General features: G+C 61.3%; 48 protein-coding genes (1 of these 48 cut by a window edge). 14 read left to right on the top strand and 34 right to left on the bottom strand.

What is annotated here, in order from left to right:
- The first annotated feature begins 305 nt into the window (after positions 1-305).
- Positions 306-1,196, top strand: coding sequence for a hypothetical protein (locus J2045_RS11270; RefSeq protein WP_307372747.1), 891 nt, complete (start codon positions 306-308; stop codon positions 1,194-1,196).
- 48 nt (positions 1,197-1,244) lie between these two features.
- On the opposite strand, the gene J2045_RS11265 is transcribed toward J2045_RS11270, so the two are convergent.
- The 5 genes from J2045_RS11265 to cysG all read right to left on the bottom strand — a co-directional run bounded on the left by J2045_RS11265 (position 1,245) and on the right by cysG (position 6,202).
- On the bottom strand, positions 1,245-2,057 hold the full coding sequence (locus tag J2045_RS11265) for a ferredoxin--NADP reductase (protein WP_307372745.1): 813 nt from the start codon (positions 2,055-2,057) through the stop codon (positions 1,245-1,247).
- 170 nt (positions 2,058-2,227) lie between these two features.
- The gene (locus J2045_RS11260) at positions 2,228-2,740 is read right to left on the bottom strand and encodes a DUF934 domain-containing protein (RefSeq protein WP_307372743.1); all 513 of its coding nucleotides are present in this window, start codon (positions 2,738-2,740) and stop codon (positions 2,228-2,230) included.
- 13 nt (positions 2,741-2,753) lie between these two features.
- Entirely contained in the window at positions 2,754-4,427 is a 1,674-nt protein-coding gene (locus tag J2045_RS11255) for a nitrite/sulfite reductase (protein WP_307372741.1), read from the bottom strand.
- Between the two features lie 15 nt (positions 4,428-4,442).
- A complete protein-coding gene (locus J2045_RS11250; RefSeq protein ID WP_307372739.1) occupies positions 4,443-4,757 on the bottom strand; it encodes a DUF2849 domain-containing protein in 315 nt (104 codons plus the stop codon).
- 2 nt (positions 4,758-4,759) lie between these two features.
- On the bottom strand, positions 4,760-6,202 hold the full coding sequence (gene cysG, locus J2045_RS11245; protein ID WP_307372737.1) for a siroheme synthase CysG: 1,443 nt from the start codon (positions 6,200-6,202) through the stop codon (positions 4,760-4,762).
- A 270-nt stretch (positions 6,203-6,472) separates the two neighbouring features.
- On the opposite strand from cysG, the gene J2045_RS11240 reads away from it, so the two are divergent.
- Both J2045_RS11240 and mazG read left to right on the top strand, forming a co-directional pair.
- The gene (locus J2045_RS11240; protein ID WP_307372735.1) at positions 6,473-7,060 is read left to right on the top strand and encodes a deaminase; all 588 of its coding nucleotides are present in this window, start codon (positions 6,473-6,475) and stop codon (positions 7,058-7,060) included.
- Between the two features lie 20 nt (positions 7,061-7,080).
- The gene (mazG, locus tag J2045_RS11235) at positions 7,081-7,899 is read left to right on the top strand and encodes a nucleoside triphosphate pyrophosphohydrolase (RefSeq protein ID WP_307372733.1); all 819 of its coding nucleotides are present in this window, start codon (positions 7,081-7,083) and stop codon (positions 7,897-7,899) included.
- 29 nt (positions 7,900-7,928) lie between these two features.
- Here the strand turns inward: mazG and hflX are convergent, their stop codons facing one another.
- The 9 genes from hflX to dusB form a co-directional block, all read right to left on the bottom strand.
- Positions 7,929-9,263, bottom strand: a complete 1,335-nt coding sequence (gene hflX / locus J2045_RS11230) for a GTPase HflX (RefSeq protein WP_307372731.1) — start codon at positions 9,261-9,263, stop codon at positions 7,929-7,931.
- Positions 9,264-9,330: 67 nt separating this feature from the next.
- Positions 9,331-9,582 carry an RNA chaperone Hfq gene (gene hfq / locus J2045_RS11225; RefSeq protein WP_006728386.1) on the bottom strand — a complete coding sequence of 84 codons (252 nt, stop codon included), beginning with the start codon at positions 9,580-9,582 and terminating at the stop codon, positions 9,331-9,333.
- A 112-nt stretch (positions 9,583-9,694) separates the two neighbouring features.
- Positions 9,695-10,558: a D-amino-acid transaminase gene (locus tag J2045_RS11220; RefSeq protein ID WP_307372726.1), complete on the bottom strand. Its 864-nt coding sequence runs from the start codon at positions 10,556-10,558 to the stop codon at positions 9,695-9,697.
- A 14-nt stretch (positions 10,559-10,572) separates the two neighbouring features.
- On the bottom strand, positions 10,573-11,949 hold the full coding sequence (gene trkA / locus J2045_RS11215; protein ID WP_307372724.1) for a Trk system potassium transporter TrkA: 1,377 nt from the start codon (positions 11,947-11,949) through the stop codon (positions 10,573-10,575).
- Positions 11,950-12,000: 51 nt separating this feature from the next.
- A complete protein-coding gene (gene ntrX / locus J2045_RS11210) occupies positions 12,001-13,365 on the bottom strand; it encodes a nitrogen assimilation response regulator NtrX (RefSeq protein WP_307372722.1) in 1,365 nt (454 codons plus the stop codon).
- Positions 13,355-15,622, bottom strand: coding sequence for a sensor histidine kinase NtrY-like (locus tag J2045_RS11205; protein ID WP_307372720.1), 2,268 nt, complete (start codon positions 15,620-15,622; stop codon positions 13,355-13,357). The genes ntrX and J2045_RS11205 overlap by 11 nt, the downstream gene beginning before the upstream one ends.
- A gap of 180 nt (positions 15,623-15,802) precedes the next feature.
- Positions 15,803-17,254, bottom strand: coding sequence for a nitrogen regulation protein NR(I) (ntrC, locus tag J2045_RS11200; protein ID WP_166599314.1), 1,452 nt, complete (start codon positions 17,252-17,254; stop codon positions 15,803-15,805).
- The gene (locus tag J2045_RS11195; protein ID WP_166599315.1) at positions 17,254-18,393 is read right to left on the bottom strand and encodes a two-component system sensor histidine kinase NtrB; all 1,140 of its coding nucleotides are present in this window, start codon (positions 18,391-18,393) and stop codon (positions 17,254-17,256) included. Before J2045_RS11195 ends, ntrC begins: the two co-directional genes overlap by 1 nt.
- Complete coding sequence (gene dusB / locus J2045_RS11190; RefSeq protein ID WP_307372717.1) at positions 18,390-19,391, bottom strand: tRNA dihydrouridine synthase DusB; 1,002 nt, start codon at positions 19,389-19,391, stop codon at positions 18,390-18,392. The genes J2045_RS11195 and dusB overlap by 4 nt, the downstream gene beginning before the upstream one ends.
- A 173-nt stretch (positions 19,392-19,564) precedes the next feature.
- On the opposite strand from dusB, the gene J2045_RS11185 reads away from it, so the two are divergent.
- Positions 19,565-20,773 carry a bifunctional 2-C-methyl-D-erythritol 4-phosphate cytidylyltransferase/2-C-methyl-D-erythritol 2,4-cyclodiphosphate synthase gene (locus tag J2045_RS11185; protein ID WP_307372715.1) on the top strand — a complete coding sequence of 403 codons (1,209 nt, stop codon included), beginning with the start codon at positions 19,565-19,567 and terminating at the stop codon, positions 20,771-20,773.
- Positions 20,773-21,279 carry a CinA family protein gene (locus tag J2045_RS11180; protein ID WP_307372712.1) on the top strand — a complete coding sequence of 169 codons (507 nt, stop codon included), beginning with the start codon at positions 20,773-20,775 and terminating at the stop codon, positions 21,277-21,279. Before J2045_RS11185 ends, J2045_RS11180 begins: the two co-directional genes overlap by 1 nt.
- Here J2045_RS11180 and J2045_RS11175 read toward each other — a convergent pair.
- Both J2045_RS11175 and J2045_RS11170 read right to left on the bottom strand, forming a co-directional pair.
- On the bottom strand, positions 21,264-21,716 hold the full coding sequence (locus J2045_RS11175) for a type II toxin-antitoxin system RatA family toxin (protein ID WP_307372711.1): 453 nt from the start codon (positions 21,714-21,716) through the stop codon (positions 21,264-21,266). The genes J2045_RS11180 and J2045_RS11175 overlap by 16 nt on opposite strands.
- Before the next feature lie 9 nt (positions 21,717-21,725).
- Positions 21,726-22,235 (bottom strand): P-loop NTPase family protein, encoded by a 510-nt coding sequence (locus tag J2045_RS11170; protein ID WP_307372790.1) that lies wholly within the window; start codon positions 22,233-22,235, stop codon positions 21,726-21,728.
- 145 nt (positions 22,236-22,380) lie between these two features.
- Here J2045_RS11170 and J2045_RS11165 point away from each other — a divergent pair, with 145 nt between their 5' ends.
- Both J2045_RS11165 and J2045_RS11160 read left to right on the top strand, forming a co-directional pair.
- Positions 22,381-22,626 (top strand): type II toxin-antitoxin system ParD family antitoxin, encoded by a 246-nt coding sequence (locus J2045_RS11165; RefSeq protein WP_307372709.1) that lies wholly within the window; start codon positions 22,381-22,383, stop codon positions 22,624-22,626.
- Positions 22,623-22,916, top strand: coding sequence for a type II toxin-antitoxin system RelE/ParE family toxin (locus J2045_RS11160; RefSeq protein ID WP_307372707.1), 294 nt, complete (start codon positions 22,623-22,625; stop codon positions 22,914-22,916). Before J2045_RS11165 ends, J2045_RS11160 begins: the two co-directional genes overlap by 4 nt.
- A gap of 4 nt (positions 22,917-22,920) precedes the next feature.
- On the opposite strand, the gene lipA is transcribed toward J2045_RS11160, so the two are convergent.
- The 13 genes from lipA to J2045_RS11095 all read right to left on the bottom strand — a co-directional run bounded on the left by lipA (position 22,921) and on the right by J2045_RS11095 (position 35,023).
- Positions 22,921-23,913: a lipoyl synthase gene (gene lipA, locus J2045_RS11155; protein ID WP_307372704.1), complete on the bottom strand. Its 993-nt coding sequence runs from the start codon at positions 23,911-23,913 to the stop codon at positions 22,921-22,923.
- 42 nt (positions 23,914-23,955) lie between these two features.
- Entirely contained in the window at positions 23,956-24,207 is a 252-nt protein-coding gene (locus J2045_RS11150; protein WP_307372701.1) for a GlsB/YeaQ/YmgE family stress response membrane protein, read from the bottom strand.
- A gap of 68 nt (positions 24,208-24,275) precedes the next feature.
- Positions 24,276-25,721, bottom strand: coding sequence for a dihydrolipoyl dehydrogenase (lpdA, locus tag J2045_RS11145; protein ID WP_307372698.1), 1,446 nt, complete (start codon positions 25,719-25,721; stop codon positions 24,276-24,278).
- A gap of 75 nt (positions 25,722-25,796) precedes the next feature.
- On the bottom strand, positions 25,797-26,063 hold the full coding sequence (locus J2045_RS11140; RefSeq protein WP_307372695.1) for an HP1242/YdcH family protein: 267 nt from the start codon (positions 26,061-26,063) through the stop codon (positions 25,797-25,799).
- Between the two features lie 109 nt (positions 26,064-26,172).
- Complete coding sequence (locus tag J2045_RS11135; protein WP_307372693.1) at positions 26,173-26,811, bottom strand: SGNH/GDSL hydrolase family protein; 639 nt, start codon at positions 26,809-26,811, stop codon at positions 26,173-26,175.
- 16 nt (positions 26,812-26,827) lie between these two features.
- Positions 26,828-28,171 (bottom strand): pyruvate dehydrogenase complex dihydrolipoamide acetyltransferase, encoded by a 1,344-nt coding sequence (locus tag J2045_RS11130; protein WP_307372689.1) that lies wholly within the window; start codon positions 28,169-28,171, stop codon positions 26,828-26,830.
- 12 nt (positions 28,172-28,183) lie between these two features.
- Positions 28,184-29,560 carry a pyruvate dehydrogenase complex E1 component subunit beta gene (locus J2045_RS11125; RefSeq protein ID WP_307372686.1) on the bottom strand — a complete coding sequence of 459 codons (1,377 nt, stop codon included), beginning with the start codon at positions 29,558-29,560 and terminating at the stop codon, positions 28,184-28,186.
- A gap of 15 nt (positions 29,561-29,575) precedes the next feature.
- On the bottom strand, positions 29,576-30,622 hold the full coding sequence (gene pdhA, locus J2045_RS11120; protein ID WP_307372683.1) for a pyruvate dehydrogenase (acetyl-transferring) E1 component subunit alpha: 1,047 nt from the start codon (positions 30,620-30,622) through the stop codon (positions 29,576-29,578).
- 148 nt (positions 30,623-30,770) lie between these two features.
- Positions 30,771-31,088, bottom strand: a complete 318-nt coding sequence (locus J2045_RS11115) for an FtsB family cell division protein (protein WP_307372679.1) — start codon at positions 31,086-31,088, stop codon at positions 30,771-30,773.
- A gap of 139 nt (positions 31,089-31,227) precedes the next feature.
- Positions 31,228-32,502, bottom strand: a complete 1,275-nt coding sequence (gene eno / locus J2045_RS11110) for a phosphopyruvate hydratase (RefSeq protein ID WP_307372676.1) — start codon at positions 32,500-32,502, stop codon at positions 31,228-31,230.
- Positions 32,503-32,715: 213 nt separating this feature from the next.
- Positions 32,716-33,564: a 3-deoxy-8-phosphooctulonate synthase gene (kdsA, locus tag J2045_RS11105; RefSeq protein ID WP_307372672.1), complete on the bottom strand. Its 849-nt coding sequence runs from the start codon at positions 33,562-33,564 to the stop codon at positions 32,716-32,718.
- Positions 33,561-34,454, bottom strand: coding sequence for a VOC family protein (locus J2045_RS11100; protein ID WP_307372670.1), 894 nt, complete (start codon positions 34,452-34,454; stop codon positions 33,561-33,563). Before J2045_RS11100 ends, kdsA begins: the two co-directional genes overlap by 4 nt.
- A 26-nt stretch (positions 34,455-34,480) precedes the next feature.
- On the bottom strand, positions 34,481-35,023 hold the full coding sequence (locus J2045_RS11095; RefSeq protein ID WP_307372667.1) for a DUF1003 domain-containing protein: 543 nt from the start codon (positions 35,021-35,023) through the stop codon (positions 34,481-34,483).
- A gap of 210 nt (positions 35,024-35,233) precedes the next feature.
- Here J2045_RS11095 and lexA point away from each other — a divergent pair, with 210 nt between their 5' ends.
- A complete protein-coding gene (gene lexA / locus J2045_RS11090; RefSeq protein ID WP_166599336.1) occupies positions 35,234-35,950 on the top strand; it encodes a transcriptional repressor LexA in 717 nt (238 codons plus the stop codon).
- On the opposite strand, the gene J2045_RS11085 is transcribed toward lexA, so the two are convergent.
- Positions 35,944-38,130 carry a ComEC/Rec2 family competence protein gene (locus J2045_RS11085; protein ID WP_370873082.1) on the bottom strand — a complete coding sequence of 729 codons (2,187 nt, stop codon included), beginning with the start codon at positions 38,128-38,130 and terminating at the stop codon, positions 35,944-35,946. The two genes, lexA and J2045_RS11085, sit on opposite strands and share 7 nt — an antisense overlap.
- Positions 38,131-38,692: 562 nt before the next feature.
- On the opposite strand from J2045_RS11085, the gene gltA reads away from it, so the two are divergent.
- The 6 genes from gltA to J2045_RS11055 all read left to right on the top strand — a co-directional run bounded on the left by gltA (position 38,693) and on the right by J2045_RS11055 (position 45,672).
- Positions 38,693-39,982 carry a citrate synthase gene (gene gltA / locus J2045_RS11080; RefSeq protein ID WP_166599338.1) on the top strand — a complete coding sequence of 430 codons (1,290 nt, stop codon included), beginning with the start codon at positions 38,693-38,695 and terminating at the stop codon, positions 39,980-39,982.
- 217 nt (positions 39,983-40,199) lie between these two features.
- Positions 40,200-42,089 carry a peptidylprolyl isomerase gene (locus J2045_RS11075; RefSeq protein WP_307372657.1) on the top strand — a complete coding sequence of 630 codons (1,890 nt, stop codon included), beginning with the start codon at positions 40,200-40,202 and terminating at the stop codon, positions 42,087-42,089.
- A 26-nt stretch (positions 42,090-42,115) separates the two neighbouring features.
- Positions 42,116-43,138, top strand: coding sequence for an anthranilate phosphoribosyltransferase (gene trpD, locus J2045_RS11070; RefSeq protein WP_307372654.1), 1,023 nt, complete (start codon positions 42,116-42,118; stop codon positions 43,136-43,138).
- 10 nt (positions 43,139-43,148) lie between these two features.
- A complete protein-coding gene (gene trpC, locus J2045_RS11065) occupies positions 43,149-43,964 on the top strand; it encodes an indole-3-glycerol phosphate synthase TrpC (protein ID WP_307372651.1) in 816 nt (271 codons plus the stop codon).
- Complete coding sequence (moaC, locus tag J2045_RS11060; RefSeq protein ID WP_307372648.1) at positions 43,961-44,458, top strand: cyclic pyranopterin monophosphate synthase MoaC; 498 nt, start codon at positions 43,961-43,963, stop codon at positions 44,456-44,458. Before trpC ends, moaC begins: the two co-directional genes overlap by 4 nt.
- Entirely contained in the window at positions 44,455-45,672 is a 1,218-nt protein-coding gene (locus J2045_RS11055) for a molybdopterin molybdotransferase MoeA (protein WP_307372788.1), read from the top strand. Before moaC ends, J2045_RS11055 begins: the two co-directional genes overlap by 4 nt.
- Positions 45,673-45,763: 91 nt before the next feature.
- Here the strand turns inward: J2045_RS11055 and pyrG are convergent, their stop codons facing one another.
- From pyrG to J2045_RS11035, 4 genes are all read right to left on the bottom strand, one after another.
- Positions 45,764-47,401, bottom strand: a complete 1,638-nt coding sequence (gene pyrG, locus J2045_RS11050; RefSeq protein ID WP_307372786.1) for a CTP synthase — start codon at positions 47,399-47,401, stop codon at positions 45,764-45,766.
- Between the two features lie 134 nt (positions 47,402-47,535).
- A complete protein-coding gene (gene secG, locus J2045_RS11045; RefSeq protein WP_307372646.1) occupies positions 47,536-47,928 on the bottom strand; it encodes a preprotein translocase subunit SecG in 393 nt (130 codons plus the stop codon).
- Between the two features lie 107 nt (positions 47,929-48,035).
- Entirely contained in the window at positions 48,036-48,806 is a 771-nt protein-coding gene (gene tpiA / locus J2045_RS11040) for a triose-phosphate isomerase (protein WP_307372644.1), read from the bottom strand.
- Positions 48,807-48,976: 170 nt separating this feature from the next.
- Positions 48,977-49,028, bottom strand: partial view of an alpha/beta fold hydrolase gene (locus J2045_RS11035; RefSeq protein WP_307372784.1) — the 3' portion only. It continues 824 nt past the right edge of the window; only the last 52 of its 876 coding nucleotides appear in the window; its start codon lies beyond the right edge, outside the window; the stop codon is at positions 48,977-48,979.

Raw genomic sequence — 49,028 nt, 5'->3', positions numbered from 1 at the left:
GCTGGCGGCCGCTGCGCAGAACATCAAGAAGATCGCAATGGCAATGACCAAAGCCCCGAACCGAGCCTGGGCATAAGGGCACAGGTGCGATGGAGACCACGAAAATCTACGAACAAAACACCACCTGAGCGCGCACCTTAGAAACTGGAAAACCCGCCGAGGAAAAATCGGCGGGTTTGTCAGCGGTCTGAGGGCGCCTGAAGGCGCCCTTTCTGATTCAGGATTGCGATCCGCGATCGGCCAACGAAGGCGCGTTCGATGACGAATTCGGCCGGCTTGTTCTCACTGAAACGTGAGATGTAACCTTGGACGCTCTCCGACACAGTGACGCTATTCGACGTTTCCGTCGTTTAGCGGTCATGCATCAAGGAGACGCTACCGTTTGGAAAACAGGCCTTCTGATTTCCCTCGCACTCACAACAATTGCCAACGCCGCGTCCGCCCAAGACATGAGCAAGTTACCGGATGGCGAGATAACGCGCTCTGGACGCTATTCGGCATGGCTTGTTGGCCCGACCAACATCTATGCGCATGGAGCACTTGGCGACGCGATCGAGGCGGGCGGATTTGTCATTGAGCAGAACGGTTCAAGGCTCCTCTTTCGTCTGCCGGCGGATCAGGTCTTTGAGGACCGGCGGGTTCGGCTCGCAGACGTGGATGGAGATGGCAGTCCGGAAGCCTTGATCGTTCGGGCTGATCTGACGCGCGGCGCATCCCTTGTTCTCTACAAAATCAAGGAAGACAGTATCGAGCTGATGGCGGAAAGTGAGCCTATCGGTCAGAGAAATCGCTGGCTCAATCCCGTCGGCATTGCCGATTTCAGCGGCTCAGGCGAGCTTCTCGCCGCAGCAGTCGTCACCCCGCATCTGAGCGGATCGCTGCGCTTCTACCGCATCGAGGGCAAACGGCTTGTCAATCTGGGTGGCATTGACGGTGTGACAAACCACATCAACGGCAGTCGGGATCTGGACCTCTCGCATGTTGCAGACCTGGACGGCGACGGCAGCATGGAAATCGTTCTGCCCTCGCTGGACAGGACGCGGTTGGTCGCGGTGTCCGTTCGCCAAGGACACGCCAAAATCGAGATGGAATGGCAGGTGCCCTCGCCGATTCAACGGATGAGCCCTGCCAGCGACGGGACTGTCGAACTCGAACTGGCCAACGGACAAAGACCGATCGTCGAACTGCAGAAATGAAAACGCCCGGCGCAATGGCCGGGCATAAAGTCAAAACTGTGATTTCGATCAGCCGACGAAGGCGCGTTCGATGACGAATTCGGCCGGCTTGTTGTTGGCGCCTTCGGTGAGGCCGGCCTTTTCCAAGAGTTCCTTGGTGTCCTTCAGCATCGCGGTCGAGCCGCAGATCATGCCGCGATCGATCGCGGGATCAAGCGGGGGAACGCCGAGATCGGTGAACATCTTGCCGTTTGCGATCAGGTCCGTGATGCGGCCCTGGAAGGGATAGTCTTCACGGGTGACCGTCGCATAGTGCTTGAGCTTGTCGCCGACGAGTTCGGCGAGGAACTCGTGGTTCTTGATCTCGTCCACGAGGTCAAAGCCGTATTTCAGCTCGGCGACGTCGCGGCAGGTATGGGTGAGGATGACTTCCTCGAACTTCTCATAGGTCTCGGGATCGCGGATCAGGCTCGCGAAGGGCGCGATGCCGGTGCCGGTCGAGAACATGTACAGGCGCTTGCCGGGGGTGAGCGCGTCGAGCACCAGCGTGCCGGTCGGCTTCTTGCGCATCAGGACCTTGTCACCCGGCTGAATGCGCTGCAGGTGCTGGGTGAGCGGACCGTTCGGCACCTTGATCGAGAAGAATTCGAGTTCTTCATCCCAAGACGGGCTGGCAATCGAATAGGCGCGGTAGATCGGCTTTCCCTCGACCATCAGGCCGATCATGGCGAATTCGCCCGAACGGAAACGGAAGCCGGCCGGTCGCGTCATGCGGAAGCGGAAGAGATGGTCGGTGTAATGCGTCACGCTCAGCACCGTCTCGGCGAATACGCCTTCGGGTACGATCAGTTCGGCATTGTCGGTCTTCACAGGAGCATTCATAGGCGGTCGGTCCTATCGTTCTGTCGATTGGGAAGAGCCTATAATCCAGACCGTCCCATTCCACAATTCAGCCGGCATGCAGATTTCGCAGCCGAGATATCCATTAAAGCGAAGGCGGCATCCTTGACCGAGGTCAATTCGCCGCCCGTACCTAGCGTTGTTTATAGATCTCAGGCGCCAGTGGAGCCGAGGCGACGCCAGCTGAAACCACCGACCGCTTCGGAATCCCGAGCCGTCGGCTGGTAACGCTGGGCAACGCCCGTGAGACAGTTTTCGGAAAGCCTGCGCTGGGCAACTGGGTTGGTAACGGCGAAGCTGTCGAAGCCGGTGCGCAGCATCAAGGGCACCTGGTCGATCAGCACGTCGCCGACGGCACGAAGCTCGCCGGTGTAACCCAGGCGGTCGCGCAGCAGCGTTGCATGGCTGAAGCCACGGCCATCGTTGAAGGCCGGGAAGGCCACGGCGATCAGCGCGATACGGTCGAGATGCGGCTCGAGTTTCTTTACGTCATCGGCGGGCGCGATGAGAACGCCGAGGCCGACGTCATTGGTTTCAGCGACCGCTTCGAGGAAGGCATCCAGCGGCAGAAGGGCTTTTTCGGCCTCTCCTGCCTTGCGCTCTTCCGTCTCGGTCACCCAGATGTCGCCGTCGACGAAACCGGTTTCTTTCCAGATCTTGGTCATAGTTTTTCCAGTCTCACGCGGCTTCGGCGGAAGCGTTGCCGTAGAGTGCGTCCTTGAACGGCTTGGGACCGACGCGGCGATAGGCTTCGAGGAAGGTCTCCTTCGGGTCGATACGCAGGCCCAGATAGGTGTCGACGATCTTTTCGACGGCGTCGGTCACCTTTTCCGGCTCGAAGCCGCGACCGATGATCTCGCCGATCGAGGAGTTCTCGTCGCCGGAACCGCCCAGCGTGATCTGGTAGAGCTCGGCCCCCTTCTTCTCCACACCGAGCAGGCCGATATGGCCGACATGGTGGTGGCCGCAGGCATTGATGCAGCCGGAGATCTTGATCTTGAGTTCACCGATCTCTTCCTGGCGGGCCTGGGAGCCGAAGCGCTCCGAGATCGCCTGGGCGACCGGAATGGAGCGCGCATTGGCGAGCGCGCAGTAGTCCAAGCCGGGACAGGCAATCATGTCAGTGATCAGGTTGGAATTGGCGGTCGCCAGCCCTGCCTTTTCCAGCGCCTGATAGAGCGGATAGAGATCACCCTTGGCGACATGCGGCAGGATCAGGTTCTGTTCGTGGCTGACGCGGATCTCGTCGAAGGCGTAGCGCTCGGCGAGATCGGCCACCAGATCCATCTGCGCATCCGAAGCGTCGCCCGGCGTGCCGCCGATCGGCTTCAGCGAGATCGTTACCATGGCGTGGTCGGGATGGCGGTGTTCCTGGACGTTGTGACGGACCCAGGAACCGAAAGCGGGATCGGCTTTCTGGGCACGGGCAAGCGCCTCCCAACCGTCGGGGCGGGCGGTGAGTGCCGGCGGGGCGAAATAGGTTTCGATGGCGCGGATATCGCCTTCCGGCAGCTTCAGTTCGCTGTCCTGGATTTCGGCAAACTCAGCGTCCACCTGACGCGTCAGTTCTTCGACACCGGTCTCGTGGACGAGGATCTTGATGCGCGCCTTGTACTTGTTGTCGCGGCGGCCATGCAGGTTGTACACGCGCACGATCGCGGTGATGTAGGTCAGCAGATCTTCCTCGGGCAGGAAGTCGCGGATCTTCTTGGCGATCAGCGGCGTGCGGCCCTGGCCACCGCCGACATAGACGGCAAAGCCGAGTTCGCCGGCCTCGTTCTTCTTCAGCTGCAGGCCGATGTCATGCACCTGGATTGCGGCACGGTCCTTGTCGGCGCCGGTAACGGCAATCTTGAACTTGCGCGGCAGGAAGGAGAATTCCGGATGCAGCGAGGACCACTGGCGCAGGATCTCGGCATAGGGGCGCGGATCGGCAACTTCATCGGCAGCAGCGCCGGCGAAATGGTCGGCCGTCACGTTTCGGATGCAGTTGCCCGAGGTCTGGATGGCGTGCATCTCGACGCTTGCGAGATCTTCCAGGATAGCCGGCGTGTCCGAGAGCTTCGGCCAGTTGTACTGGATGTTCTGGCGGGTGGTGAAGTGACCATAACCACGGTCATACTTCCGCGCGATATGCGCCAGCATGCGCATCTGCCTGGAATTCAACGTGCCATAGGGAATGGCGACGCGCAGCATGTAAGCATGAAGCTGGAGATAGACGCCGTTCATCAGGCGCAGCGGCTTGAATGCGTCTTCCGCAAGCTCACCCGACAGGCGGCGGGCCACCTGGTCGCGGAACTGTTCTACGCGCGCCGACACAAAAGCGTGGTCGAATTCGTCATAACGATACATGTCTTACCTCAGGCCTCAAGCCGCGATGAATGCAGGGTCGGCATAACCATGCCCTTCCGCATATGCAATGGTCGGACCTTCGGCCCGGATACGCTCGCGAAGGCGGAGCGGACGCAGCTTGCCATCCTTTTCCTCGATCTCGATGACGTTTACATCGACGACGAGATTGCTGGCGAATGCCTGCTTGCCGGCCGCTTCAAGGGCATCGACCGCCTCGGTGTGGCGCGCGACAAAGGCTTCCTGCAGACGCTCGGTCCACTGGCCATTGGCGTCCAGCCAGACGGCAATGCCGTCGGTCAGGCGGTTTGCTGTGAGAACCTTGTCTACCATCCTCAAATCCTTGCAAGTTGCGGTTCGGCCGGAGCGAGCGCGCCCAGCGGCTCGGAACGGCTGAAATCGGCGCCGGCGACAGCGTCGCCGATGATGACCATGACCGGACCTGATAGCTCGGTGCGAGCTTCCAGACCCGGCAATTCCTTCAATGTGCCATGCAGCAGGCGGCTGTCGCGACGCCCGGCATTCTCGACAACGGCTACCGTCGTGTCCTCGGCCAGCCCACCTGCCATCAAACGTTCGGCGACGGAGGCGGCAACCGTGCGGCCCATGTAGACGGCGACCGTTGCGCCCGACAGTGCAAGACGCGCCCAATCCGGCAGTACATTACCCTGAAGATCGTGGCCGGTTGTGAAGACGAGCGACGAAGAGACGCCGCGCAGCGTCAGCGGCAATTCGAAATCGGCGGCGGCGGCCAGCGCGGAGGTGACGCCCGGGACGATTTCATAGGCAATGCCTGCGTCACGCAGGGCAGCCATTTCCTCGCCGGCACGACCGAAGACCAGCGGATCGCCTGACTTCAGGCGAACAACGCGTTTACCGGCATGGCCGAGTTCGACGAGGAGCGCGTTGATTTCGCTTTGCGACTTCGAATGACAGCCCTTGCGCTTGCCAACGGGAATGCGCTCGGCATCGCGGCGGCCCATGTCGACCACTTCGCGTGGCACCAATGCGTCGTAGACGATGACGTCGCATTCCATCATCAGGCGATGGGCGCGCAGCGTCAGCAGATCCTCGGCACCCGGACCAGCACCGACGAGAAACACGCGGCCCTCAACGCGGTCAGCGGCAACACCCTTCAGGATGCGGGTCGCTTCGCGGCGGGCGAGGCTGATCTCGTCAGATTCAACGTGGTCTGCGACCTTGCCCTTAAAGAAGTCGCGCCAGAACAGCCGGCGCGGTGCTCCACGGGGCACGAGGCGGTCGACGGCGCGGCGATAGGAATTGGCGAGACGACCGAGCTTGCCGAGCGAACGCGGCAGGAGGCGATCAATGTCGGCGCGGATCATCTGCGCGAGCACAGGGCCCACGCCTTCCGTGCCGATCGCAACGGCAATCGGGGCGCGGTTGACGAGGGCGGGCGTGTAGAAATCGCAATAGTCGGGCTGGTCGACGGCATTGGCCGGAATACGCGCAGCGCGGGCGGCGGCTACGATCTCGCGGTCGAGAGCGCCCTCACCCGTTGCCGCAAACACCAGCCGCGCGCCATCCACCTGAGAGGGCTCGAACGGCCTGGCGATCTGCTCGATGGCGTTAGCCGCGAGGAAGGCAGCGTAGTCCTCTTCCGGGGCATCGGTGTAGGCGACGATGCGGGCTTCGGTGTTCTTCAGCAAGCGCGCCTTCGCATAGGCCTCGTCGCCGTTTCCGAAAACGGCGGTGACCTCATTCTCGACCTTGAAGAAGGCCGGAAAGACCGAAAGCTGTTTGTCCTGCTGTGCCATGAATCATCCGCTGCGAGAGTGCTGCACTATCGCGTTTTGTCTTTAACATTTGAAGAAACAGAAATTCCTTCGCCCTGCACCTTGCGTATTTCTGTCCTAGTGCCTCCGCCGTTGCGAGCAAAATGCACCGAGTTTCGCATCCATTGATCGCACGCCCGGGCTTACACCATCGAGCGTGCCAAAAAGTTGGAGACAGAGCATCATTTCCCTTTCGGCGGGCGCTCTGCAAGCGCTAGGATCGCATTGCACAAGACTGCGGAGCGCGCCACCTTGACCTCACCCGAACTTACCCGCCGACTTCTCGACGTGATCGAACACGACATTCTGCCCCTGACCGCCCGTGGTGTTGCCGCCGGCAACAAGGTGTTTGGCGCGGCCATCCTGCGCAAGTCGGATCTTTCGCTGGTGCTGGCCGAGACGAACAACGAGCTCGAAAACCCGCTCTGGCATGGCGAGGTGCATACGCTGAAACGCTTCTACGAACAGGGCGAGCGGCCAAACACCAAGGACCTGATTTTCCTTTCGACGCACGAACCCTGCACGATGTGCATGTCGGCGATCACCTGGGCGGGCTTTGACAACTTCTACTATTTCTTCAGCCATGAAGACAGTCGCGACGCCTTTGCGATCCCCCATGATCTGAAGATCCTCAAGGAAGTCTTCGGTCTGGAGCCCGGCGGCTATCGCCGGCAGAACGCCTTCTGGCTGAGCCATGCGATGATCGAGCTGGTGGCCTCCGCCAGCGACGCCGATCGGCCTGCCCTTTTCGAACAGGTGAGCCGGATCAAGGCGGAGTATGACCGGTTGTCGGAGAGCTATCAGTCGTCCAAGGGCGACAACGACATTCCGCTCAACTGAGCGAGCCATACGGGATTACCATGGAAGCCTCCACCGACATCAACCGCCTGCTCGAGATTATGGCGGCGCTGCGCCAGCCCGAGACGGGCTGCCCCTGGGACATCGTCCAGACATTCGAGACGATCAAACCCTATACGATCGAGGAGGCCTATGAGGTCGCCGATGCGATCGAGCGCAAGGATCCGGATGATCTCTGCGAGGAACTGGGCGACCTCTTGCTGCAGGTGGTCTTCCATGCCCGGATTGCCGAAGAGGCCGGACAGTTCAATTTCGGCGACGTCGTCGAAGCCATCACGCGCAAGATGATCCGGCGGCATCCGCATGTGTTTGCGCGCTCGGATGCCGATACGCCGGAAGCTGTGAAGGCGCAGTGGGACGCGATCAAGCAACAGGAGAAGGCGGAACGTCTCGCACGCCGCGCCGCCCGCGGCTCGGCGGATGATCCTGATACCGGCTATCTCGGCTCGGTGCAGCGCTCGTTTCCGGCACTCACCGAAGCGTTGAAGCTGCAGGAGCGAGCGGCAAAGGTCGGCTTCGACTGGTCTGAAGCTGCCCCCATCCTCGACAAGATCGAGGAGGAGATCGGCGAGTTGCGCGAGGCGCTGGCGGAAAACAGACCGGAGAAGGTCAAGGACGAACTCGGTGACCTGATCTTTGCGCTGGTCAATATCGGCCGGCATGTGGGGGCGGAACCCGAACAGGCACTGCGCGGGACGAATACGAAGTTCCGCAAACGATTCAGCTATATAGAAACATCTCTTCAGGCATCAGGTGAGACACTGGAGGCGGCTTCGCTGGAACGGATGGAAGAGCTGTGGCAGGCCGCGAAGGGCAGATAGAAGCCGATCGCCAATGTCGCCCGGAGCACTTACCGCTCCCAGTCTTCCTTATCCGTTGGCTTCTTGCCGCCAAGCTTGCGCTCAAGCTCCTGAGCCTGTCTGTCGGTCAGTCGGACGTCGAGGCTAACGGAGCCGTCTTCATGGTCCTCGCGCTCGCTGACCACAGCGTTTTCGTAGAGCCAGGAGATGACGGCGTGCTTGTCGGCGGGAATGGTGATGGTCGCCTCGGTCAGGACACCTGAAAGTCGTTGCGAGATCACGTCGAGCAGGGTGTCGACGCCCTCGCCGCTGATGGCGGAGACGGGCAGGACATTCTCGCGGCCGGCCGCCTTCTGCAACAGTCCGTCATGGTTTTCCGGGTCGAGACGGTCGATCTTGTTCCATATCTCGATGATGCGTTCCGAGCGTTCCTTCTCGTCGATGCCGAGATCGTCGAGGATGCGCAGGACATCGGCCGACTGGGCACCATTGTCCGGGTCCGACATGTCGCGGACATGCAGGATGAGATCGGCTTCCAGCACCTCTTCGAGTGTCGCTCGGAAAGCGGCAACGAGGTGGGTCGGCAAGTCGGAGATGAAACCGACGGTGTCGGACATGATGACGGTGCGGCCATGCGGCAGCTTCATGCGGCGAAGCGTCGGGTCGAGCGTTGCAAACAGCATGTCTTCAGCGAGCACACCTGCACCGGTGATGCGGTTGAACAGCGTCGACTTGCCGGCATTGGTATAACCGACCAGAGCGACTATCGGATGTGGCACCTTGCGGCGTTTGGCCCGGTGGAGCTGTCGGGTGCGGACCACCTGCTCAAGCTCGCGCTCGAGCTTGATGATCTTGTCCTGCAGCATGCGCCGGTCGGCTTCGATCTGGGTTTCACCCGGACCACCCATGAAGCCCGCGCCGCCGCGCTGGCGCTCAAGGTGGGTCCAGGAGCGGACCAGACGGCCCTTCTGGTAGTTCAGATGCGCGAGGTCGACCTGCAGCGTGCCTTCCTTGGTGGAGGCGCGGCGACCGAAGATTTCGAGGATAAGGCCCGTGCGGTCGATGACCTTGGCGCCCCATTCCTTCTCAAGATTGCGCTGCTGCACCGGGGTGAGCGGATGATCGACGATGACGAGGCCCGCGTCGAACTCGTCAAGCAGCGCCTTGACCTCGGCGATCTTGCCGGATCCCATGAGTGTTGCGGGTCGTGGCTGGCTGACTGTGACGATCAACCCTTGAACGATGGTCAGATCGATGGCGCGGGCAAGGCCGATCGCCTCTTCGAGACGCGCTTCATTCGAGCGGCTCGGGGCTGGTGGTGCGCCTTCGGGAAGTGGCTGCGCCTTTGCCTGCTTCAGGACCGGAACGAGCACGAGTGCCCGCATGTCATCCCGGCGCTTTTCGTCCTCCGGGATGATCGATTCGTTCTTTGTATCGCGGCTGGTGATGATCTCAGTCCTGTCCGGAAGAGGCTTCGTCGTTCTCGAACATCGTCATCGGCTGGCCGGGCATGATGGTCGAGATGGCGTGCTTGTAGACCAGCTGGGAATGGCCGTCGCGACGCAGGAGAACACAGAAATTGTCGAAGGATGTCACGACACCGGTGAGCTTCACGCCGTTGATCAGGAAGATCGTCAGCGAAATCTTCTGCTTTCGTACGGTGTTGAGGAAAAGATCCTGCAGATTCTGAGAACGTTCCGCCATGGCGCCGCTTCTTTCTTTTTTGCCGGTGCTTTGTCGACCGGTGTGATTATTGTTTGACAGCTGGTCCGCTTGGGGAATTGGCCCCTCGCCCCTCCGCCGAAAAAACGTGGTATCAAATCACCGTCTTTTCCGCAACGTCGAAAAAGGTGGAACGGATCCGTTCGGCCATGGCGCCCGGGTGGCCATTGGCGATCGGCTGGCCATCGATCTCGACGATCGGGAAGCAGATGCTGGTTGCAGCGGAAATAAAGACTTCGCGGGCCGAGAGCATCTCTTCACGGGAGAACTCGCGTTCCTGCACGTCGATGCCAAGCTTTGCCGTCACATCCATCAACCCGGTGCGGGTGATGCCGCGCAGGATGCCCTGTTCGGCAGGACGGGTGACAAGGACGCCGTCCTTGTCGACGATCCAGACATTGGTTGCTGCACCTTCAGTCACCATGCCCCGGGCGTCGACATAAATGGCTTCCTGTGCGCCCTTTTCCTTTGCCGCCTGACGGGCCATGGCATTGGGCAGCAGTCCGACGGTCTTGATATCGACGCGGTCCCAGCGATTGTCCGGAAGCGTGATTGCCTTCAGGCCGTTTTCATTCTTCTTCGCAATCACAGCCGGATCGGTGATCTTGGCTGTGATGACGAGGCTCGGCGGGGTATCCGGCGACGGATAGACGTGGTCCCGGCGGGCGACGCCGCGTGTCACCTGGAGATAAAACAGGCCGTTCTTCACCAGGTTGCGGCGGGCGACCTCGCGGATGACCTGGGTGAGTGCTGCCCGGCTCATCGGGCGCCTCATGGCAAGCTCCGACAGCGAGCGATCCAGGCGGTCCAGATGCCGGGTCAGATCAACGATCACGCCGTGGCGGATTTCACAGACCTCATAGACACCGTCGGCGAATTGATAGCCGCGATCCTCGATATGCACACCCGCCTCGGAATGCGGCAGATAGCGACCGTTGACATAGGCAATGCGCGGCATAGGGATGTGAACCTTCAGAAATACTGGATCGAAACGCGGAAGAGCTGCTCGACATGGCGAACGGCTTCCGCGGCGGCGAACAGGACCACGCGATCCTTCGCCTTGATCCTGGTCTCACCATTGGGACGGATTACGGTCTTGTCGCGCAGGATGGCGCCGATGCGCAGGCCTGGCGGCAATTCAAGCTCCCGGAAGGGCTTGCCGACGAGCGGCGAGGTTTCCAGCGCCTCCGCCTCGATCACTTCGGCCTTGCCCTTCTGGACGGCATAGACGGCGCGAATGCGGCCCTTGCGGACATGCTGCAAGACGCGGGAAATGGTGACGGCGCGCGGGTTGATGTGCGCATCGATCCCGATCGACGTCGCCAGTTCGTGGAAGGACGGGCTGTTGATCAGTGCCATGCCCGACTTGCAGCCGAGGCGCTTGGCCATGGCGGCGCTCAGGATATTGGTCTGGTCGTTGTTGGTCAGCGTCACCATCAGGTCGGCATCCTGGATGTCGGCCTGCTGGAGGATGTTCTGGTCGAGTGCCGATCCGTGGAGGACGATGCCGTCCTTCAGCTGGTCGGACACTGCAAGCGCGCGCTCACGGTCGTTCTCGATGATCTTTAGGCGAGTTTTCGGCTGCATCTCCTCGATGGCGCGGGCAACGTAGTAGCCGATATTGCCGCCACCAGCGATGACGATGCGACCGGCTTCCTGCTCCTCATGGCCGAAGAGACCGAGCGTGCGGCGGGCGTGGTCGCGCTGGCAGATGACATAGGCGAGGTCGCCGACCTGCAGGTGGTCCTGCGAGCGCACGACATTCAGGCGGCCGTTGCGGTAGATCGCGCAGACCGTCGCCATGAGGTCGGGAAAGAGTTCGCTCAGCTGGTTGAGCGGAGTGTCGACGACTGGGCAGTCCTCCATGCATTCGATGGCGAGCATGGCGATATGGTCGTCGGCGAAGCGCACAATGTCTGTGGCGCCGGGGAAGGAAATGCGGCGCAGAACCATCTTGCCGACTTCGATTTCCGGGGAAATCGTCACATCAATCGGCAGGTTGTCACGGCTGAAGAGATCGGAATATTCCGGCCGCAGATAGTTCTGCGAGCGAATACGCGCGATCTTGGTCGGGACGTTGAACAGCGAATGGGCGACCTGGCAGGCGGTCATGTTGATTTCGTCGTAGAGCGTGACGGCAATCAGCATTTCGGCCTGGTCGGCGCCGGCCCTCGCCAGCACATCCGGATGGGCGCCGTGACCGACATAGCCGCTCACGTCGAGTGTCTCGGTGATGTGCGAGACGAGCGACGCCGAGGTATCGATGACAGAGACGTCGTTGCCCTCCTGGGAAAGCCGTTCGGCAATGCCGTAACCGACCTGGCCCGCGCCGCAGATAATCACTTTCATGGTATGCTTCCCGCCCCAGGATCGGCTGTTTACCGGACTCGCTTCGACCGCTTATACGCCAAGCGACTTCAGTTTGCGATGGAGGGCCGAACGTTCCATGCCGACGAATTCCGCCGTGCGCGAAATGTTGCCGCCGAAGCGGTTGATCTGGGCAATCAGGTAATCCCGCTCGAACATTTCACGCGCCTCGCGCAGCGGAAGCGTCATGATGTGCATGTCGTTGCGAGCCGAGACCTTTGGCAGCATGTCGGAGAGATCCTGTGGAAGCATCTCCGCCGTGATCGGCGCCTCGGGACTGTCGCCCTGGGCCAGGATCATCAGGCGCTCAATGTTGTTGCGCAGCTGGCGGATATTGCCGGGCCAGTCATTGGCCTGGAGAACCGCCATGGCATCCTCGCCGATCTTGCGCTGGCGGATGCCCGCCTGTTCCGAGACCTGGCGCATGAACATGTCGACCAGGAAGGGGATGTCCTCGCGACGCTCGGCAAGCGCCGGCACCTTCACCGGCACGACGGCCAGGCGATGGAACAGGTCCTCACGGAACCGGCCCTCGGCGATCAGGCTTTCGAGATTGTAGGCGCTGGAGGAGATGATGCGGACATCGACCTTCACACGCTTGGAGCCACCCACGCGCTCGAACTGCTGTTCTACCAGCACGCGGAGAATCTTGTTCTGCGTTTCGCGCGGCATTTCGCCGATCTCGTCGAGATAGAGGATGCCGCGATGGGCCTCTTCCAGCGCACCGATGCGTCGGGGCTGACCAGGCGTGCCTTCCGTGCCGAAAAGCGCCATCTCCATCCGGTCAGGCGTAATCGCGGCCGCATTCAGAGACACGAAGGGCCCGCCCGATCGGGCCGATCGCTTGTGGAGCATGCGCGCCACCAGTTCCTTGCCGGAACCAGAAGGTCCGAAAATCATGATCCGGCTGTTGGTCGGCGCGACTTTCTCAATCGTCTGGCGCAGTTGCGAGACGGCAACCGAAGTGCCAATCAACTCAATCGCATCACCCGTACGGCGCTTCAGCTCGGACACCTCACGCTTGAGCTTGGAATTCTCAAGCGCGCGCTCGGCGATCAGGATGAGACGGTCGGCCTTGAAAGGCTTCTCGATGAAATCGAAGGCACCACGCTTGATGGCCGATACTGCCGTCTCGATGTTGCCGTGACCGGAGATCATCACGACCGGCAGGTCCGGATGGCGGGTCTTGATCTCGTCGAGCAGCGAGAGGCCATCAAGCCGGCTGCCCTGCATCCAGATATCGAGAAAGACGAGACGCGGCACACGGTCCGAGATGGCGGCAAGCGCACTGTCGGCGTCGTGGGCGGTGCGGGTCTCATGCCCCTCGTCGCTCAGGATGCCCGAGACGATCTCGCGAATGTCCTCTTCGTCGTCGACTACCAGAATGTCAGAGGCCATGGACCTTTTCCTTATCGCTTTCAGTGACCACGGCGGGGGCGTCTGCGCGCGGCAGGATGATGCGGATCATCGCACCCCTGCCCCGGTCGAAATCCACCGGTGCGTCGTGCAGCTCGAGCTGCCCGCCATGCTCTTCAATAATCTTTTTGACGATGGCGAGACCGAGGCCTGTACCCTTCTCCCGCATCGTCATGTAGGGTTCCAGAATTCGATGCCGGTTCTCCGTCGGCAGGCCGCGGCCGTTGTCAATCACGTCCACGGTGAACCGGTCGTGTTCGTGATCAAAGGAAGACCGCACGAGGATCTTGCCATGGCCGCCGAGTTCCTCCTTCGGAACGGCCTCGATTGCCTCAACGGCGTTCTTGACGATGTTGCCGACAGCCTGGGCCAGCATGCGTGCATCAAAGCTGCCTTCCAGAGGCTCAACACCAAACTCGCGCTGGAACTCGATATCGGCACTGCCAATCTCACGCAGGAACACCGCATCAGTCAGAATTTCACGCAGGTCTGAGCGCTGCTTTGTCGGCTTCGGCATCCGCGCGAAGGCCGAGAATTCATCGACCATCCGACCGATATCCTCGACCTGACGCACGATCGTATCGGTGCATTGGTTGAAGACGGCCTTGTCATCTTCGGCGATCTGCTTGCCATAGCGACGCTTAAGCCGCTCTGCCGAGAGCTGGATCGGGGTCAGCGGGTTCTTGATCTCATGGGCGATGCGGCGCGCGACATCGGCCCAGGCCGTCGAGCGCTGAGCGACGACCAGATCGGTGATGTCGTCGAGGGTGATCACGTAGGAATCCACGGAACCTCGGGTCTCCTCCCGTGTGACCTGGACATTCAGGGTGCGCTCCTTGCCGCCGCGGATCATGTTGATCTGCTCGCGATACTCACCGCGATGGCGCACGGCCGCTTCGGCAAGCACGCGGTCGACCTCAGGGGCGACGAGCGCCAGCTTCTGGCCGATCAATTGCTCGCCGGGCAAAGCCAGGAAATATTCCGCTGATGGATTGACGATTGTGATGATGCCGTCATCCTCGACACCGATGACTGCTGCCGTCACACCCGACAACACCGCTTCGATGAAACGGCGGCGATCGTCGACCTCGTCCTTGGCTTCCAGGATCTCGTCCCGCTGCGAGCGGATCTGCGAAACCATCTTATTGAAGGTGCGCGAGAGGCTGCCGACATCACCATCAGCGGCGCGCACGGGTACGATAACATTCAGATTGCCGGATGCGATGCTGTCGGCGGCGCCGATCAGCAAGCGGATGGGCCGCACGATCCGGTCCGCGACGGCGATTGCGGTCCAGATGGCGGCCAGCAGCACGATCAGTGCGAAACCGAGATAGAGAATGGCGAAAGCGATCTGCAACGTCGTTCGGCCGTCCTCCATCGACTGGTATTCGGCGGTGTTTTCTTCCATCTGGCGCATCGCCTGCATGACCTTCGGGTCAACGGCTCTGATGGTGTAGAGAAAAGTGCCCGAAATGCTTTCGAGCTTGATGATGGCACCGACGAGATTGGTCACGCCCGGCGGGATCAACGTTGGCTGGCCGGCCGCCGCACTCGACAATGCATCCCTCGGAATGGCCGGAAGGGGCTTTTCCGTGTCGATCTCCGCCTGGGTGATCGCCGAGCCATCCTCGCGGACCAGGAAGGCCCCGAGCATGCCCCGTCCCCGTGCCTGGCGGGTCATCAACTCGACGAAACCGGTGCGGTCGAGATAGAAGAGCGCACGATTGCGCTCCAGGTCATTCGCCATCGAGATGGTCTGGCCCTGCAGATAGCTGGCATTCTCCAGCATATATGCCTGGGCGACGTTCATGGACGATGAGACGATCGACTGGGTGCGAAGCGAGAACCAGCGGTCCAGCCCGACATTGAGTGTGATCGAGGCGAAGATCGCCACAAGGATCGCCGGCGTGATCGCGATGACGGAGAAGAGCGCGACGATACGAACATGCAGGCGAGCGGCCGCACGTCCGCGGTTGCGCGCCTTGAAGAGACGCATCACCTCACGACCGATAAGAAACATCAGGCCGACGATGAACAAGGAGTTGACGACAGCCGAGGCAATCAGCACACGCGAGGTCGGCTCGATGGGCGTCAAGCCGAGAAGGATCGGCAATGTCAAGGAGGCGCACAGCAGCGCTCCGCCCGCCAGCAGCAAGCCCGGCAACGCAAACGATGCACGCCGGTCATGGGCCAGAGCCGTATCGATGTCTGCTGCGGAGGCCTTCCTCGCGCGTGCCATCATTTCCCCCGGATCCGCGCAATTCGGATCTCATTGACGCGGCAACCAGAGCGGCAACCGTCGATTTTGTCTCTGCAAGGCTCAACGTGCCAACAACGCACGGCAGTCCCGTCCGTTACAAAGCAACGTGGCTTTTGAGCAACGCAATGTGGCGAAATTGCAACGGCAGTTCCGCTATTGTCAAGCTGAACGGGAACTCCGATAGACCGAGACGCCGAGTTCCCGGATCTTCTTGCGCAGCGTATTGCGGTTGAGGCCGAGCAGATCGGCTGCCTTGATCTGGTTTCCGCGGGTGGCGGTCAGGGCGGCCAGGATCAACGGATACTCCATCTCCGTCAGCACACGGTCGTAGAGGCCGGACGGCGGGAGGGCATCACCGAAGGAGGCGAAGTAGGTCCGCATGTTCTCCTCGACGGCCTGCGAGATCGTCATCGTGCCAGAGGGCATGCCGACTTTGGCGATCGGGCTGTCGGAGACATCAGCACGCAGTTCCTGCTCGACGATTTCGCGCGCGATCACATCTTGTGGATAAAGCGCCATCAGGCGGCGGACAACATTCTCAAGCTCGCGGACATTGCCCGGCCAGGCATAGGACTTCATCACTTCGAGCGCTTCGTGGTCGAAACGCTTCGAATCGAGACCTTCCTTTTCGCCCTGCTGGATGAAATGGCGGACGAGATCCGGAATGTCCTCGGCGCGGTCGCGCAGCGGCGGCAGGCGCAACGGCACGACGTTCAGGCGGTAATAGAGATCTTCGCGGAAGAGGCCCTGGTTGATCGACTGCTTCAGGTCCTTGTTGGTCGCAGCCACGATCCGCACGTCGGTACGGATCGGGGTACGGCCACCGACAGTGGTGTATTCGCCCTGCTGGAGGACACGGAGCAGACGGGTCTGAGCATCCATCGGCATGTCGCCGATTTCATCGAGGAAGAGTGTGCCGCCCTCGGCCTGCTCGAAGCGGCCGGTCGACCGGGTCTGGGCGCCGGTAAAGGCTCCCTTTTCGTGGCCGAAGAGTTCGGATTCGATCAGGTCTCGCGGGATGGCGGCCATGTTGATGGCGACGAAGGGACCGTTACGGCGCTTGCCGTAATCGTGCAGCGCCTTGGCGACCAATTCCTTACCAGTGCCCGATTCGCCGGTGATCATCAGCGTCAGGTCCGTCTGCATCAGGCGGGCGAGTACGCGGTAGATTTCCTGCATGGCGGCCGAGCGGCCGACGAGCGGCATGCCGTCCTGCATGTCGTCGTCGAGACGCGCCGGGCGCTTCTTCGGCTCCGACAGCGCGCGGCCGATGATCGCGATCAGCTCGGTGAGATCGAAGGGCTTGGGCAGGTAGTCATAGGCGCCCTTCTCGGAGGCCTTGATGGCGGTCATGAAGGTGTTCTGGGCGCTCATGACCAGAACTGGCAGGTCCGGCCGCGCCTTCTTGATGCGCGGCAACAGGTCGAAGGCATTCTCGTCCGGCATGATCACGTCAGTGACGACGAGATCCCCCTCGCCCGCCGATATCCAGCGCCACAGCGTGGCTGCGTTCGAAGTGATCCTGACGTCGTAACCCGCGCGGCTCAAGGCCTGGTTCAGCACCGTGCGGATCGCAGCATCGTCATCTGCAACAAGGATCGTGGCCGTCATCAGTTCGTTCCCGTGGATTTGGCAAGGGGCGCATCGTCGAGCGCCGTCTCTTTCGACATGGGCATGAGAACCCGGAAGGTGGTGCGGCTCGCCTGGCTGTCGCATTCAACAATGCCGCCGTGACCGCCGATGATCTTGGCTACCAGGGCGAGGCCGAGGCCCGAACCGTTCGTCTTCGTCGTGATGAAGGGATCGAAGAGATGCGGCAGCAGGTCGGACGGCACGCCCGGTCCATTGTCATGTACGCAGAATTCGAGTGGCAGAGAGATCTTCTCGCGCGAGCCGGCGACCGACAGGCGAATGCCCGGGCGATAGGCGGTCGTGAGCTGGATCTCGCCATCGGAACGCTCGCCGATCGCTTCCGCCGCGTTCTTGACCAGATTGAGAAAGACCTGAACGAGTTGGTCTCGGTTGGCGAAGACAGGCGGAAGTGAGGGGTCGTAGCTTTCGGTGATGCGGATGTTACGAGCAAAGCCCGCCTTGGCAACCGCCTTCACCTGGTCGAGCACGGAATGGATGTTGATCGACTGCCGGTCGACCGGGCGCTCGTCAGAGAAGACCTCCATGCGATCAACGAGCGACACGATGCGGTCGGTTTCGTCGCAGATCAGGCGGGTGAGAGCCCGGTCTTCGTCGGTGACCGCCGTCTCCAGCAACTGGGCAGCTCCACGAATGCCTGAGAGCGGATTCTTGATTTCATGGGCCAGCATCGAGGCGAGACCCGTCACGGAGCGGGCGGCAGCACGGTGCGTCAATTGGCGGTCGATCTTGTCGGCCATAGAGCGCTCCTGGAAGACCACCACCACATTGCCTGGCTGGCTCAGCACCGGCGCGACGTAGAGGTCGACGAGTTTCTCCTGGCCGAGACGCGGGGACGACAGGTCGACGCGGTATTCGTTGACCGGCGCACGGCGTTCACGCACCTGTTCGATCAGCGACAGCAGCGGACTGCCGAAGGGAATGAAGGTCGAGATGCGGTAGCGCGCCAAATGGGAAGCACTCGCGCCGAAGAAGGCTTCCGCCTCCCAATTGGCGAATGCGATATGGCCGTTTGCGTCGACCATGACCACCGGGTTCTGGATGGCGTTCAGCACGGCCATGGCAAGGCCATTGGTGCCCGCGTTGTCGTTCGCCGTCATGCGGCCTCCTGTCTGGCGCTGGCGCCGGCAACGCTCAAGAGCGCAAGCTCCAGAGCCTCGGCGACGAACCCGGCGTCCTTCGATGTCATGATTGCGGCCTTGGTTTCGCCCGCGAGATCTCTCGCATGGCGGTCAAGATACCAGCCGAGATGCTTGCGGGCGTGGCGGACGCCGACCTCGGAACCGTAGTGATCCAACATCATGCGGTAATGCTCAACGACGAGGCCGGGCAACTCAGATGCCTGCGGGCCGGCATGACCAGCCAGGATGCCAGCATGCCATGGCCGGCCCTGGCAGGAGCGCCCAACCATGACCGCATCGGCGCCGGAGCGACGCAGGATCTCCTGGGCATCCTCGACTGTCTCGACGTCACCATTGGCGATCAGCGGAATGCGGATGGCATCGCGAACAGCCGCGATGGCGCCCCAATCGGCGCGGCCTTCGTAAAACTGCATGCGGGTGCGGCCATGGACAGTGATCAATTGCACACCGGCGGCTTCCGCACGGGCCGCAATGTCAGGCGCGTTGATCGAGTTTTCGTCCCAGCCGAGCCGCATCTTGACGGTGACCGGGATCTTGACTGCTTTCACCGTCGCTTCGATCAACGACAAGGCGTGATCCGGTTCCCGCATCAATGCGGAGCCTGCATAACCACCGATCACCTTCTTGGCCGGGCAGCCCATGTTGATATCGATGATGTCGGCGCCGTTCGCCTCTGCAATGACAGCAGCCTCGGCCAGCCATTTTGCCTCGCGACCGGCAAGCTGGACCATGTGAGGCGTCAGCCCCGCCCCCTTGAGGCGCGACCAGCTTTCCGCTGCATTGAAGACGAGTTCGCGGCTTGCCACCATCTCGGTCACGACAAGCCCGGCACCAAAGCGAAAGGCCAGCTGTCGGAACGGAAGGTCGGTCACTCCGGACATCGGCGCAAGCACAAGCCGGTTCCGGACGGGAACCTTGCCGATGCTGAAGGGCGTGTCCAACGCGACGGAAATCAAATGATTATCTTTCAGGCAAAGAACGCATTTGCATTATTTTTAGACAGTCAGCTCTGGCTTGCCAAGAGGCAAAGCTCACGCATCGACAAAAAATCGTGCAAATGCTGGAAAAGCTGATGCCGAGCCGATAGAGCACGGTTGCGAAGAAAATGTGTCATGGACCAGGCGAGGCGATGGAGCAAGGGCGTAGCGGAACAATCGGGGTCGTGGTGGTTGCCGCAGGACGCGGCGAACGCGCCGGCGCCTCGGTCGAAGGACCCAAACAATATCGGCGGATCGGTGGCAAGCCGGTCATCTGGCACACGCTCAAGATCTTCCTCGACTGGCCCAGAAGTGGTCCAATCGCCGTGGTGATCCATCCCGACGATCGGGCGCTGCTCGAAGCGGCCGTCGCCGACCTGCCCGGACGAGAGGACCTGATTATCGTTACCGGTGGCGCCACGCGACAGGCTTCGGTGCTGAATGGCCTGCGAGCCCTGCAGGAGCATGGCGTCGAGCATGTGATGATCCAGGACGGCGTCCGGCCCTTCGTCAATGCTGCACTTCTGGAGCGGATCGCCCGTGAACTCGCTGGTGGCAAGAGGGCCGTACTGCCGGCCCTGCCCGTTTCGGACACGATCAAGCGCGCCGACACCTCAGGTGTCGTTGCAGCAACCGTTCCGCGCAAGGATCTTTTCGCCGCGCAGACACCACAGAGCTTTCACTATGCGACCATCCTTGCTGCCCACGAACGGGCAGCCGAGGCGCAGGCCGTGGATTTCACCGACGACGCCTCGATCGCGGAATGGGCAGGCATTCCGGTTCATCTCGTCGAAGGCTCGATCGACAATGTCAAACTCACCGTGCAAAGGGATATCGCCATGGCCGACGAGAAACTGAAGGGCGACACCCTGCCCGATGTTCGCACCGGAAACGGCTATGACGTGCATCAGCTTGAAGCCGGTGACGGCGTTACCCTTTGCGGCATCTTCATTCCGCACGACCAGAAGCTCAAAGGACACTCGGACGCCGATGTCGCGCTGCATGCGCTGACAGACGCGCTGCTCGCGACCTGTGGCGCCGGTGATATCGGCGACCACTTCCCGCCGTCGGACATGCAGTGGAAAGGTGCGCCGTCGCGCATCTTCCTGGAGCATGCCGCCAGAATCGTGCGTGAGGCCGGCGGCACGATTATGAATGCAGATATTTCGCTTATTGCCGAAGCGCCTAAGATTGGACCCCATCGCCAGGCCATGCGGGAAAAGCTCTCGGAAATTCTCGGCATCTCGCTTGATCGCTGCTCGGTGAAGGCGACGACCAACGAGACGATCGGCTTTGTCGGCCGGCGCGAGGGGATCGCGGCGATTGCCACGGCAACCGTCGTGTTCCGCGGTGCAGAGTGATGGGGCTCTATCCCGACGACATCGAGGCGCAGGCCTCCGCAATCATTACCACCTACCGCGACCGGGGCTGGTTGATCGCGACAGCTGAGTCCTGCACTGGCGGATTGATTGCCGGTGCGCTGACGGAGATCGCCGGTTCGTCCGCCGTCGTCGACCGCGGTTTCGTCACCTATACGAACCAGGCAAAAATGGATCTGATCGGCGTTTCGGCGGCGACATTGGACGCCTTTGGTGCGGTGTCGAAGGAGACGGCGCTGCAGATGGCGCATGGGGCGCTGATGCGTTCCGGTGCCGAGGTTGCTGTGGCGGTCACCGGCATTGCCGGACCGGGTGGCGGCTCGGCGGAGAAGCCGGTTGGCCTCGTGCATCTCGCCTTGAAGACCCGCTCAGGTCTCGTCGATCACCGTGAGATGCGTTACGGCGAGATCGGCCGGGATCAGGTGCGGCTTGCGACCGTGCGGACGGCACTTGAAATGCTCGCCGCCGCCGCTCAGACGCCTGCGTAGATCTTGTCGGCACGCGCCTCGAAGGCTTCCGAGAACATGCGGAAGGCACGGTCGAACATCGAGCCCATGAGTGCGCCGAGAATGCGGTTCTTGAACTCGTAGTCGATGTAGAAATGCACGGAGCAGCCGCCATCCGCCGTTTCTTCGAAGCGCCAGCGATTGTCGAGATACTTGAACGGACCCTCGATATATTTGACATCGATGGTGCGCTCGGCGGGGGTCAGCAGGACCTGCGTCGTGAAGGTCTCCCGGATCGCCTTGTATCCCACCGTCATGTCAGCCAGCAGCAATTCCTTGCCATCACGTTCGCGGCGCGAGCGAATGGTCAGCGCTTCGCAGAGCGGCAGAAATTCCGGATAGCGCTCGATCTCGGCGACGAGAGCATACATGCGGTCGGGCGAGTGCTTGACGGGGCGGCGGGTTTCGAACTGAGGCATATCAGGGACTTAATGAGGAAGCCCCGCGAGATCAAGCAGGTGCGCCATTTCGCCGTGGGATTTGAGGGTTATCACGGGTACGGACGCGCCGTGACGATCGATTTCCTGGATAATGCGTGGGGCGAAGCGGCGTTCGAAGTTCCAGATATAGGAGAGGAATTCGCGGTCGGGCCATTGCTCGACGCAGCCGTCGGCCATGTCCGGACGATGGCGTCCGACGTATTGGCTTGCTCTCTTGTACACACCAAGAAGGCAGCGCCACCGCGGCAACCGCACCCAGATGACCAGATCGGTGCGCGGCAGGCGGATGTCGAAACTGGAAGGATTGGTACCGTCGAGAAGCCATCTGTCCGCTTTGGCGATCTCAGAGAGTATCTCCCTTTGCTCGGCCCTGGGGCGCTCGACCCATTTCGGAAGCCAGAAAACTTCGCGATCCATAGAGTGATTGGGGAGATCCAGCGCGGCGGCGAGCTTGCGAGACAAGGTGGACTTGCCACCGCCGGAGCAGCCGATCACCATGATGCGGCGGGCTTCGCACAGGAGTTTCGCGGCTTCTTCAGCTATCGCAAGATTACGCACTCGATTCGTCCCGCTTCTGTTCAGTGTGCCAAGCTTTGACTTTTTAGTGGGACGCGAGCAACATCCGGATACAGGAGACAGATGTATGGCCAAGCTCAGCATTCGGTTGCCCGACAAGATGAAGCAGTTCGTCGACGATCAGACCCAGGAGGGTCAGTTCGCGAACGAGGAGGCCTATATCCAGGAGCTTATCAGCCAGGACCAAGAGCGCCAGAGAGAGGTTGCCCGCATCCAGGCAATTGTCGATGAGGGGATCGCCAGCGGCGAGAGCGCTGAAAGCATGCAGGAGATTCTCCACTCCCTGAAGGAAAAGCGGAGCAGATCTGCTTGAGCTACCGGCTCACCCGTCGAGCAGCGGAGGATATCCGCAAGATCTATCGACACGGTGTTGAGACGTTCGGCGAGGCGCAGGCGGAAGCCTACCACATCCATCTCGAACGCGTTTTTACTCTGCTTGCCGAGAACCCTCGCATGGCGCGCGAACGTGTAGAAATCACGCCGCCTGTGCGCGTTCATCCCACGGGATCACATCTGGTGATCTACAGCATCAAGCCCAGCGGTGACGTGCTCATCATAGCAGTCCCGAACGCTCGCGAGGATTGGCCGGGCAATCTCGGCTAATCGGTCAGGCCTTAGCGAGCAGCTTTTCCCGCGCCGCCTTCAACCGCGCAAAGTCATCGCCGGCATGGTGCGACGAGCGGGTCAGCGGGCTTGAGGACACCATCAGGAAGCCTTTGGTATAGGCGATGTCCTCGTAGGATTTGAACTCTTCCGGCGTGACGAAGCGCTCGACCTTGTGGTGCTTGCGGGTCGGCTGGAGATACTGGCCAATCGTCAGGAAATCGACGTCGGCGGAACGCAGGTCGTCCATCAACTGCAGGACTTCGTTGCGCTCTTCACCAAGGCCGACCATGATGCCCGACTTGGTGAACATGGTCGGGTCGAGTTCCTTCACCCGCTGCAGAAGACGGACGGAGTGGAAGTAGCGCGCGCCAGGACGGACCGTCAGATAGTTGCCGGGAACGGTTTCCATATTGTGGTTGAAGACGTCGGGCTTGGCAGCCACGACGCGCTCCAGCGCACCGGGCTTCTTCAGGAAGTCCGGCGTGAGGATTTCGATCGTCGTCTCAGGCGAGGCCTCGCGGATCGCCCAGATCACCTTCTCGAAATGCTCGGCGCCACCGTCGGCGAGGTCGTCGCGGTCAACGGACGTGATGACGACGTGGGAGAGGCCCATCTGGCGGACCGCCTTGGCGACGTTTGCAGGCTCTTCCTTGTCGAGCGCATTGGGCTTGCCGGTCGCGACATTGCAGAAGGCGCAGGCGCGGGTACAGATCTCGCCCATGATCATGAAGGTCGCGTGCTTCTTGTCCCAGCACTCGCCGATGTTCGGGCAGCCCGCCTCTTCGCAGACCGTCACCAGCTTGTGGGAGCGAACCAGTTCGCGGGTCTCGTGATACCCCTTGGATGTGGGTGCCTTGACGCGGATCCATTCCGGCTTGCGCAGCACTTCGGTGTCGGGCTTGTGGGCTTTTTCCGGATGGCGGGCACGCTTTTCTTCTGCGGGCGCTAACGGCGGCGCAGTCGGAAGATTGGTCCTGTCGAGAATGGTGACCATGGTCAAAACCCTGTCCCGCCGCTGGCGCGGCCTAATTGATGTTTATCGCCGAACGAGCTTGGCAATGAAGAGAAGAAGGCTCGCGCCAACGAAACTGGTGATCAGATAGCCGAGCGTATCACCCTCGACGAAGATACCGAGGCGCCGGAAGATGGCTGCCGCGACGGCTGCACCCACAATCCCGATGACAATGTTCATGAACACGCCAAAGCGCATATCCATGAGCTTTCCAGCCAACCAGCCGGCAATACCGCCGACGATGATCGTCATGAACCAGCCAATCTCGAAACCCATTAAACACTCCTTCGGGTAGGACTCCCGCCGCCTATATAGGCGGCAAGAGCTCATCTCACAACCGGATGTCAGGCGTTCAAGACACGGCCATAGGCGTCCAGCACGCTTTCCTTCATCATTTCCGACAGGGTCGGATGCGGGAAGATCGTGTGCATCAGCTCTTCTTCCGTCGTCTCCAGGTTCATCGCGACGACAAAGCCCTGGATGAGCTCTGTCACTTCCGCACCGACCATATGGGCGCCGATCAGTTCGCCGGTCTTCTTGTCGAAGATCGTCTTGATCATGCCCTGGTCTTCGCCAAGCGCGATCGCCTTGCCGTTGGCGGCGAAGGAGTAGCGGCCGACGCGAATGTCGCGGCCCTGTTCTTTCGCCTTGGCTTCCGTCAGACCGACAGAGGCGACCTGCGGGTTGCAATAGGTGCAGCCCGGGATCTTGGCCTTGTCCATCGGATGCACGCCCGGAACACCGGCGATCTTCTCGATGCAGATGACGCCCTCATGCTCAGCCTTGTGGGCCAGCATTGGCGGGCCGGCGACATCGCCGATCGCATAGAGGCCCGGCACATTGGTCTTGCCGTAGCCGTCGATGACGATGCAGCCGCGATCGGTCTTGACGCCGAGCGTTTCGAGGCCGAGGTTCTCGATATTGCCCTGGACGCCAACGGCGGAGATCAGGCGGTCAGCCGTGATCGTCTGGACCTTGCCATCCTTGGTCTCGATATGGGCGGTGATGGAGTTTGCACCCTTTTCGACCTTCGACACCTTGGCTTCGGTGATGATCTTGATGCCGCGCTTTTCCAGCTGCTTGCGGGCGAAGGTGGAGATTTCCACGTCTTCGACCGGCATGATGTTGGCCATCAGCTCGACAACAGTCACGTCGACGCCCATTGAGCGATAGAAGGAGGCGAATTCGATGCCGATGGCGCCCGACCCCATCACGACCAGCGACTTCGGCATGAAATCAGGTTTCATCGCTTCGAAATAGGTCCAGATCAGCTTGCCATCCGGCTCGATGCCGGGCAGTGCGCGCGGACGGGCGCCGGTGGCCACAATGATGTGCTTGGCGGTATAGGTGCCCTCGCCCAGCACGCCCTTCGGAACCGGGTTCTGCGGCTCGACAACGGGCTTGGTCATCTTGCCGACGACTACTTCGCCGGGCTTCGAAAGCTTGGCCTCGCCCCAGATGACGTCGATCTTGTTCTTCTTCATCAGGAAGCCGATGCCGCCATTGAGGCGGGCAGACACGCCACGCGAACGGGCGACGACTTCCTTGACGTCGGCGGTCATCGTGCCATTCAGCGTCAGGCCGTAAGCCTTGGCGTGGTTGGCGTGATCGAGGATCTCGGCTGAGCGCAGCAGCGCCTTGGTCGGGATGCAGCCCCAGTTCAGGCAGATGCCGCCCAGGTGCTCGCGTTCGACGATCGCGGTCTTCAGGCCGAGCTGGGCCGCACGGATGGCGGTGACGTAACCGCCGGGGCCGGAGCCGATGATGATGACGTCGTAAGCATTCGACATGGGCGCTTCCACTCCTCGGTTTCTTGCGAGCCCCCGCTCAAGCGGAGGCCCGGTTCGGGACTGGAAGCGAGAACCTCAGACTGCAGGCTTCTCGGCTTCCGGTTCGTGATGAACCAGCATCCCGTAGATTTCATCCTTGAGCTGCATCCGCTTCTTGCGCATTTCCACGATGTGGAAGTCGTCTGCAGGCTCGACATCGGTTTCGGCGCGGTGGATGGCCCGGTTCACCTCATGATAGGCTTCGAACAATCTCGCAAAGTGACCATCCGTTTCCTTCAGATGACGCATCAGCGCGACGTGTTCCGGGAATTCCACTGCCAGTTCGTGCGGTGTGTTCGACATGATCCCATCTCCTCTTGCGGGTTGATGGGCTCAGGTTAGACGCAGCGCACAAGACCTCCTTGATTTTGATCAACGCGCCCTGCCAGAGGATGCAGGATGCGGTCTTTCTTCAAAGTCCAAGCATCATGCGGACGACAGGCTCAAGACCGCGACCGATCGCACGGGTGTTTTCCGCATCGAGATGGATGCCGTCGAGCGGCGTGGTCTCTGCGACCGATCCCGCGTCGAAGAAGGCGCATCCCGATTCGTCTGCCGCATCGCGGTACATGCTGGCAAGCATGGCGCCTTCTTCCACCGAGTGGTTGAACATGGCGCCGAACACCGAATTGGCCGTCTCACGGATCGCGGGCGGTGCGACGATCAGGATCTCGGGCTCCTCGAACTCGAAACCCCAGTCATGCTTCTGGACGAGCTTGACCAGCCGCTTGACGCCGCTGGTCGCGCCGATCGCCGTTCCCTGGATCCCGCGCTTGAGGTCATTGGTCCCCAGCATGATGATCACGAGATCAATCGGCTTGTGTGTCGCCAGGATCGTCGGCAGCAGCTTCACGCCGTTGCGCTCGCAGTCACCCAGATGGTCGTCATAGGCGGTGGTGCGGCCGTTCAGGCCTTCGGCAATCACCCTGACCCCATGGCCGAGTGCCTTCTGCAAGACGCTCGTCCAGCGGTCCTCGTGGACATGCCGACCCAAGTTTACCGGGTCGTATCCCCATGTCAGGCTGTCGCCGTAGGCGAGAACGGTCTTCATGGCACCGCTCCCCGGATCAGACCAGCATGCCCATCGGATTTTCGATGTAGCGCTTGAAGGCACCGAGCAGTTCGGCACCGAGCGCGCCATCGACGCAGCGATGGTCGGTCGAGAGCGTCACGGTCATAACGTTCGCTACCTTCATCTCGCCCTTCTTGACCACAACCCGCTCTTCGCCGGCGCCGACCGCGAGGATCGTTGCATGCGGCGGGTTAACCACGGCAGAGAAGCTCTTCACGCCCATCATGCCCATGTTGGACACGGCAGTCGTGCCGCCCTGGTATTCTTCGGGCTTCAACTTGCGGTCCTTGGCGCGCTTGCCGAGGTCCTTCATCTCGTTGGAGATGGTGGACAGGCTCTTTTCCTCGGCCTTGCGGATGATCGGGGTGATCAGGCCGCCGGGGATCGAGACCGCCACACCGACATCAGCATGCTTGTGCTTGACCATGTTGGTGTCGGTCCAGGAGACGTTGGCATCCGGCACGTCACGCAGAGCGAGGGCCAGGGCCTTGATCACCATGTCGTTGACCGAGAGCTTGTAGGCCGGCTTGCCGTCCTTTTCGGGGGCAGCGGCATTCAGCTGGGCACGAAGCGCCATCAGGGCATCCAGTTCGCAATCCACGGAGACGTAGAAATGCGGAATGGTCTGCTTGGATTCCTGCAGGCGCTTGGCGATCGTCTTGCGCATGCCGTCATGCGGCACGAGCTCGTAGGAGCCTTCGGCGAAGTTCTTGAGAACGGCTTCTTCCGACGCACCCTTGGCGAGAACCGGTGCAGGAGCTGCGCTCGATGCAGCTGCTGATGGAGCCGGTGCAGCCTTTGCACCACCGGTGCTGACGGCCTTTTCGACGTCGCTCTTGACGACGCGGCCCTTCGGACCGGAGCCCGACACAGCTTTCAGGTCGAGACCGGCTTCCTTGGCAAGGCGACGAGCGAGCGGCGAGGCAAAGACCCGCTCCCCGCTCGACGCTGCCGGAGCAGCCGACGCTGCTGCAGGGGCCGGCGCTGCAGCTGGTGCCGCGGCAGGCGCAGGTGCTGCTTCTGCCTTGGGCGCCGGTGCAGCCTCGGCCTTCGGTGCAGACGATCCGCCACCTGCGGCGGCGGCAGCCACGTCCTCGCCTTCCTCGGCGAGGATCGCGATCAGTGCGTTGACCTTCACGGCTTCGGTGCCGGCGGGAACGACGATCTTTGCGATGATGCCCTCATCGACGGCTTCCACTTCCATGGTTGCCTTGTCGGTCTCGATCTCGGCGATCACGTCGCCGGACTTGACCTTGTCGCCTTCCTTGACCAGCCACTTGGCCAGATTGCCCTCTTCCATCGTCGGAGACAGGGCCGGCATGGTGATATTGATCGGCATGACCTTGCCCCCTTACTTGTAGCAGACGGTTTTGACGGCCTGAACGACTTCGGCAACGCTCGGCAGTGCCAGCTTTTCAAGATTGGCCGCATACGGCATCGGCACATCCTTGCCGGCGATCGTCAGGATCGGCGCATCCAGATAGTCGAAGGCCTGCTGCATGACGCGGGTCGCAATTTCGGTGCCGACGGAGGACTGCGGATAGCCTTCCTCGACGGTGACAAGGCGGCCGGTCTTCTTGACGGATTCGATGACGGTCGGCAGATCCATCGGACGGATGGTTCTGAGGTCGATCAGTTCGACGTCGATGCCTTCCTTCGCCAGTTCCTCGACGGCCTTGACCGAATAGGTCATGCCGATACCGAAGGAAACGATGGTCGCGTCCTTGCCGGTCTTGTGGATACGCGCCTTGCCGATCGGCAGGACAAAGTCATCCATCTTCGGCACTTCGAAGGAGTGACCGTAGAGGATTTCGTTTTCCAGGAAGATGACCGGGTTCGGATCGCGGATGGCAGCCTTCAGCAGGCCCTTGGCGTCGGCTGCCGTGTAGGGCATCACGACCTTCAGGCCCGGGATCTGGCTGTACCAGGCGGCATAGTCCTGGCTGTGCTGGGCGCCAACGCGGGCAGCTGCACCGTTCGGGCCACGGAAGACGATCGGCGCACCCATCTGGCCGCCGGACATGTAGAGCGTCTTGGCAGCCGAGTTGATGATGTGGTCGATCGCCTGCATGGCGAAGTTGAAGGTCATGAATTCGACGATCGGCTTCAGGCCGGCCATTGCAGCACCAACGCCGAGGCCGGCAAAGCCATGCTCGGTGATCGGGGTATCGACGACACGCTTGGCGCCGAATTCCTGCAGAAGCCCCTGCGTAATCTTGTAGGCGCCCTGATATTCGGCGACTTCTTCACCCATGATGAAGACGTCAGGATTGGCGCGCATTTCCTCGGCCATGGCTTCGCGCAGCGCTTCACGCACCGTCATCGTCACCATTTCGGTGCCGGCCGGAACGTCCGGATCGCTAGCCACTTCCACCTTCGGAGCGGCCGGAACGGCAGCAGCAGCGGGCGCTGCAGCCGCTGGTGCGGATACCGGCTCGGCGGCAGCAGGCGCTGCCTTCGGAGCGGGGGCAGCATCAGCGCTTTCACCATCCTGCAGGAGAACGGCGATCGGCGTATTGACCTTGACGTTTTCGGTGCCGGCGGCGATCAGCAGCTTGCCGAGCACGCCTTCATCGACGGCTTCCACTTCCATGGTCGCCTTGTCGGTCTCGATCTCGGCGATCACGTCGCCAGACTTTACGGTGTCGCCTTCCTGCTTGATCCACTTGGAAAGCGTGCCTTCTTCCATTGTCGGAGAAAGGGCGGGCATCAAAATTTCGATCGGCATGGGTTCCCTCCCCGATTACAGAAGAATGTCGGTGTAGAGCTCGGAAACATCCGGCTCCGGATCGGCCTGGGCGAAATCGGCACTGTCCGCGACAATGTCACGCACATCCTTGTCGATCGCCTTGAGCTGGTCTTCTGAGGCCCAGCCATTCTCGAGGAGACGGGCCTTGACCTGTTCGATCGGATCCTGCTCCGACCGCATCTTCTGCACTTCTTCCTTGGAGCGATACTTCGCCGGGTCGGACATAGAGTGGCCGCGATAGCGATAGGTCAGCATTTCAAGAATGATCGGACCCTTGCCGGAACGGCAATGCTCGAGCGCCTCATCGGCGGCTGCCTTCACCGCGCGCACATCCATGCCGTCGACCTGGACGCCGGGGATGCCGAAGCCGGAGCCACGCAGGGAGTAGTTGGACTGGGCCGTGGCGCGGGCCGTCGAGGTGCCCATGGCGTAACGGTTGTTCTCAACGATGTAGATGATCGGCAGCTGCCAAAGAGCAGCCATGTTGAAGCTCTCGTAGACCTGGCCCTGGTTGGCCGCGCCGTCGCCGAAATAGGCGACAGAGACATTGTCGTTGCCGCGATACTTGTTGGCGAAGGCGAGGCCGGTTCCGAGCGAAACCTGCGCGCCGACGATGCCGTGGCCACCATAGAAATGCTTCTCTTTCGAGAACATGTGCATGGAGCCGCCCTTGCCCTTCGACAGGCCGCTGCGGCGACCCGTGAGCTCGGCCATGACGCCGCGAGCGCTCAAGCCCGCTGCGAGCATATGTCCGTGGTCGCGATAGGCGGTGATGACCTGATCACCCTCTTTCTGCGCCATCTGCATGCCGACGACCACAGCTTCCTGGCCGATATACAGGTGACAGAAGCCCCCGATGAAGCCCATGCCGTAAAGCTGGCCGGCCTTCTCTTCGAAACGGCGGATCAGAAGCATTTCACGGTATGCGTGAAGCTCTTCATCTGCTCCGAATTCGGGTGCGTTTTTTCCGGTGAATTCCTTGCCGGCCGACTTGGCGGAAGACTTCCGACCGTTCGCAGCTGCTGGCTTGCGAGGCGCCATGCATCCCTCCCATGGGTTATTATGGTCCAAAGTTGGACACAGAATAGGGAAGAAAAACGGCGGCGGCAATGCCATAAATGCATGGCTAACATTCGCCGCAAGCAACTGTAATGACTAAAAAATTTACGATTAACCGAATTTCGGTTAATCAGAAATAGGTGTTGAAGATGACGATTTCATCCGGACGCGACATGTTGAGCTGATAGCGCGCCTTTTCGTCGATGATATCCTCGTCGAGGGAACCATCACTCAACAGGCCAACCTCCTTCTCCAGGACGCTGCGCTGCGTAACAAGCTTGTCGAGTTCAGCACTCCGCTCAAGACGGACGCGCTCGAATTGCTGACCAGCTTTCAACCCATAGTCACCATGGACAGAGTGATATCCGAAATAAGACAGGAAAGCGACTGTGACAGCAGGAAGGATGAGGCGGCCGTATTTTTTCTTTTTGTGATGTCTGGTCCACATGCCGACAAATGCCCTGAAACGCGAAACTGGCGCTCAGGCTAGCGAGCATGTCTTAACCGATCGTTGACCGTGTTCGCAGTGCAAAAGAAAAAGCCCGCGCCGGCAAGCGACGCGGGCCTACATACGGTATCGGATACGCTCAGCCGCGCAGGATGGAAGACCCTGCGTAACGCGCCTGCGGGCCCAGCTCTTCCTCGATGCGGATCAGCTGGTTGTACTTCGCGGTGCGGTCGGAGCGGGCAAGTGAGCCAGTCTTGATCTGACCGCAGTTGGTGGCAACTGCGAGATCGGCGATCGTCGAATCCTCGGTTTCGCCCGAACGGTGCGACATCACGGCTGTGTACGCAGCGCGGTGGGCCGTCGAGACGGCATCGAGGGTTTCGGAAAGCGAGCCGATCTGGTTGACCTTGACCAGGATGGAGTTGGCAACGCCCATCTTGATACCGTCGCGCAGGCGGGCCGAGTTGGTGACGAAAAGATCGTCACCTACGAGCTGGACCTTCTTGCCGATCTTGTCGGTCAGCGCCTTCCAGCCATCCCAGTCGTCTTCTGCCATGCCGTCTTCGATCGAGAAGATCGGGTACTTGGCAGCCAGCTCAGCGAGGTATTCGGCCATGGCTTCCGGCTCGAGCGTGCGGCCTTCGCCTTCGAGAACGTACTTGCCGTCCTTGAAGAATTCGGTCGAGGCGCAATCGAGCGCGATGTGCATGTCTTCGCCCGGACGATAGCCAGCCTTTTCGATCGACTTCATGATGAAGTCGAGGGCGGCCGGAGCGGATGCGAGACCGGGGGCAAAGCCGCCTTCATCACCGACATTCGTATTGTGGCCGTCGGCTGCGAGCTGCTTCTTGAGCGTGTGGAAGACTTCCGAGCCCATGCGAACGGCGTCGCGGATGGTATCGGCGCCAACCGGCACGATCATGAATTCCTGGAAGTCGATCGGGTTGTCGGCATGGGCGCCACCGTTGATGATGTTCATCATCGGAACCGGCAGGACATGGGCGTTCGGGCCACCGACGTAACGGTAAAGCGGCAGGCCGGAGGACTGGGCCGCAGCCTTGGCGACGGCGAGGGACACGCCGAGGATGGCGTTGGCACCGAGGCGCGCCTTGTTCGGCGTACCATCGAGCTGGATCATCAGGTTGTCGATCTGGATCTGGTTTTCGGCATCGTGGCCGCCGATCGCATCGTAGATCTCGCCGTTGACGGCTTCGACTGCCTTTTCAACGCCCTTGCCGAGATAACGCGAACCACCATCGCGCAGTTCGACGGCTTCATGCGCACCGGTCGACGCGCCCGAGGGAACAGCCGCACGGCCCATGCTGCCGTCTTCGAGATAGACGTCGACCTCGACGGTCGGGTTGCCGCGGCTGTCGAGTATCTCGCGGCCGATGATGTCGGTAATGGCGGTCATGTTCGCTCCCTGTAGACGGAAATTGGACAAGGCTCTACGGCCGATCGCTGGGCGCAACGCCTCTGGATCTTCCTGTGAGTCACCCTGTCTTATCCGATGATCCGCAAAATACAATGACGGATCGGGAGGGTCGTGAACGAAATCTAATCGATTTAAACCGAACCCGCCGCCGACGAGACTGGTTCAACCGATTGAAGCGCTACGAGTGGCCGCTCAGGATGCCTTGGCGATCTCATCGAAGGCGATGAGTTTTTCCAAGAGCCGGCGCATGTCGGTGATCTTCACCATGTTCGGACCATCCGAAGGGGCATTGTCCGGATCCTGGTGAGTCTCGACGAAGAGACCGCCGACACCAACCGCCACCGCCGCGCGCGCAAGGGTTTCGACAAATTCGCGCTGTCCGCCCGACGATCCGCCCTGCCCGCCCGGCTGCTGCACCGAATGGGTCGCATCAAAGACGACAGGCGCGCCCATCGCGGCCATAATCGGCAGCGAGCGCATGTCGGAGACGAGCGTGTTGTAACCGAAGGAGGCGCCGCGCTCGCAAAGCAGCACGTTGGGATTGCCGCTCGCATTGAGCTTGTTCAGCACATTCTTCATGTCCCAGGGGGCGAGGAACTGGCCCTTCTTGACGTTGATCGCGCGACCGGTCTTGGCGGCGGCAACGAGCAGGTCCGTCTGGCGGCAGAGAAAGGCCGGGATCTGAAGAATGTCGACGGTCGGGGCGACAGCCGCACACTGTTCTTCCGTGTGGATGTCGGTGAGAACAGGAACGCCGAATTCCTTCTTGATGTCGGCGAAGACTTCCATTGCCGTTTCCAGGCCAATCCCGCGCTCGGCGGACAGCGAGGTACGGTTCGCCTTGTCGAAGGAGGACTTGTAGACGAGACCGAGGCCGAGTTCGCGGCAGAGCTCGACAAGCTGACCGGCGATCATGAAGGCGTGGTCGCGGCTTTCCATCTGGCAGGGGCCGGCGATCAGGGCAAAGCGGCCCTTCTGGGAGAAGACGGCCTTGGCCGAACCTTCGCCGACCACGACTTCCGAATTGGTGACAATGCTCATTTCAGCTCCTCGAAGGCGAAGGTGACACCCTGGCCCTTTGCCGGCGCAACGACGAGGCGCGCGCCCGTTTTCCGATAGTCGACGCCATTAGCAGCGAGGCAGCCTTCTGTCACGCCGAGATCGGCGACACCAATGACAACGGCCGCTCCCTGCAAGCCGCGCTCGGACATGGAAAGAGCTTGTCCGTATTGGGCAGAGAAGCCCTCCGGCGTCAGAACGTCGATCATCGCATTGGCCGATTGGATCGAAAGACCGAAGGAATGAGCCGCTACCTCTCGCTGGTCGAAGAGCGTTTCAAGGAGATACTGGAAATCGCTCGGGTTCTCCTCGACGAGAACGATCCGGGCAAGGCCAGTCGCTCCATTGTCATGGACAAGCAGTCCACCTCTGTCGGACGGCAGGGGATTGACCCGCTGACAGGCGAATCCAAAGAAATCCGGGGATCGCAGATCGGCTGCAAAGGCGAGCAGGAAGGCGCCTTGCGCAGCCCGCCCATCGGGAAAACGGAACTCCCGCGAGAAGCGCAGCAGCGCGCCACCGCTCAAGCCTTCCTCGACATAACGGGCATGATCGGCTTGGGCATCATCCGTTTTCACCACGACGGCAGAAAGCCCCTCCCCGCGACGGAAGCGAAAGGCATGGTCGCGGGACACAAACACGTTGCCTTGGCGCTGCGCCTCCAGGCAATCCTCGCGGCTGCCCACCGCCAGCGGCTCGAGATAGGTGTCGTCCTGGAAAAAGACGCAGGCATTCTCGGTCCCGAAGGGATGTCGAGCATCCGCCGCCACGGTGAAGCCGAGACGAGTCAGCCGGCTTCGGCAGGTTTCAAGGTCAACGACCGGGAGCACGAGGTGGTCGACAGCGCGTGGCGTGAAGGCAGTGTTCAACATCGGGGAAACCATTTTCTCTGATAGATCTAGGATTGGCCGGACCGGCCTGTAAGGGCTTCGATGGCCTGTCTGACGGCATCAATCTCCTGGCGGGTCTCGCGCAACTCCTTCAAGACCTGTTCGTCGATCTTGTGATGCAGGGCCAACACCTCGATCTCTGCCTTCAGATTGATCTCATAGTCCTTGGCAGCCATGAAGCGATCCCGTTCGGCCTGGCGATTCTGGCTCATCATGATGATCGGCGCCTGGATGGCGGCCACCATGGACAACAGAAGGTTGAGGAAGATGAAGGGATAGGGATCGAGTGGCCGGGCGGCGAGGAGGACCGTGTTCAAGATGACCCAGGCCACCAGGAACAGCATGAAGCCGATGATGAAGCCCCAGGACCCTCCGATCCTGGCAATGCCATCCGCGAGTCGCTGACCGAAGGTTGCTCCGGCAAGGAAATCCTCGCCTGCGTTGGTGGATACCGTCCGCCGCTGGCGGGCCTTCACCAGCACCTTCTTTTCGGCAGGAGTCAGTTCGTCCGTCGGCTTTCCGAGCAGGGATTTTTCCAGGTCTTTCAGCATGGGACGATCTCACCGGTCACCGATTTGCACTGCACCGCGGACCGATCTCGGCTTGTCTGCAAGGACGAGGCCCCCGCGAACACCGAAGCCGGCCTCAATGGGCCTATCGCATTTTCGCGTGCGATGTTCACGAAAATTTATCCACTTGCGGAACACAAATGGAACATATAGTGTCTGTTCTGGCTTTGTTTCATCTTGGGGGCACCACATATGCTGACGCGCAAGCAACAGGAACTGCTTCTCTTCATCCATGAGCGGATGAAGGAATCGGGTGTCCCGCCGTCCTTCGACGAGATGAAGGATGCGCTCGACCTCGCCTCCAAATCAGGCATTCATCGCCTGATCACCGCGCTTGAGGAGCGTGGCTTCATCCGCCGGCTTCCCAACCGTGCCCGCGCGCTGGAAGTCATCAAGCTGCCTGAGGCTTATACGCCCAGCCTGCAGCCTCGCCGGGGCTTCGCACCGAGCGTCATCGAGGGCAGTCTCGGCAAGACGCCACCGCCACCGGCATTGAGCAAGCCTGCCGTTGAGGACAGCCAGTCTTCCGTCTCGGTGCCGGTGATGGGCCGTATTGCAGCGGGTGTTCCCATCTCCGCGATCCAGAACAATACGCACGACATCACCGTTCCTGCCGAAATGATCGGTTCCGGCGAGCATTATGCGCTGGAGGTGAAGGGCGATTCGATGATCGAAGCCGGCATTCTCGACGGCGACACGGTGATCATCCGCAATGCCAACAATGCCAATCCGGGCGATATCATCGTGGCCCTGGTGGACGACGAGGAAGCGACGCTGAAGCGGTTCCGGCGCCGTGGTGCGTCGATCGCGCTGGAGGCAGCCAATCCGGCCTATGAGACCCGCATCTTTCCCCCGGACCGAGTCAAGATCCAGGGCAAGTTGGTCGGCCTCATCCGTCGCTATCACTGATTTCGGGCGCCCGCGTCCTCGATCTCAGTTCGCCACCCGAGCACGGTCGGCGCCTCATGCAGCTTAGCATTCGTGCCGCTACGCCAGTCATGGAGGCGGTGCGCCGTCCAGGGTCTTGCCGGGCCGCTGAAGGACGTCTTGAGCCGAATTCCCTCATCAATACTGCCAAGGCCGGAGACTTCCAGCGCACCGATGGCGCGCAGGCTCGTTTCGGAAATCAGCGCGGCACCCGAGCGGCAGGATGCCAGCCGCGTTCGTGCCGCCAAGACCACGATGTCAGCCCGATCGCAGGCCATGCCCAGAAGGTTCGGCCGCTCCAGGGTCAACAATAGGTGATTGCCCTTCAGTCGTGCGGCGCAGACCTGCTTGATGCAAACAAAGTGGCTGGTTTCGGCTTTTCGGATCAGGCTATCCAGGATCGTCGCGGCCGCCAGGCGCTGTGCTTCGGTCAGTTCCTGGCCGGATCGCCAGTCCGGCGTCGGTGGCAGGGGATCGACAGGGACCATCACCGGCGGCATCACCCTTTCCACCCCCAGCACCGGCCTCCACTGATCGAAAACAAAGGCCGATGGCCGCGTTCGGTTGCTGGCCAATGCGAGGTCCGGTGCTTGTCCTGTCCAGAACGTGACGAGGCGAGCGTCCTCGCTGATCACCAGATCGCCCACCGGCACCTTCGGGACCAGCAAGGCAGCCACCAGCGTCACCAGGATCAATGAGGTGCCAGCGTGACGCAACACCGTTCTCAGCAGAGTGAGCAGCAGGATACCGACGGTCGTTCCGATCAAGAACCAGTCGGGCAATCTTGGAAAGACATAGCCACCGCCCCAGCCGGCGACCGTGTGTGCGACAAGCAGCACCAGTTCGAGGCCCTGCCCCATGATCCAGAAGAAGGGGGCGTCCAGGCCGAAGGGCATCAGGAGCATCGCCACGAAGCCCGCCGGCATGACAACGAGGGAGATGAGCGGCATGGCGGCCAGATTGGCCTCAAGACTGTGGGTCGACAGGCGGTGAAAATGAGTGATGGCGAAGATGGCTGTTGCCAGCCCGCCGATCAGCGACGTCGCCAGCGTTCCGCCGATGAATTTCATGCCGATTCCGGCAATGCGCAGCCCCGCAGAGCGGGCGGTTGGCAGGATTGATCTTGGCCGCGCCCGCCAGCCGGCATAACCGGCAATCAGGGCGGCAGTCGCGGCAAAGGACATCTGAAAGCTCGGCCCCATGACGGCCGAAGGCTGAACGGCGAGGATGACAGTGGCAGCGATGGCCAGATTGCGGAGGCTGATGGCCGGCCGATCGAACAGGACGGCGACAAGCATGATTGCCGTCATCAGATAGGCACGAAGCGCCGACACCTGGTAGCCGGAGATCAGCACGTAGCCCGTGATGGCGATCAGCGCGCCGACGGCGGCAACCTTCTTCACGGGAAACCGCTGTGCCAGCGCCGGCGCCAGACTGAGCAGGCCGCGGAGGCCGACGAAGAAGATCCCGGCAGCCAGAGCCATGTTGAGCCCTGATATCGCGGAGATATGGGCAAGGCCCGACAGGCGCAGCGCCTCCGTGGCCTCCTGCGACATGGAGCGGCGCTCGCCGGTGATGATCTGTGCGGCAAAGGCACCGGGGTCTCCCGGCAAGGCGGTACGGATGCGCGTCGAAATCCGGTCCCGCAGCGAAAACAACGCCGAATCGAACCGTGTCAGCAGGCTCGCTTCCGCCTCTTCCAGGGTGGTTATCGCTGTCGGTGGTCCAAGAAAGAAGCCGACAGCGCCGATCCCGGCAAAGTAGCTCTGGAAGGCAAAATCGTTGAGCCCCGGCAAGGCCGGGCCGGATGGTGGCGAAAGCCTTGCCCTGCCTGTCATTCGGTCGCCGATCGCCACGGGTTCGTGGGTGCTGCGCGCCAAGAGCGCAACACGCTGCGGCGCACGCCTTATCGTCGGGTCGCTTGTCGCCGATACCCTCATTATGTAGCGCCATTCGCCGGAAGCGCCGGCCTCCCGCCGCTCGACGACCCCGGTTACTGTGGTCACCAGGGCCTGGTCGAGGATCACTGTTCCGACACGACGGGTTTCCCATTCGGCAAGGAGCATTCCGATGACGACGAGCATCGCACCGCAGAGAGCAAGATGAACCGGCGTACCAGATCGCAGTCCGAGCCCTGCCATTCCGAGGATCAGGAGAATCACGAGGGTACCCAGAACGACAGCTGGTGGAGGGCTCGATACGGTAAACCAGAGGGCCGATCCGGCTCCCAGACCGACGGGGACGAAATGGAAAATGTGTCCGTGGCGGACCTCCTCCTCCATGGAAGCAACGAGAGAACGACGAAAACGCGAGGCCGCCTGCCAATGTCGCGAGGCCGGCGCAGACGCGGTGGAGCGCAGACTTCTTGCGTTGCTGTGAGGCCACAGAACTGCTGGCGGAGACGACGGCGCATCCTCCGCTACCCTTGCCTGGCCCTGCTGTTCCGCAACTTCGACCATTCGGTCTGTCCGCCACGATCCACCCCACCCGGCGCAGGATAGGCCAATCTGTTCAAACAATCAAAACGTGCAAACCCAGGCAAATTTACCGTCTGTTCAGGCTTAAATCGATTAGAACCGATCGGTTCGATTGTTGCCGTTTTCGCGACGCACAATTTGCCCTTTGGATAGCTTGGCATTAACTTCGGTATCATATAGCTACATCGACACGCTTAACCGATGGCGGCTTTTTCAAGACGCCTTCCCGCCAATTCCGGAGGATAGCATGACGGACAAAAGCGCTTCTTTGAAACTCGGTGACAAGACGGTCGACCTGAGCGTCAAGGCCGGCACGATCGGCCCTGACGTCATCGACATCGCCGCCCTGTATAAGCATACGGGTACGTTCACCTACGATCCGGGCTTTACGTCCACCGCCTCCTGCGAATCCAAGATCACCTATATCGATGGCGACGAGGGCACGCTTCTGCACCGCGGCTATCCGATCGAACAGCTCGCGGAAAAGGGTGACTTCCTGGAAGTCTGCTATCTGCTGCTTTACGGTGAACTGCCGACCGCTGCGCAGAAGAAGGACTTCGACTACCGCGTCACGCACCACACCATGGTGCACGAGCAGATGAGCAAGTTCTTCTCCGGCTATCGCCGTGACGCCCATCCGATGGCGGTCATGGTCGGCACGGTCGGCGCGCTCTCGGCCTTCTATCACGACTCGACCGACATCACCGATCCGCATCAGCGCATGGTCGCCTCGCTGCGCATGATCGCGAAGATGCCGACGATCGCCGCGATGGCCTACAAGTACCATATCGGCCAGCCCTTCGTTTATCCGAAGAACGATCTGGACTACGCCTCGAATTTCCTGCGCATGTGCTTTGCCGTGCCGTGCGAAGAATACAAGGTGAACCCGGTTCTGGCCCGCGCCATGGATCGCATCTTCATCCTGCATGCCGATCACGAGCAGAACGCCTCGACCTCGACCGTGCGTCTCGCCGGTTCGTCGGGCGCCAACCCGTTCGCCTGCATCGCGGCTGGCATCGCCTGCCTCTGGGGCCCGGCTCACGGCGGCGCGAACGAAGCAGCCCTCAACATGCTGATGGAAATCGGCTCGGTTGATCGCATCCCGGAATATATCGCCAAGGCGAAGGACAAGAACGATCCGTTCCGTCTCATGGGCTTTGGCCATCGCGTGTACAAGAACTACGATCCGCGCGCCAAGATCATGCAGAAGACCATGTACGAGGTGCTTGAGGCGACCGGCCATGCCGACGATCCGCTGATGAAGGTGGCGCTTGAGCTTGAGAAGATTGCGCTCAGCGACCCCTACTTCATCGAGAAGAAACTGTACCCGAATGTCGACTTCTACTCGGGCATCACGCTGCGTGCGCTCGGCTTCCCGACGACGATGTTCACCGTTCTGTTCGCGCTGGCCCGCACCGTCGGCTGGATCGCCCAGTGGAACGAGATGATCGAGGACCCGCAGCAGCGCATTGGCCGTCCGCGCCAGCTCTACACCGGTGAGCCGATGCGCGACTACAAGCCGCTCTCGCAGCGCTGAGACGCTTACATCCCAATCTTTGGAGAAGGCCGGCTCAGTCCGGCCTTCTTTCGTTTCTGCAGACGCGTTGGCGATATGGATGGTCCGAAGCGATCAAACTCCCCGTGATGGCTGCGCATTTCGCCGCCGGATGCCTTCATTTCCCGAAAGCTTTGTTCTAAGGAAGTCAACCTGCTTCGTCCCGGACGAAGGTTTACAATGAGGTTCATGCGTCCCGATGCTCGTCATTCTGCGAAAAGCTTCCCAAACCGTCTTTGCCAAGATCTTGCTTCTGCTGCTCGTCGTCTCCTTCGGCGTGTGGGGCGTTTCGGCATCCCTGTTCAGCAACACGTCGGACACGGTTGTTGCTGTGGGAGATCAGACGGTCTCCTCGAACGACTTTGCCTTCGCCTATCAGCGACAGGTGACGGATCTGAGCAACCGTTTCGGGACGCAACTCACCACCGAGCAGGCACGCGCCTTCGGAGTGGAAGCGCAGGTCTTCTCGCAGCTCGCTGCCGGTGCTGCACTCGACCAACTCGCTGCCGACATGAATCTCGGCCTGTCTCAGGATCGTCTGGCGCAATTGATTGCCGATGATCCGGCGTTCAAGAACGCCGCCGGCAATTTCGACCGGACGCTGTTTTCGTCGCGCCTCCGCAGTGCAGGCCTGCGGGAAGACGATTACATCCAGGAGCGCTCGCGGGTCGCGATCCGCAGTCAAATCGTCGATGCCACCGCAGACGGTTTTGTTGCTCCGAAGGTGCTCGTCGATGCGCTCAAGGCCTATCGCTACGAAAACCGCGACATCAATTACCTTCTGCTGACAAATGCCAATATTGAACCGGTCAAGGCTCCGGATGATGCAACGCTGGCCGCATGGTTCGAGACGACCAAGTCGGGCTATCGCGCGCCGGAATACCGTAGCTTCAACTATGTCAAGCTGGAGCCGGCCGACATCGCGGACAAGGCTGCCATCACGGACGACCAGATCCGCGAAGACTATGAGCGCCGCAAGGCCGCCTACGAGATCGCTGGCACGCGCACGATCGAGCAGTTGTCCTTCGAAAGCCGCGAAATGGCAGAAGCGGCCCTGCAGGAACTCAGCAATGGCACAAGCTTCGACCAGCTCGTGGCCGATCAGGGCAAGACCGCAGGCGACGTTCTACTCGGTGACTTCACCCGCGACCGCCTGCCCGACGCGGCACTTGCGGACGCGGCCTTTGCCGTAACAGCGGAAGGCGGCACGACGCCTGTTGTCGACGGCGCCCTCGGTCCCGTCATCATGCGGATTACCAATATCAAGGAAGGTCGCACGCGCAGTCTGGACGAGGTGAAGGAAGAGATCCGCGAGGCGCTCGCCGAGTCGGCTGCGATTACCGACATCACCACGGTCCATGACCAGTTCGAGGATCTGCGCGCCGGTGGTTCGACGTTGAAGGAAGCCGCCGATCAGTTGAAGCTGCAGACGGTGACCGTCACGGACATCGATCGCCGCGGCCTCGACACTCGCGAGACGGAAGTCGCCGATATTCCGCAGCGCGACGCACTGCTTGCCGAGGTATTCAGAACCGACATCGGCGTGGAAGCACTGCCGGTCAATCTCGGCAATAATGGCTTTATCTGGTTCGACGTCACGGACATCAAGGCGGAACGTGACCGTGCGCTCGCCGAAGTGCGCGAAAAAGCCGTTGCCGACTGGACAGCGGAACAGCAGCGCATCGCCCTCGGTGCAAAGGCCGAAAGCCTGCGCAAGCGCATCGCTGATGGCGGAAAGCTCGAAGATGTGGCCACCGAGTTGGGCCTCGCGGTCGAAAGCAAGGCTGGCATCACTCGCCGCAGCGAAGATGCTGTGCTCGGGCCGACAGCGATCAACGCTGCGTTTTCGGGCCCGCAGGGCACCGTGGCCACTGCATCAGGCGCCGATCCGTCGACCCAGATCCTGCTGACGGTCACGGCTGTGCGCGACCAGCCCACCAGCGGAGTTCCGCTTAACGAGGATGAACAGATCGCGCAGGTTGCCAATGCTGCCGGCGACGACATCCTCGACCAGATGGTCAACCAACTGCAGTCCGAATATGGGGTGACCTTCAATCAGGCGCTGGCCCAACAGGCGATCGTCCGATAAGCGTCGGACAAAAGGGGGAGCAGCAAATGTCCGGTTTGAAGCCATTCATCGCCAAGATTGCCGCGCGCCAGGCACTGACACGACAGGAAGCGAGCGATGCCTTCGAGATCCTGATGTCAGGCGAAGCCAGCATGGCTCAGGTTGGCGGTTTCCTGATGGGCCTTAGGGTTCGCGGGGAAACCGTCGACGAAATCGCCGGAGCCGTCTCGATCATGCGCCAGAAGATGGTGCCGGTCGTCGCGCCAGATGATGCGATCGACATCGTCGGCACCGGTGGGGACGGAACCAATACCTACAACATTTCGACGCTGGCGGCGCTGATCGTCGCCGGTGCCGGCGTTCCGGTTGCAAAACACGGAAACCGCGCGCTGAGTTCGAAATCCGGCACGGCAGACGCACTCTCGCAACTGGGCGTGAAGCTGGCCATCGAGCCGGATCTGATCTCGCGCTGCATCCGTGAAGCCGGGATCGGTTTCATGTTCGCGCAGTTGCATCATCCGGCAATGCGGCATGTCGGCCCTGCGCGCGTCGAACTGGGAGCGCGGACAATCTTCAACATCGTCGGCCCGCTTTCCAGCCCGGCACGCGTGAAGAAGCAGCTCTTCGGCGTCTATTCGCCGGAATGGTTGGTGCCCGGTGCGGAGGCACTGCGCGATCTCGGCCTCACCAGCGCCTGGGTGGTGCATGGAAGTGGCCTCGACGAGATCACCACGACCGGCACGAGTCTGGTCGCCGAGCTCAAGGATGGCGAGATCCGGACATTCGAGCTTACCCCATCCGATTTCGGCGTTGAGACAGTAACGCTCGACGCTATCCGGGGCGGTGACGGCACGGTCAATGCCGCCGCGCTTCGAGAGGTGCTGGGCGGAGCAAAGACCCCCTATCGTGACGTCGCACTCTGCAATGCTGCGGCCTCGCTTGTTGTCGCGGGCAAGGCAAGGGACGTGACAGAGGGCATGCATCTCGCCAGTCAGTCACTCGACACCGGCAGTGCGGCACGCGCGCTCGAAACGCTGATTGCCATTTCCAATTCCGCCACTCAGGGCTAAGCTTGAGACCATGACCGATATTCTGAAGCGTATAGAGACCTACAAGCGGGAAGAAATCGCGGCAGCGAAAGCCGCAGTTTCGCTGTCAGAGCTCAAGGACCGGATTGCCGGTGAGGAAGCGCCACGCGGATTCCACCGTGCGCTGGTGCGCGCCCGCGACGAGGGCCGTTTCGGCCTGATCGCCGAGATCAAGAAGGCGAGCCCTTCGAAGGGCCTGATCCGTCCGGATTTCGATCCGCCGTCCCTGGCGTCTGCTTACGAAGCAGGCGGCGCTGCCTGCCTCTCCGTGCTGACCGACACGCCGAGCTTCCAGGGCGCACCGGACTTCCTGACGGCGGCCCGCAAGGCATGCGCCCTGCCAGCACTGCGCAAGGACTTCATGTTCGATGCCTACCAGGTATACGAGGCCCGCGCCTGGGGTGGCGACTGCATCCTGCTGATCATGGCATCGCTCTCGGACGGCGAAGCGGCTGAACTCGAAGCTGTCGCCTTTGAGCTGGGAATGGATGTGCTCGTCGAAGTGCATGATGCCGAAGAGATGGAACGGGCACTGAAGCTCAAGTCTCCGCTGGTTGGGATCAACAACCGCAATCTGCGGACCTTCGAGGTCAGCCTCACCGTCAGCGAAGAACTCGCTTCCATGGTGCCGCCCGATCGACTGCTGGTCGGTGAAAGCGGCATCTTCACTTACGAAGATTGTCAGCGACTGGAGAAATCCGGCATTTCGACCTTCCTGGTCGGCGAGAGCCTGATGCGCAAGGACGACGTCGCCTCTGCCACCCGCACGCTTCTGACCGGCAAGACCGGCGCCCTGGCGGCCGAATGACAGCCGCGTCCGGCGCGCTGACACATATCGGCGTCTCCGGCGAGGCGCATGTGGTGGATGTCTCGGCCAAGGATGACACGGTCCGTGTCGCGGTTGCCGAAGGCTTTGTGCGGATGAACCCCGCGACACTTGCGACTGTTATCGCAGGGAATGCCAAGAAGGGCGACGTCATCGGCACGGCTCGAATCGCCGGCATCATGGCCGCCAAGCAGACCAGCAACCTCATTCCGCTTTGCCATCCGCTGATGCTGTCGAAGGTTACCGTGGACATCACGGAGGATGCCGATCTCCCTGGCCTTCGGGTCGAAGCGACCGTTAAGCTGACGGGCAAGACAGGCGTCGAGATGGAGGCGCTGACGGCCGTCTCAGTCACCTGCCTGACGATCTACGACATGGCAAAAGCCGTCGACAAGACGATGGAAATCGGCGGTATCCGCGTGATGGAAAAGAGTGGCGGCAAGTCGGGCGATTTCCGACATCCGGAGCGCAGCTGATGTCGCTGCTGCCGGTCGAAGACGCTCTGGCACGACTTCTGGCTGCTGCCCGCCCGATTGGCGATACAGAAGAGCTATCCCTTCATGAGGCCAATGGGCGCGTGCTCGCGACCGATCTGACCGCGCGCCTGACGCAGCCACCGTTTGACGCCTCGGCCATGGACGGCTATGCGCTGCGGGCTGAGGATGCGGCCGAGATTGGATCAGTGCTCACCGTCATCGGCGAATCGGCAGCCGGGCATGGATTTTCGGGGACGGTCAGCGCAGGTCAGGCTGTGCGCATCTTTACCGGAGCGCCCGTGCCCGATGGTGCCGACAGCATTCTCCTGCAGGAAGATGCCGAGAAACTCGATGACGGGCGCATCCGCACCCAGTTTGTCGTGACCCATGGCCGTCATATTCGCCCGCGAGGTCAGGATTTTGCCGAAGGCGATGTGGCCCTTTCTGCCGGGCTCAGTCTCGACTTTACCCATCTGACGCTCGCCGCGGCCATGAACCACGCAACTGTGCCGGTTTACCGTCGCCCAAGGATCGCGATCCTTGCCACCGGTGACGAACTGGTGTCTCCCGGAGGCAAGCTTGGCCCCAGCCAGATCATCGGCTCAAACACCTTCGGGATCGCGGCCCTTGCCCGTGACAATGGCGCTGACGTGATCGATCTCGGCATCGTGCCGGACAATCGCGACCTATTGCGGGAAGCGGTGGAGCGGGCGCGCGCCCTCGGTGTCGACGTACTCGTCACCCTTGGTGGCGCCTCCGTTGGCGACCATGACCTTGTCCAGTCGACGCTTGTCGCGGCTGGGATGGAGCTCGATTTCTGGCGGATCGCCATGCGTCCGGGCAAACCCCTGATGGTTGGCCGCCTCGGCGACATGCAGGTGCTGGGGCTGCCGGGCAATCCGGTTTCAAGCCTGGTCTGCGGGCTTCTGTTCCTCGAGCCGCTTCTTTGCCACCTCGGACATCGAAAGATTCGCCAACGCATGGCAACAGCGAGGCTGCAGACCGCCCTGCCCGCCAATGACAAGCGTCAAGACTATGTTCGTGCGCGGCTTCTTGAAACGAGCGACGACATGCCTGTCGTCGAAAGTTTCGGCAAGCAGGACTCCTCGATGATGCGGATCTTTTCGCAGTCAGACTGCCTGATCGTGCGTCCGCCCAATGCGGCCGCAGTCGAGGCGGGTGACACCGTGCCAGTCCTCTTGCTGCGTCCATAACGAGCAAAGCCCAAGCTGCCCCGCGCAATATCCCAGAATCAAAAGACCCGGCACATGGCCGGGTCTCTCAAGGTTTGTCTGCAGTTCGTCCTCAGACGAGGCGGCTCTGTTCCAGCGCCGCGCCGATGAAGCTCGCAAAGAGCGGATGCGGGTCGAGCGGGCGCGACTTCAGCTCCGGATGGTACTGGACGCCGATGAACCACGGATGGTCAGGGTATTCCACCGTTTCCGGCAGAAGGCCGTCCGGCGACATGCCGGAGAAGACGAGACCGCAGGCTTCCAGGCGATCCTTGTAGTCGACGTTGACTTCGTAGCGATGGCGGTGACGCTCGGAGATATCTGCGGAGCCGTAGATCTCGGAAATCTTGGTGCCCTTCTTCAACGAGGCCTTGTAGGCGCCGAGGCGCATGGTGCCGCCGAGATCGCCAACGGCCGAACGCTTCTCGAGCTCGTTGCCCTTCATCCACTCCGTCATCAGGCCAACGACCGGTTCTTCGGTCTTGCCAAATTCGGTCGAGGAGGCGTTCTCGATGCCTGCGAGGTTGCGTGCAGCTTCAACGACCGCCATCTGCATGCCGAAGCAGATGCCGAAATACGGCACCTTGCGCTCGCGGGCGAACTGGGCGGCCAGGATCTTGCCTTCCGAACCACGCTCGCCGAAGCCGCCGGGCACGAGGATGCCGTTGACCTTTTCCAGCCACGGCGACGGATCTTCCTTTTCGAAGATCTCGGACTCGATCCATTCCAGCTTGACCTTGACCCGGTTGGCGATGCCGCCGTGGTACAGGGCTTCGATCAGCGACTTGTAAGCGTCCTTGAGGCCCGTGTACTTGCCGACGATCGCGATCGTGACTTCGCCTTCCGGGGTGCGGATGCGGTTGCAGACCTCTTCCCAGGCATCCAGGCGCGGCTTCGGTGCCGGCTCGATGCCGAAGGCGGCCAGAACCTCGTTGTCGAGGCCTTCCTTGTGGTAGGCCATCGGGACGTCGTAGATGTTGGCGACGTCGAGGGCCTGGATCACGGCGCTTTCACGCACGTTGCAGAACAGCGAGAGCTTGCGGCGCTCTGCCTGCGGGATTTCGCGGTCGGCACGGACCAGCAGAATGTCGGGATGAATACCGAGTGCCTGCAGTTCCTTGACGGAATGCTGGGTCGGCTTGGTCTTCAGCTCGCCGGCCGCCGGGATATAGGGCATCAAAGTCAGGTGAACGTAGACGGCCGTGCCGCGCGGCAGGTCGTTGCCGAGCTGACGGATCGCTTCCATGAAGGGCATGGCCTCGATGTCGCCGACGGTGCCGCCGATCTCGCAGATGACGAAATCATAGTCGTCATTGCCTTCGATCACGAAGTCCTTGATCTCGTTGGTGACGTGCGGAATGACCTGGACGGTTGCGCCGAGATAGTCACCGCGGCGTTCCTTATCGATGATGTTCTTGTAGATGCGACCGGTGGTGATGTTGTCGGTCTTGGTGGCCGAGCGCCCGGTAAAACGCTCATAGTGGCCGAGGTCGAGGTCGGTTTCGGCACCGTCATCGGTGACGAAGACTTCGCCGTGCTGAGTCGGGCTCATGGTGCCCGGGTCAACGTTGAGATAGGGGTCCAGCTTGCGCAGACGCACGCGGTAACCCCGTGCCTGCAACAATGCTCCGAGTGCCGCGGCCGCAATTCCTTTACCGAGAGAGGAAACCACGCCGCCAGTGATGAATACATATCGCGCCATGGGCTTCACCGGATACCGTTTCAGATTCGATTCCGCCAGCCCCAATCGGGCTTGTCCCACATTTTTCGTGTGGAGTGGCGGAATTCAGACAAAAGAAAACCGGCGGACCCTTGAGCCCGCCGGAGTGATGGGATGCGTTCCGATCAGTTGTTCGGAACGGCGTTCGGGTCGACCGGAGCCGGCGCAGCCGGGGTCGTGGCCGGCGCCGGGGTCACGGGTGCGGCTCCCGGAAGCTGGTCGAGGACGCTGCCGCCGCCGCTGCCCTGCGTCGCGCCATTGCCGGCCGGAATCCGGTCGAGAATGTCTGTCGGGCGCGACTCGTAGCGGGCGAGGATGCCAAGCGCCAGCGAGATGATGAAGAAGAGGGTCGCGAGGATGGCCGTGGTGCGCGTGAGGGCATTTGCCGTGCCACGGGCCGACATGAAGCCGGAACCGCCACCAATTCCCAGGCCTCCACCTTCGGATCGCTGGATAAGGACGACGCCGATCAGGGCGACGACGACCATGAGGTAGATAACGAGCAATACGGTCTGCATGGAATGTCCATCCTGCCCGAAAGGGCAAAATCAATGAGGTTGGCGGCTCTTTACATCAGAGGAACGGGCTTTGAAACCCCCTCACCTGCTTTTGCGCGCATTCGCGTTCAGGCGGTGAGGTCCTCGTAGACCCGATATATGGCGAGGAAATCCGCCGCCTTCAAGCTCGCACCACCGATGAGGGCGCCGTCGACATTGTCGACCGCCATCAGCTCCTTCGCGTTGGAAGGCTTGACCGAGCCGCCGTAGAGAATGCGCATGGCCTTGCCGGCGTCGCCGAAGCGCTTGACCAGTTCTGTGCGAAGAAAGGCATGGGCCTCAGCGACATCGGCAACGGTCGGCGTGAGCCCCGTGCCGATTGCCCAGACGGGTTCATAGGCAATCACCGTGCGTTCCGCGCTGGCGCCATCAGGGACGGAGCCGGCGAGCTGACGCTTCAGGATGTCGAGGGTCTGTCCCGATTTCCGCTCATCAGCCGTTTCGCCGATGCAGATGATCGCGGTCAGGTCGGCTGCGTAGGCGGCTTCCGCCTTGGCGCGCACGAGATGATCCGTCTCGGCATGATCCGTGCGGCGTTCGGAGTGCCCTACGATCACGTGGGTGCCGAAACAATCTGCGACCATCTCCGCCGAAAGGTCGCCCGTATGGGCACCCGATGCATTCTGGTGGCAATCCTGGGCACCGATCTCAAGGGGGCTGTCGGTGCAGAGTGCGGTCGCGACGTAAAGCAGGGTCGCAGGCGGGCAGATCAGGCTTTCCACCTTTTCGGCCAGCGGGCCCTGGACACCTTCTGCGATGGCCTTGATCTGGTCGAGCGAGGCTCGCGTGCCGTTCATCTTCCAATTGCCCGCAACGAGCGGACGAACATCCGGTGTCATGTCGTCATAATACCCCTATTTCGCTACTGCGAAGTAGCAAATCTGAGCACGAAAGGAAAGATTGCGCCGCAAGATTGGCCGCTTTATCGGGCGACATGGTGAAAATGTGGCCGGAGAGATGCTGGCTTCGTCAGCACATGCCCTGCATATTCGGCTGCGTGGATAGCGGTTCAGCGGATCAACCAGTTGAGCATGGCGCGCCAGTCAGACATGCGCACCGGT

The sequence above is a fragment of the Peteryoungia aggregata LMG 23059 genome (assembly GCF_030814435.1).
GTDB classification, from domain to species: domain Bacteria; phylum Pseudomonadota; class Alphaproteobacteria; order Rhizobiales; family Rhizobiaceae; genus Allorhizobium; species Allorhizobium aggregatum.
This window is presented reverse-complemented; position numbering and strand designations above follow the sequence as displayed.

What these genes read in the sequence shown, in the direction of transcription:
- J2045_RS11265 (WP_307372745.1), bottom strand. Translation starts at nt 2,057, where the DNA reads ATGAATGCTCCTGTGAAGACCGACAATGCCGAACTGATCGTACCCGAA.
- J2045_RS11260 (WP_307372743.1), bottom strand. Translation starts at nt 2,740, where the DNA reads ATGACCAAGATCTGGAAAGAAACCGGTTTCGTCGACGGCGACATCTGG.
- J2045_RS11255 (WP_307372741.1), bottom strand. Translation starts at nt 4,427, where the DNA reads ATGTATCGTTATGACGAATTCGACCACGCTTTTGTGTCGGCGCGCGTA.
- J2045_RS11250 (WP_307372739.1), bottom strand. Translation starts at nt 4,757, where the DNA reads ATGGTAGACAAGGTTCTCACAGCAAACCGCCTGACCGACGGCATTGCC.
- cysG (WP_307372737.1), bottom strand. Translation starts at nt 6,202, where the DNA reads ATGGCACAGCAGGACAAACAGCTTTCGGTCTTTCCGGCCTTCTTCAAG.
- mazG (WP_307372733.1), top strand. Translation starts at nt 7,081, where the DNA reads ATGGAAGCCTCCACCGACATCAACCGCCTGCTCGAGATTATGGCGGCG.
- hflX (WP_307372731.1), bottom strand. Translation starts at nt 9,263, where the DNA reads ATGCGGGCACTCGTGCTCGTTCCGGTCCTGAAGCAGGCAAAGGCGCAG.
- hfq (WP_006728386.1), bottom strand. Translation starts at nt 9,582, where the DNA reads ATGGCGGAACGTTCTCAGAATCTGCAGGATCTTTTCCTCAACACCGTA.
- J2045_RS11220 (WP_307372726.1), bottom strand. Translation starts at nt 10,558, where the DNA reads ATGCCGCGCATTGCCTATGTCAACGGTCGCTATCTGCCGCATTCCGAG.
- trkA (WP_307372724.1), bottom strand. Translation starts at nt 11,949, where the DNA reads ATGAAAGTGATTATCTGCGGCGCGGGCCAGGTCGGTTACGGCATTGCC.
- ntrX (WP_307372722.1), bottom strand. Translation starts at nt 13,365, where the DNA reads ATGGCCTCTGACATTCTGGTAGTCGACGACGAAGAGGACATTCGCGAG.
- J2045_RS11205 (WP_307372720.1), bottom strand. Translation starts at nt 15,622, where the DNA reads ATGGCACGCGCGAGGAAGGCCTCCGCAGCAGACATCGATACGGCTCTG.
- ntrC (WP_166599314.1), bottom strand. Translation starts at nt 17,254, where the DNA reads ATGACGGCCACGATCCTTGTTGCAGATGACGATGCTGCGATCCGCACG.
- J2045_RS11195 (WP_166599315.1), bottom strand. Translation starts at nt 18,393, where the DNA reads ATGACGGCGAACGACAACGCGGGCACCAATGGCCTTGCCATGGCCGTG.
- J2045_RS11185 (WP_307372715.1), top strand. Translation starts at nt 19,565, where the DNA reads ATGGAGCAAGGGCGTAGCGGAACAATCGGGGTCGTGGTGGTTGCCGCA.
- J2045_RS11180 (WP_307372712.1), top strand. Translation starts at nt 20,773, where the DNA reads ATGGGGCTCTATCCCGACGACATCGAGGCGCAGGCCTCCGCAATCATT.
- J2045_RS11175 (WP_307372711.1), bottom strand. Translation starts at nt 21,716, where the DNA reads ATGCCTCAGTTCGAAACCCGCCGCCCCGTCAAGCACTCGCCCGACCGC.
- J2045_RS11170 (WP_307372790.1), bottom strand. Translation starts at nt 22,235, where the DNA reads ATGGTGATCGGCTGCTCCGGCGGTGGCAAGTCCACCTTGTCTCGCAAG.
- J2045_RS11165 (WP_307372709.1), top strand. Translation starts at nt 22,381, where the DNA reads ATGGCCAAGCTCAGCATTCGGTTGCCCGACAAGATGAAGCAGTTCGTC.
- lipA (WP_307372704.1), bottom strand. Translation starts at nt 23,913, where the DNA reads ATGGTCACCATTCTCGACAGGACCAATCTTCCGACTGCGCCGCCGTTA.
- J2045_RS11150 (WP_307372701.1), bottom strand. Translation starts at nt 24,207, where the DNA reads ATGGGTTTCGAGATTGGCTGGTTCATGACGATCATCGTCGGCGGTATT.
- lpdA (WP_307372698.1), bottom strand. Translation starts at nt 25,721, where the DNA reads ATGTCGAATGCTTACGACGTCATCATCATCGGCTCCGGCCCCGGCGGT.
- J2045_RS11140 (WP_307372695.1), bottom strand. Translation starts at nt 26,063, where the DNA reads ATGTCGAACACACCGCACGAACTGGCAGTGGAATTCCCGGAACACGTC.
- J2045_RS11135 (WP_307372693.1), bottom strand. Translation starts at nt 26,811, where the DNA reads ATGAAGACCGTTCTCGCCTACGGCGACAGCCTGACATGGGGATACGAC.
- J2045_RS11130 (WP_307372689.1), bottom strand. Translation starts at nt 28,171, where the DNA reads ATGCCGATCAATATCACCATGCCGGCCCTGTCTCCGACGATGGAAGAG.
- J2045_RS11125 (WP_307372686.1), bottom strand. Translation starts at nt 29,560, where the DNA reads ATGCCGATCGAAATTTTGATGCCCGCCCTTTCTCCGACAATGGAAGAA.
- pdhA (WP_307372683.1), bottom strand. Translation starts at nt 30,622, where the DNA reads ATGGCGCCTCGCAAGCCAGCAGCTGCGAACGGTCGGAAGTCTTCCGCC.
- J2045_RS11115 (WP_307372679.1), bottom strand. Translation starts at nt 31,088, where the DNA reads ATGTGGACCAGACATCACAAAAAGAAAAAATACGGCCGCCTCATCCTT.
- eno (WP_307372676.1), bottom strand. Translation starts at nt 32,502, where the DNA reads ATGACCGCCATTACCGACATCATCGGCCGCGAGATACTCGACAGCCGC.
- kdsA (WP_307372672.1), bottom strand. Translation starts at nt 33,564, where the DNA reads ATGAGCATTGTCACCAATTCGGAAGTCGTGGTCGGCGAAGGTTCGGCC.
- J2045_RS11100 (WP_307372670.1), bottom strand. Translation starts at nt 34,454, where the DNA reads ATGTTGAACACTGCCTTCACGCCACGCGCTGTCGACCACCTCGTGCTC.
- J2045_RS11095 (WP_307372667.1), bottom strand. Translation starts at nt 35,023, where the DNA reads ATGCTGAAAGACCTGGAAAAATCCCTGCTCGGAAAGCCGACGGACGAA.
- lexA (WP_166599336.1), top strand. Translation starts at nt 35,234, where the DNA reads ATGCTGACGCGCAAGCAACAGGAACTGCTTCTCTTCATCCATGAGCGG.
- gltA (WP_166599338.1), top strand. Translation starts at nt 38,693, where the DNA reads ATGACGGACAAAAGCGCTTCTTTGAAACTCGGTGACAAGACGGTCGAC.
- J2045_RS11075 (WP_307372657.1), top strand. Translation starts at nt 40,200, where the DNA reads ATGCTCGTCATTCTGCGAAAAGCTTCCCAAACCGTCTTTGCCAAGATC.
- trpD (WP_307372654.1), top strand. Translation starts at nt 42,116, where the DNA reads ATGTCCGGTTTGAAGCCATTCATCGCCAAGATTGCCGCGCGCCAGGCA.
- trpC (WP_307372651.1), top strand. Translation starts at nt 43,149, where the DNA reads ATGACCGATATTCTGAAGCGTATAGAGACCTACAAGCGGGAAGAAATC.
- moaC (WP_307372648.1), top strand. Translation starts at nt 43,961, where the DNA reads ATGACAGCCGCGTCCGGCGCGCTGACACATATCGGCGTCTCCGGCGAG.
- secG (WP_307372646.1), bottom strand. Translation starts at nt 47,928, where the DNA reads ATGCAGACCGTATTGCTCGTTATCTACCTCATGGTCGTCGTCGCCCTG.
- tpiA (WP_307372644.1), bottom strand. Translation starts at nt 48,806, where the DNA reads ATGACACCGGATGTTCGTCCGCTCGTTGCGGGCAATTGGAAGATGAAC.